Source organism: Aquimarina agarilytica ZC1 (genome assembly GCF_000255455.1).
Taxonomy (GTDB): Bacteria; Bacteroidota; Bacteroidia; order Flavobacteriales; family Flavobacteriaceae; genus Aquimarina; species Aquimarina agarilytica.
On record NZ_JH621255.1, the window covers coordinates 60527 to 101570 of the forward strand.

The window sequence follows — 41044 nt, forward strand, 5'->3', positions numbered from 1 at the left end:
ATTAGTTTTTTGCTTAGGGATAGCCCAATTTCATATTAATTTTTAATCATTTTTTATAAACAGACCTTGCTTTTGATACTAAAATAAACGCCAAATCTCCCTAAACTTCAACCTTCGACCCTTTACCTTCACCCCAATAACCAACAACTCACAACTGTCAACTAAAAACATGTGAATAAATCCTAATAAATCATTTACAGCATATGAAGGTCACGTGAAGAGAATCCGTATTTTAGCACATCAATTAAATTACCCCAATCCTGTGTGTGCAAAAAAAGCGACTTCAAAAGAAAAAAAAGTAACTCCTTTAATGAAGCAATACAATGCTATTAAGGCAAAATACCCTAAAGCATTATTATTATTTAGAGTAGGTGATTTTTATGAAACTTTTGGCGAAGATGCTGTAATTACAGCCAACATATTAAATATTATTTTAACCAAACGTGGCGCAGGATCGGAATCCGAAACTGCGCTCGCAGGCTTTCCACATCATTCGTTAAACACGTATTTACCAAAATTGGTAAAAGCAGGACAGCGTGTCGCTATTTGTGATCAACTGGAAGACCCCAAGCAAACAAAAACTATTGTAAAACGTGGAGTTACAGAATTGATTACTCCTGGGGTTTCTTTAAATGACGAAGTTTTACAAAGTAAAAACAATAACTTTTTAGCGGCGGTTCACTATGGCGGAAAACAATTAGGAATCGCTTTTTTGGATATTTCCACTGGTGAATATTTAACCGCGCAAGGAGACCAAGACACTATTGATAAGTTGCTGCAAAACTTCACGCCAAGTGAACTACTAGTTTCCAAACAAAAAAAGAATACGTTTACCGAAAACTTTGGTCCCGACTACCTCACCTTTTATTTGGAAGATTGGGTTTGGAAGGATGATTATGCACAAGAAACCCTGTACACTCATTTTAACACCAAATCCCTTAAAGGCTTTGGTATTGACCACCTAAATCATGGCATTATTGCTTCCGGAGCTATTTTACATTATGTAAAGGAGACCCAACATCACAAATTACAGCACATCAATAAAATCCAACGTATAGCCGAAGATGATTTTATTTGGATGGATCGTTTTACCATTCGCAATTTAGAGCTTTACACCCCAAATGCCATTGGAGCGGTTACCCTACTTGATGTTATTGACAAAACTAGTTCTGCCATGGGAGGGCGTATGTTAAAGCGTTGGTTATCGCTCCCGCTTAAAAACAAGGAACGTATTGAAACACGTCATGAAGTGGTTGACTTTTTTATTCAAAATACGGATATTCACCATAAAATAGGTGCTCAAATTGCTCTAATTGGCGATCTAGAACGTTTAGTTTCCAAGGTAGCCACGGCTAAAATAAGTCCGCGAGAAGTTAATCAGCTCATGCACTCCTTAGATGCCATTGCTCCTATCAAAAAAATAGCCGAAGCCAGTACCCAAGATGCCGTTAAAAAAATTGGGGATGCCTTACATGATTGTCAATTGTTAAGACAAAAAATTAAAGAAACCCTTTGCGAAGAAGCGCCTGTAAATATTTTAAAAGGAAAAACAATTGCCGATGGTGTCCATACCGAATTGGATGAATTACGCGGTTTAGCCTTTTCTGGAAAAGATTATTTGAACAACATGCTGGATCGGGAATCCGAAGCCACAGGAATTCCTTCATTAAAAATAGCCTCAAATAATGTATTCGGTTATTATATTGAAGTTAGAAATACACACAAAGACAAAGTCCCAGAGCATTGGATTCGAAAACAAACTTTAGTAAGTGCGGAGCGCTACATTACCGAAGAACTTAAAGAATATGAAACTAAAATTTTAGGTGCCGAAGAAAAAATTCTTATCCTTGAGCAACAACTTTTTGGTGATTTAGTGACTTGGATGCATGAATACATTCAAATTATTCAAAATAACGCCATGCTCATTGGACAACTTGATTGTTTAAGTGGTTTTGCAGACTTAGCGCTACAACAAAATTATACTCGCCCTACTTTTATAGATGGAGGCGCCTTAAAAATCACCAATGGTCGCCATCCTGTTATTGAAAAACAACTTCCTCCGGGAGAAGCCTATATTGCTAATGATGTCTACTTAGACAATCATGAGCAGCAAATTATAATGATTACAGGGCCTAACATGAGTGGTAAATCCGCTATTTTACGTCAGACAGCCTTAATTGTACTACTTGCTCAAATAGGTTGTTTTGTCCCTGCCGAGGCTGTTGAAATGGATATCGTTGATAAAATTTTTACGCGTGTAGGTGCCAGCGATAACATATCCATGGGCGAATCTACTTTTATGGTTGAAATGAACGAAACGGCAAGTATTCTAAATAACCTTTCGGATCGCAGTCTTATTCTACTCGATGAAATAGGTCGTGGAACCAGTACTTACGATGGTATATCCATTGCCTGGGCCATTAGTGAATACTTACACGAGCATCCTTGCAAACCAAAAACATTGTTTGCTACGCATTATCACGAATTAAATGATATGTGCGATACTTTTGATCGTATTAAAAATTACAATGTTGCTGTTAAGGAAACGAAAGATAATGTCCTATTTTTACGAAAATTAACTCCTGGTGGAAGTCAACACAGCTTTGGTATCCATGTAGCTAAAATGGCGGGAATGCCGCAACATGTAGTTAAAAAAGCACAAAAAATGCTTAAGCAACTGGAAAAATCACATAAAAGCGAAGACATATCCGACACCTTAAAGCAATCACAGGAAGAGGAAATGCAATTGAGCTTTTTTAATTTAGACGACCCTTTATTGGAAGAAATAAAAAATGAAATTATAGATATAGACATTAATACGCTTACTCCGGTAGAAGCCTTAATGAAGTTAAATGAAATAAAACGCATGTTAATACCCTCAAAACAAATTGCTTCGAAAAACAATTAAAAAAAATCATATTTTTTTTCAAAAAAAGGCTTTGAAAACCAAATAAAGGTTGTAGATTTGCACCCGCAAGTAACACACTTGTACGTTCATTTAAAACGCGAAAGTAGCTCAGGGGTAGAGCATCACCTTGCCAAGGTGGGGGTCGCGGGTTCAAATCCCGTCTTTCGCTCTGACACTTTTTATGATATAACCACGCTCGGGTGGTGGAATTGGTAGACACGTTGGACTTAAAATCCAATGAACATTAGTTCGTACGGGTTCAAGTCCCGTCCCGAGTACAAAGCCTTCTTAATCTTATGATTTTGAAGGCTTTTTGGTTTAAATAAGTTACTTAGATCAATTTTAATAATTTTACAACAGACACAATGTATAAGAAAATATAGGTTTTTGTGGTTTAATCGGATCAAGTAATATTATTGGGGAGCAGCAAAAATTAAGCATATAATTTAGTTAACCTGTAGAGGAAGAATTTTACATCTCTTACGCCTCTAAATTGATTTCTAAATTCCTTTATTTTAGCATTGAAAGATTCAGCTGAAGCATTTGTACTTCTGTTATTAAAATAGTTCAATATATTTTCATATTGGTTTTATTCATTTAGTGTATTCCCAAATAGTTTGTGATTTACTTAAAATAATATAGATTAGCTTTTTATATAAAAGTATATAGACAATGGTCTATATAGATTATTTGCTATAAGTTTGACAAACTGTATGGACAGAAAAAAAATCAATAAAATATATCAAGAAGATTTAGATTCATTTCCTAATTTCGAAACCTATATTCATGAATTGAAAACGTTGAATAAATCTGATTTTTCACAATTAACAGAAAGAGATGTTTACGATAAATATTTTGATTTTGCTAAAATACTTCCAACATCATTTGGTATGCTTGATACAGAAAAATTTAACTCACATAAGTTTTATCGAGTAAGACTCAAAAAAGATATTGGAGATAAAGAAGATATAACATTAAAACAAACTTTTTCTTTCCCTCCAACTTCTATATTGAAAAAAAATGGACGTGCAAATCTAAAATATAAAAGTGTATTTTACTGCTCTAACAATCCAAACGGGGCAATAATAGAAAGCAAACCTGAGATTGGAGATGAAGGCTATTTAAGTGTTTGGAAAGGAATGTCAAAAAGAAGTATTAAAGCTGGAATTTGTCTACCAAATGACTTGCCAGAAGAAAATGTTTGGAATTTAATGGCTAAAGATTCATTTGAGTATATACGTGAGACTTTACCAAAAGAGACAAAAGATAAATTCAAACATTTCGAAAGCTTATATAGTTTTATTGCAAATAGATTTATTACCGAAACAAAACCTTATCCGCTAACTGCAATGATTAGCAATGAGTTACTTTATGGAGAATTATGGAGAGATTTCATTATTTACCCAAGTGTATTAGCACGAACTAAAATATGTAATATGGCTTTTCATCCAAACTCGGTTAATGAAAATCTAATTTTGGAAAAAATTATAAAATTTAAAATTGTTGATAAGAAAGATAAACAATTTAAATTTCAATTAGGCAAAGTTGGTCATTATGAGAACACAAAGTTAATTTGGAAAAATAGAACTGAATCAGAAAACGAGCTTTTTGAACGCGAAAAAAACGTGTAGCCAATAAAGCAAACAGCTCACTCCACAGTCGAGTAGGTAAAGAGAAATTTCATCCCTAAACCTCTCACAGAACCCTACGTGATAGTCTCCCATCATACGGCTCTTATTATGCAGCCAATTCAACTAAGTTAAATGATACCCTAGTGACCAATGGTAAAATAGATTTGGAAAACCCTTTCTACATTGTCTCAACCATTTTACCGATCTCACACGGCTATTATTGTGGCGTTTAAACTTTTTCATAACCCATTTTAGTAGGCGATGATGTAAATAGTAAAAAATTAGTTTTAGTGAATTATAACACACTCAAGCACTCTGCATTTCATAACAAAACCAACTCCCCTAAATATAAATCTTCCTTAAATCAACTTATATTAACTTAAAAAATCTAAAAGCGGAGGTTTTTAGACAAACTGCCGTTACCAACAAGCATTACAAAATAACAAGTTACCAAATTGGTAATTATTTATTATATTTGCCATTGTAAAGACAACTAATATTTTGAGGGTAATAGCAAAAAGAACTTTACGAGATTTTTGGAGTAATAATCCTGATAGCGAACAACAACTATTAGCTTGGTATCGAGAAGCTACAAAAGCTAATTGGGAAAGCCCGAATGAAATCAAAACTAACTATGCTTCAGCAAGTATTCTTAAAAATAGTAGGGTTGTATTTAATATTTGTGGTAACAAATACAGACTAATAACAGATATTAATTTCCCTAGAAAATGGGTATTCATAAGATTTATTGGAACACATAAAGAATATGACAAAATTGATGCTAATACAATATAATTATGGAGATTAAAGCTATAAAAACAGAAATTGATTACGAGAACGCTCTTGGTAGACTTGAAAACATTTTTCACGCTGATATTGACTCTACAGAAGGAGATGAAGCAGAGATTTTATCAATCTTAATAGAAAAATATGAAGAAGAGCACTACCCTATCGGAATGCCAGACCCCATAGAAGCTATAAAATTTAGGATGGAGCAAATGGGGCTTAAACAAAAAGATTTGGCTGAAATAATAGGTTTTAAGAGTAGAGTTAGCGAAATACTAAATAAAAAAAGAAAATTGACACTTGATATGATACGTAAATTAAGCGCTAGCTTAAATATACCAACGGAAGTATTGATACAAGAATATTAAATTACCAATTGGCAGTCGAGTAGGTAAAGGGAAATTTCATCCCTAAACTTCTTACAGAACCCTACGTGATAGTCTCACATCATACGACTCTCATTATGCAGCTAATTCAACTAAGTTAAATGATACCATAGTGACCAATGGTAAAGCCTTACTTCCTCATATCTGGAAATCACAGCCTTTGGGACATTCTTTATTTTAATGAACTATATTACCATTCAAGAAAAAAAACTCGTTTGCAGAGAATAAAAACAATATTCGAAACAATATTTGCGGAGATAATTTTTAATGCGGAGAATAATCCTTACTTTCGCTGCATATTATGCGGAGAATAAACAAGGTTTACATACACGAAAAAGATAATTGGACAAATTTCACTTGGAATGAAAAGTTAGTTTCCAAAGAATTAGCTGAAACAAGAAACTTACAAGGTCGCTTGTTAGGAAAAATGGAATCCCTTGGTTTTGATCTACAAGATGAAGCTGTTTTAAATACAATAACATTAGAAATTGTTAAATCTTCTGAAATAGAAGGAGAAATTTTAGATTTAGAACAAGTTCGCTCATCAGTAGCAAGACGATTAGGTATAGAATTAGCTGGAGCTATAGAATCAGAAAGACATATCGACGGAATTGTAGAAATGATGCTTGATGCAACACAACGCTATGATTTACCATTAACAAAAAATAGATTATTTGGGTGGCATTCTTCATTATTCCCAACAGGATGGAGTAATATGTATAAAATTACAGTTGCAGATTGGAGAAAAGATACCACAGGACCTATGCAGGTTGTTTCTGGAGCAATGGGTAAGGAAAAAGTACATTTCGAAGCTCCTAAATCCGACAGAATAGATTCAGAAATAGAAAATTTAATTAACTGGATAGAATTAGAAAACGATTTAGATCCAGTATTAAAATCAGCAATTGTACACCTATGGTTTATTACAATTCACCCTTTTGAAGATGGAAATGGGAGAATTACAAGAGCTATCACAGAATTATTACTTGCCCGCTCTGATAATAGTGCTAAGCGTTTTTATAGTATGTCATCTCAAATACGAATTGAAAGAAAACAATATTATCAGATTTTAGAAAAAACTCAAAAAGGAAATTCTGAAATCACCGACTGGATTCTCTGGTTTTTAGAATGCTTAAAAAACTCATTTAAATCAACTTCTGAATTATTATCAAGAATATTATTGAAAGCAGAGTTTTGGAAAGTAAATTCTAAAACTATTATAAATAAACGTCAACAAAAAATGTTAAATAAACTACTTGATGGTTTTAACGGGAAACTAACTACATCTAAATGGGGTAAAATATGTAAATGTTCTCAAGATACTGCACTAAGAGATATTCAAGACCTTATTAACAAAGAAATATTATTAAAAGAAAAAAGTGGAGGAAGAAGCACTAACTATGAACTAAAAATGTCAGTAACCAGTTAAGAAGAATGCAACTCTCACACCACCAAGCCTGCCTGTCGCATACTTTACCTCAGTCATTGGGTCACTCCAATCAACCTTGCCACTTACTATACTTGGGAGCCTTACTTCATCGTATCTGGGCCTTTCTCCCTTTAGGACATTCTGTAAAAGAACTATATTATCATTCAAGGCAGAGACAATATTTAAGAAAATATAGGTTGTTGGCATAAGCAAAAAATAAAATTAACATATTTATATTTAACTAATTAATAAACAAAAATATTAGTACTTATCACCCAACTTATGCTTTTTACACGAATCGTTGTGCTTCATACATACTCAAGCGAACGGATAAAAACTCTTTTCGTATATTTGATAAGTTAACACAATAAGTATGGATATTCAATCAACAAAAATAGAATTAATAAAGACTATCTTAGCTATAGAAAATAGTGATTTTATTCAAAAAGTAGCTGACTTTGTCAATACTGAAAAAGTTGATTTTTGGAATGAATTAAGTACTTCTGAAAAAAATGAAATCAAAGAAGGGATTGATGAGCTTGAAAGTGGAAAAAGAGTTTCTTTTGATTCATTCTTGAAAAAGATTTCTTAATGAAAGTATTCTTATCCGAATTAGCAGAAAGAAAACTTCTAAAATTATCCGAATATTTATTAGAAAAATGGAATTTAAAAACACGTGATAAATTTATTGAAAAACTAACGGAAAAAATCGAACAGATTTCTCTTCAACCAGAGAGTTCTCCCCAATCGTCGGAATTTAAAGGACTATATAAATGTGTCGTAACAAAACAAACTACTTTTTATTATAGAGTTTCGACAGAATCAGATGAAATTGAAATAATTACAATTTTTGACACAAGACAAAATCCTGATAAACTAAATCAGGATATTTAACTCGAAAAATGCGCGAAAGCACAATCAAATAGATCGCTCTCACCATAATTGAGTAGAACACGTCCCTCACACAAGCAAACCTAGGGGTCCCATACTTGGTAAGCTAACTTTACTTAAGTCATCAGCTAATCCGAAACGGAATTTAAACAAAAGATCCATCAACTAATTTATCACTATTAAGCAAAATTTAAAAACCTATTTAAATCCTGAATTATGAATAATTTTTACGGATTAATATTTGATAAAATCTCAAAAGAATCTCTATCCATAAAATTTAAACAAATTGGTTGGCATGTTAGAAAAAGTGGATTCAACAGCTATGAAATCACATCTGAATGGGCCGAACTGAATATTGAAGGAGAAAGTGAAATACTATTAAATGGAGAAGTTGAATTAAAGCACTTTGATAAATTAGAAAAGTTAATCATATCCTTTAATTTAAAATATTCACTTGAGCTATATGATAACGAAAATCAACTTATAAAACGATTTCCGATCAAGTAACTACTCTCCCCATAATTTAAGACCGTGCTCCTCTCACACCACAAAAAGTGTGTGTGTGTGTGTGTGTGTTGCATACTTGACGGTTCGTCAATGATGTTTACTTTTCTGAAAGTATATTTCTAAACCAATAAAGTATTTTATTGAAGAGAAAATACTTATTCGATTCTTATTCTTTAGAACCTACTTATCTTTACATAAAAATATTTTATGGCCTCTCCTTTTGCAGACTTAGGAATTATAGCACCTATAGAAAAAGCATTAAAAAGCTTAGATATCAGCACACCCACTGATATTCAAAAAAAAGCAATTCCTACTTTGTTAACTACAAAAAAAGATGTGGTGGGCTTAGCCAAAACAGGATCGGGAAAAACAATCGCCTTTGGATTACCATTATTACAGTTAATAGATAAGACAAACCCAACAATTCAAGCTGTTATTTTAGTGCCTACAAGAGAATTAGGACAGCAAATTCATGTCAATTTAGAAAGCTTTGCAACACAAATTCCTGAAATAAAAATAACTACCATTTGCGGAGGAACACCTATAAAACCTCAAATAAAAGCACTTACCGAACCTACACAGATTGTTGTAGCAACTCCAGGTCGTTTGATTGATCTTATAAAACGAGAAGCTATCAATATTAAACATACTAATTTTTTAGTATTGGATGAAGCAGATGAAATGGTGAAATCACTAGGAGAAGGACTTGATAAAATCGTAAAAGAACTCCCTAATTACAGGCGAACAATTTTATTTTCGGCAACTATGCCTGGTCCTATAAAACAGTTGATTCAAAATTATATGTCTAAGGATCCTATACAGATTGAAGCCCATATGGAAACCATAGGACATCAAGGCATTACTCACGAATACGTTGTGGTAGAACCTATTGAAAAATTGAATGTATTAATGCATTTTCTTACTAATCGATTGGGAGAAAGAGGGATTATTTTCTGTAAAACAAAAGCTGCTGTTAATAAATTAGCTAAAAATTTAGCTATTAATAAATTTTCATCAGGCTCCTTACACGGAAGTTTGTCGCAACCAATTCGCGATCGCATTATGGGGCAATTTCGAGAAGGTCATATCGATATTTTAGTCGCAACAGATGTAGCTGCTCGTGGGTTAGATGTTAAAGAAATTAGCTATGTAGTCAATTACCATTTGCCAGATGCCTATGAGACTTATGTACACCGAAGTGGCCGTACAGCTCGCGCAGGGTTAAAAGGATATGCACTTACGGTATTGCAACAAGAAGAAGCTTTTGAGATTGCCGAATTTGAGGAAGAATTAGGAATTAAATTCCAATCTTATGAAAAAGCAACTAGTGAAACCTTAGAGGAAAACAACACATTATTGTGGGCTAAAAAAGTATTTAAAACAAAACCTAATCGAGAACTATCTAATGATTTAAAAGAAAAAGTACACACGGTTTTTCATCATTTAACAAAAGAAGAATTGATTGATAAATTGATGGCTTTTGAACAGTTGAGATAAGTTTTAGCATAAAAAAACCGAGGCTAATCCATTTTTAGACTCGGTTTTTATTGATACTATTTTGATTTTTTAAACAAAAGCTTACCGAAAGACACTAACAACAGCATTAAAATCCCTCCCAATAGTCCAAGGGCAATTTCTATTACAATTGATGGTATGTTTTCACTATGAAAAAGATCCGGAAAACTATGGCTAAAAATCCCTCCTGCCACAGTTATTAAAGCCGCAGTACCTACTATTGATAGTCCTTTAATTACATATGGCAAGCTACTTACTAAAAAACGCCCTACTTTATCGGAAAGTTTATTATCCCCTTCTTGCATATTAATTAGGCTTGCTCCAAATTCATCCATTCTAATTATTAAAGCAACAATACCATACACTCCAACTGTTGCAATCAATGAAACAGTACTAACCACTAATATTCGAGTTAGTAAAGGCTGATCTAATACCGTACCCAGAGCAATAATTATAATTTCTATTGAAAGAATGAAATCTGTAAAAATTGCCGACTTAATTTTTTGTTTTTCATTGGGTTGCTTTAAAGGATCAGAAGCTGTAGCTTTTAACTCTTGTAGCTCATTTTTTTTGGAATGAAATAAATACTCGTAAATTTTTTCCACACCTTCATAAGCTAAATACAATCCCCCAAGAACCAGAATAATTTTGATTGCGATTGGAAAAAAAGCACTTAAAAGAAAGGCAATGGGTAATATGATGATTTTATTTAATAAAGAGCCTTTGGATATAGCCCAAAGTACAGGTAACTCTCTACTTGAGGCAAAACCTGAAGCTTTTTCCGCATTAACGGCTAAGTCATCTCCTAAAATACCCGCAGTCTTTTTAGTCGCAATTTTACTCATTGCGGAGATATCATCTAATAAGACTACTACATCATCTAATATTGCAAAAAAACCTGAAGCCATATGTTATTTTTTTTCAAAAATACTTTTTTCAAATGAAAGGTTTAAGTTTCAAACACTTTTTCCATTATTTATTGATTATAATCTACCTTTTTAAAAAGAATAATTAATGATAAAGATTTAATGCCGCTAGGATTAAAACCTTCTAAAAATTTCAAAAACATCTTAAATAAATACTATGAAAAACAAATGGATGGTTTTTGTAAGAAAGATATTATTAAGAGTGTTCGAGATTGATAGTATCCAAAATGTTGTGGAATCAAAATATAGAAGATCTTAACTTTTAAAGTTTAACCCATTTTTTTAGTCAAAGTCCTATTCAAAAACTTCATTAGAACACCAACAAAAACTAAATAATTGACTTCTAAAATTAACAAACACTTAAACAAAATAGACAACTAATAATCAATTCTTTAAAGAAAAACTTATCATATATTTGAATCTCAACTACAATAGTTATGAAATATTATATATTATTTACTTTTGCTTTAACATCAATAAATTTTTTTTCACAAGAATCAAGTAATGATTTATTTCAAAAATGGTATTTACACTCGCTGTATTTTGAAAACCCAGAGCACTTTATTGTTTCCGAAATATCCCCTTCAGTAGCTCCTTCATTACTAATCATGGATAATTTGGATTTTTCTGGAGCAGGTTCTTGTAATACATTTGAAGGAAAATTTAACTTTACAAACTCTGGTAATTCATTAGAAACAAATCAATTTTTAAGCACTAACACTAATTGTGAATTTGAAATTCATAATCGTTTAGAAAGTGTATATTTTGATCTTCTACAATCATTAAACATTGATTACAAAATAACAAATGAAAATGATCACTTGGTTTTAGAAATGAGTAATGCCGTTTTTGTAACTGCCATTTTTAAGAATAAAATTGAAAGACTAAGTCTACCTAATTTTGAATCCGATTTAAATCAGATTAAGATTTACGCTACAAAAGATAAATCGAGTATCATCATAGAATCTGAAAAAGTTTCTATTTCAAGAGCTGAAATCTATAATATTAATGGGCAAAATTTTAAAATTATAGAAGATATGCTTGAAAATAATTATATTATCGATTTACCTAAAGGCTTTTATTTAATTAAACTTTTCTCTTCAAAAGGTAACATTACTAAAAAGATTCTGATACCTTAAAAACATACAGAATGAAACAGTTTATCAGTCTTTTTATTAAATTCCGAAGCTTATTTTTATTTGCCAAAACCCAAATAGTCAAGAATAACCAAAACAAAATTTTGAAAAAAGCAATAAAATCACCCATATTTGCATCACAATCACAAACCAAAAAACAAATTTTAGCCTATGATTTTATTTTACTCACATAAAAGAGACGCTCAAAAGGCTGTTTACAAATCAAAAAGTTAGGTGTAAAAACGAATAATTGATATAATAAAAAGAGCGTCTAATGAATTAGACGCTCTTTTTATGTTATTTTTCAATGTTTACATACATCAAATACAAAATTGTTTGAAACACAATTCTAAGCCCATCAACAGCTTACATAGTAAGTGACTATCCGTGGAAAACGGACTAGGCTTCTACTGCCTTATTTTAGCAATAACACACTGTAAATCAACAAAATATTTATTTAAATTACTTGTGTATTAAAAAAACACATTACATATTTGCATCGCAATACTGCACAAAACAATTTTAAAAACGAAGTACATGTTAAATTATCAATTAAACATAAATACACATACAGGATTAGGTTCTTTTGTGTTTTTGCTTCGAGACTTCTTTCATAAATAATTTCCTTTATTATACATGAAAAGTCCGAAGCCCCAAAGTTTCGGATTTTTTTATGCCTTTTCCAGAATTAAATCTTTCCGAAGCTATTTATAGAAAATTGACAGCCAAACATACTATGTGCTGTTAAAATAATAATGCATTCATTTTATGACAAATCACTGTACTAAAATGACAAGGAAGAACTATGTCTAGTGTTAAAAAACAACAAGACTATTTTTCTTGATGCACAACAATTCCAATATAATGGGAAAGAAATTAAGCGGAAAAGACCTAATAAAAATAGGCTTTCCAAAAAACAATAGTATCAACATAGCCTTAGGGCAAATTAATAGATACAGATAAAAATGGAAACAAAAATTATACAAATATCAGCGGGTAGCGGACCTAAAGAATGTGAATGGGTAGTTGCTAAAGTACTTAAAGCTTTTATTTATGAGCTTAAGCAAAATGGTTTTTTGCATACAATTATATTAAAAATAAATGGAACTGAAAATGGTACGATACAATCTGTAACATTAAAAATAGAGGGTAAATACTTATCCTCTTTTTTAAAAGAGTGGCTGGGTACTATTCAATGGGTAGGCACATCCACTTTTCGCAAACATCACAAACGCAAAAACTGGTTTATCGGATTGTTTGAAATTCAACAAAATCAGCAATTGATTAGTAATCAAAAAGAGACTAAATTTCAAGCAATTCGAAGTTCGGGTCCTGGAGGGCAACACGTAAACAAGGTAAGTTCTGCCATTAGAGCCTTGCATATTCCTACCGGATTACAAGTTGTGGCCATGGACAGCAGGTCACAACATCAAAATAAAAAAATAGCCATACAGCGTTTACATCAAAAAATAGCCGATTATAATTTAAAACAAGTAAAAGAAAACACTAAAAATCAATGGATAAATCATTTAAACATTGAACGTGGCAACCCAATTCGAATATTTAAAGGCTCGGATTTTAAAATTAAAAAAGAAACTAAAGCGTATACATCTAAACGACAAGTACTCAAAAACGATTTAAAAAAACAATTATGGGATTAACATTAGCAGACACATACTACTTAAAAGCTAAGGGAGCCACTAATGGTTTTAGTTCCGATTGGGAGGAAGTTTGTGAAGCCTTAAATTACGCCCTATCCTACGATAAAAATCATTGTGCTTCGCTTTGCCTTTTAGGAACAATTTATGCCGAACATTTTCGAGACTACGAAAAAGCTTTTGATTATTTTGATCAAGTGATTGCCATCGATATCAATTATTTAGAAGTCTATTACGCCTATGCTAAATATTTAATTTGGGCAGATAAAATTGGACGAACTCAAAAATTAATTGACTTTGCCTTTGGCTTAAAAGGAATTGGGAAAGCAGAAATGTACTGGCTATCGGCTTATGCATTGGAAACTAAAGGTCATTATAAAATCGCATTACAGTTACTCAAAAAAGCAAAAATTGAAAGTTATAATGAAAACTACACCTATTTTTTAAAAGATGAGGTAACCCGAGTAAGACAAAAAATAAAACTCACTACCCCAAAATCAAAAAAGCCTAAAAAGAAATAAGCTTTGTCAAACAAAATTACTATAATAAAAAGCATTAATTACTTATATTTGTAGCAATATGAATTTTATTGCTACAAATATAAAACATTTAAGGAGTTTAAAAAAGCTTTCGCAAGAAGCTTTAGCTTCGGCTTTAAACGTACCTAGATCACGTATTGGATCGTATGAAGAAAACCGCTCGGCACCTTCTATTGAAATGTTATTGGATTTTTCTGATTATTTTAAACTACCTGTAGATATCCTACTTCGCAATGATTTGAGAAAAGCTAACGATGCCTCATTCATTGAACTGGGAAATCAACGTGTACTTTTCCCCATTGTTGTTGATGACGCTAATGAAAATTTAATCGAAATAGTCCCTATCAAAGCTTCGGCAGGCTATCTTAACGGGTATGATGACCCAGAATATATTGAACAATTACAGAATATAAAATTACCCTTTCTGCCCACAGGCAAACACAGGGCATTCCCTATTAAAGGAGATTCCATGTTACCCATGAAAGATGGCGCTTTTGTTATAGGAAAATTTATCGAAGACCTAAATGAAGTCAGCAATGGAAAAACCTATGTGCTACTAACACTTAACGATGGTATGGTGTACAAAAGAGTCTATAATCAAATTGAAAAAAATGGCACATTAAAACTAGTTTCGGACAACACAGCTTACGAAGCTTATGAAGTTCCCATCAACGAAGTTATTGAATTATGGGAATTTACATGCAGCATTAATACGCAAGAATATAGTGAAGAAGAACTTAAAATAAGTAGTATTATCACCATGTTTAATCAGTTGGGTGTAGAATTAAAATTACTAGAAAAACATTTAAAATGATGTATACTATTATTGATGTTGAAACTACTGGTAAATCCAATCGCATCACAGAAATTTCTATTTTCAAATATAATGGCACAAAGGTAATTGATGAATTTACATCAGTGGTAAACCCAGAAATTGAAATTCCCGACTACATCACCTCCTTAACTGGTATTGATTATGCTATGGTTGCCAATGCTCCTACTTTTAAAGAGATATCCAAACAAGTTTTAGCCATTACTACCGACGCTATTTTTGTAGCGCACAATGTAAACTTTGATTTTAATGTCATTCGAGGAGAATTTAATCGATTAAAAATTCCTTTCAGAAGAAAAAAATTATGTACCGTACGTTTATCCCGAAAGTTACTTCCGGGACATAAATCCTATAGTTTAGGCAAACTTTGCACTGCACTTGATATCGCATTAGTGGACAGACACAGGGCACGCGGCGATGCCGAAGCTACTGTAAGCCTTTTTCAACTTTTGCAACAACAAAAAGATGCAGCTGCTACTTTTGAGAAATTTTTAAAAGCAACAAGTCGACAAGCGACCTTACCTGCTCATTTACCCGATGAGGTTTTTGATACCATTCCAGAGGCAGCTGGCATCTATTATTTTAGAAATAAAAAAGGAACAATCATTTATGTAGGAAAGGCTAAAAATTTAAAAAAACGTGTGCTCAGTCATTTTTATGATAAAAAACAAAAGGAATTAGATTTATGCCGTGAAACTACTCATATTGACACTGAACTTTCTGGAAGTGAATTAGTCGCTTTGCTTATGGAAGATGCGGCCATAAAAAAACATTTTCCTCAGTATAATGTCGCTTCCAAAAGGAATCCAAAATCCTATGGTATTTTTACCTACACCGATCGAAATGGAGTAATCCATTTTGCTACAAATGTACTTAAACTTTGCCCAGACTATTTACAGGTATTTTACAATCAGCGTGATGCTATTTTATATCTAGAAAAAATATGTGTAGCCTTTGAACTTTGTCCTAAATACTGCAACCTCCAGCAACTAAATTTACATTGTAACCATTACAAAATTGATACTTGTAAGGGAATTTGCAGGCAAACCGAAAGTGTGGCTCTTTATAACTCAAGAGTTCGCTTAGCCATTTCACAAATTAAAGCTACTGCCAAAAATAATGTAATAAAAAAACCTGGCAGATCAACAGATGAAGAAGCTTTTGTTTTAATTAAAAATGGGATATACCAAGGTTATGGTTTTATTACAAAAGAAGAACAACTAACTAATGAAGAGCAACTCGAATCCTACTTGATCAGAGAAAAGGATTCTATTGATGTGCAATGCATATTAAAAAAAGAACTGATCGCTACTTATTCATCCTAATTAAAATCTGCCTTTCCATAATTAATGAAATACAATAGAAAAGGTCTAATTTACCAAGACAATGTATTTTAAAATTATATTGCCAAATTAGACCTTTTTTAGGCAGTTTAATATTTATTTAGAAGTCACATCCACCTCTAAACATTCTAATATTTTGTAAAAAATATCCGTATTATCATATACTCCAGAAAAAATAGTTGACTTAGGTCCATAAGCAAATAAAGGAACCATAGCTGCTGTATGATCATGCGAAGTAAAATCTCCTTCGATTTTATGCTGATTGATATTACCGCCAGAAATACTTAAACCTGCGGTTTCATGATCTGCTGTTATAATAACTAACGTATCGTCATTTTCATCAGCAAACTTTATAGCTTCCGTAATAGCTCTATCAAAATCAATGGCTTCGGCTACTACTCCTTCAATGTTATTTTCATGACCACAAGAATCTATTTGCGCAGCTTCAACCATTAAAAAGAATGATTTTTTCTTTGACTTTAAAAAAGATAATCCTGCTTTTGTTGTTTCTGCTAATAAATTCCCTCTTCCTTTAACTACCGACAGGGGTTTTTCATCACCTATAAACCATCCCACTCTGCCATCTTTTATTTTTTCAATATCCTTTGCATTAGAGACCAATTTGAATTGTTCATTAACTGCTGTATTTTTAAATTCAGCTGCTCCTCCTCCAACAAAAAAATCCAAACTACTTTTAGATAAATCTTTTGCAATTCCACTAGTTTGAGATCGATCTATTTGTTTGGCATAAAATGATGCCGGTGTGGCACCCGTAATTTTATCTGTTGTTATAATCCCCGTTGAAAAATCGGCTTGAGATAAGGTTTCCACTATGGATTGTAGTGGTTTTCCTTTAACATCTGTACCAATAGCTCGATTGTTTGTTTTTTTACCTGTAGCAATAGCTGTTCCAGCTGCAGCAGAATCGGTAATTAAATCATCGGCAGAATTTGTTGTTACTAAACCTAAACTTTGTAATTGGGTTAATGTTAAGCTCCCATTATTTGCCACTGCAGCAGATGATATTTGAGATAAACCCGTACCATCACCAATCATTAATATAACATTCTTTACACGTTTGCGCTTTTTATCGCTTTTAAAAGTTGGTCTATATACTTCCGATTGTAATTGAGGAATAGTCACCCTACTATTGTACGTTTTTATATATGATACACACTCAAAAGGCATATCGGTATTAATAATATCTACACCTAAATCCATAAATGTTCGCCAGGCTGTTTTTGAATCTGGCGTAGCCCAAAACCGAAAAGGTTTATTGATTTTCTTCACTTTTTCTAGGACATCGGTCACCATTTTATAATCATTATGTGTCAACCTTCCTTTACCATTCCAATTCGAATAATTTTCAAAACTAGTACTTATCATAGCTACTTTTTTTAAATCATTCGTTGCCAAACTTTCCAACAACTCTTGATGATCAAAGTGAATAAACCCCGGGTAACTGTTATAAGTTTGATGTTTAGGTCTATTGCCCGAAATGACAATTTTAATTTGAGAATGTGTTATAATTTCGGGATACATTTGTAGCACATCAATTATTTCATCTAGTGTAGCTAATGCTTCTGATTTCACATCAATCATTAAAATTAAATTTTCAATAGGTGTAATTTCATTGGCTATTATTGATCGTAATGGATCTAAATACAATGATTCTAAAGTAGCTTTTTCATTAATTTCATTTATAGTATGGGCTACATAAAGTGTGTTTTTCTGAAAAAAAACATCAACTTCATACACGTTAACATCACTAGAAAAGGCTTTCCAAAACGGAACCTTTTGTAGGTAATCATTGTGAGATTGTATCATTGGTAGAGGGGTATTTTGAGCTATTCCTAAAAAAGAAATGAAATAAATTAGGGTAACTATTTTATATAGTTTATATGTGGACATATGCTGTTATTGTTAGTCAGTCTTCTGCAAATAAATGGTTGTTAGGATTGATTTGGTATAAAAAGAGGGACTTGCTAAGTAGCCCCTCTCATTAAAAAATAATTAAAAATCAGAATTGTTTAGTAACCTTTGTTTTGCGAAATGCCCGATGATTGAACCGCTGCATTTGGTATGGGCCATACATGATTCACTTTTGGATCAAAGTTTCTGGATGGCCAAATTTCTTCAATACTAAATGACGAATCTGGATTACCTCGGTCTACATGAATTCTTCCATGTAAAGCTGCTGCATATACCTTTTGAGCATCACCCCAACGTACCAAATCAAAATGACGATTCGCAAATTCTCCTGCCAATTCCACTCTACGCTCATGCTTTAAATGATCCATTGTCGCATTTATAATTGGAGTTAAACCTGCTCTATCCCTCACCATATTTAAGGGTGCGTCTCCATTTTGACCTTGCATGATTAATGCTTCTGCTTTTATCAATAGTACTTCTGCATATCGTAAAAGAGGCACGTTGTAAGCCGTAGAAGGGTTATTACCGTTGGCACTTACCAATGTCCCAATCGGGTTAGCATCTTTAAATTCATACATATACTTGTTAAATTGAAAACCAGATAATGAGTTTTCCGATTGATACTTTCTTTTTTCACCAAAATATTCAAATTCATCCCCAAATTTTAGTACCGTAACCTCTCGCCTTTTATCTTCCTCATCAAACGCATCATACAATTCCGCTGTTGGCTGAAAGTACCCCCAACCATTAAATGATCCCCAACCTTTGTTTTCCAACATTACACCTGTTAAAATACTTCCGTCTTCGGCACTTGAGTTCACCGACCATATATATTCACTTCCCCAATCGTTTAACGCACTGTGAAGTAATCTAAAATCCATAGCTGGATTATCCGTATCAATTAAAGCTCTGCCCGAACCAGAATTAGTCACTGCATCGGCATAAGTAACCGCATCGGCATATTTTGAAGCATCATATTGTGCCCAATATAAAGCCGTTTTTGCTAAATAAGCGAGTGCGGCATCCTTGTGCGCTCTCCCATAATCTCCTTCGGTATAATCCGTAAACAAAGGTAAAAGCGCCGCTGCATTTTTTAAATCTTCTGTAATCTGTGCATAATTTTCCACAACACTTTCTGGGCGCTTAAAACTGCCTGCTGGTGCATTCATATTTTGAACAGTAATAATTGGAATTCCACCATTTGTTCCATTATCCCCATACATATGTGCTAGCCAAAAATAGCTAAAGCCCCTCATAAAATAAGCTTCGCCTAATACTCGATCTTTTATACCTTGACTGATATCCATTTCTGGCACATTTGCTAAAATAAAATTAGCCCTGCGGATTACCTTATACGTATCCCCGTACATATTTTTAAACGAACCTTCATCACCAGTCATATTAAAGTTTTTAGCATTATCAACATCTGCTCTAATCCTTCCTGTTACCATATCGTCAGACGCGTTTAAATACCAAAAGAAACCACGCCCAAACATGTTTTGCTCTTTCATTTCTTTATACAAACTATTAGATGCTTGTATTACATCATCTTCGGACTGCCAAAAACTTTCCAAAGAAACATTTCCAACTGGGTCTAGATTTGTAAACTCGTCCGAACATGAGGTAAATATTAAAGTGGTCAAGGCTGCAAAAAAAGAGACCTTTCCTATTTTTATAATTGTATTTTTCATCTTATTTAATATTTAAGAGTGTCTATTTTAAAATGATAATGATAAACCTGTTGTTATAGTTCTCGATAATGGGAATCGGGCTACATCTAATCCAAAACCTCCTACCTCAGGATCAATTCCGGAGTAATCAGTAATTGTAAATACATTTTCTGCTGATACAAAAAGTCGCAGCGAAGCGCCTTTGAAAACACTACTCATTGCCTGCTCTGGTATACTATAACCTAGTGTTATATTTTTTAATCGCAAATAGGAAGCATCTTCTAAATACCAACTTGAATTGGTTCCAAAATTGCTATTGTTATCTTTTGTAGAAATTCGAGGAATATCCGTATTCGTATTTTCTGACGTCCAAGCATTCAATACTCTATTGTCTAAATTATATCCTTGTAAAGAAGCGTTATAGGTAGCATATTTATATCCATTAAATACTTTTGATCCACTTACTCCTTGAAAAAGCATATTTAAATCAAATCCTTTGTAGTCTAAATTTACTCCAAAACTATAGGTAAAATCTGGTTGGTAACTCCCCAAATATTGTCTATCATCGGGACTTATTTTACCATCACCATTAGTATCTGTGAATTTAAAATCACCTGGCACGGCATTTGGCTGAATTAAGTTTCCGTCTAAACTATGTGCATCTATTTCTGCTTGATTTTGAAAAATCCCTTCATAAGGAACTAAAAAATAAGAAAATAATTCCTCTCCTATTTTTGATCTAAAAGGCCTTAACACTTGACGCACCGATGTATCGTCTGTTTGAGGCACATCAAAAACCTCTGTATCACCTGCTAAGCTCACTAACTCATTTTGTAATAATGAAAAGATATTGGCATTTATTTTAAAACCAAGATCACCAATAGTATTCTTGTAGGTAGCACTTAATTCAACACCCCTGTTTAAAACTTCACCAGCATTTACTAAACTAGGACCAATCCCTTTAGTGGCATCTGGATCACCAGGAAAAAGCATATCAACTGTTCTTTTTTCAAAATAATCTGCGGTAAATGATAAGGAATTATTAAGTATTGCAGTATCCAAACCAACATTGATCGATTTAGATCGTTCCCATGTTAAATTAGGATTGGATTCCGATAATTCAAAAATTGAACGATTTCCAAAACCGCCATTTGCTCCTATTACTTCATCATCACTTCCCAAAGGAACATCAAAACTATAGGATGATACCGAGTTGATATTTCCTTTTTCACCATACGATGCTCTTATTTTTAAGTCATTAATAAAATTGGTATTAAAAAAACTTTCGTTAGAAATTTTCCAAGCTACTGTTCCCGAAAAGAAATCATCTTTTTGGTTTTTAACACTTAATCTTGATGATTCATCTTGTCTGTAACTACCACTCACATAATAGCGATTGTCATAATTATACATCAATCTAGTAATTATAGACCTCAACCTCCTTTGATATACTCTTGAACTAGGATTTCTAATCACAGTAGCATTTCCTAAAAATTGATTAAAAGGAGCCTCACTACTAAAACCTTCCCCTCGTTGAGATAAGGATTCAAATGATACATTTTGAGCAGAATGAATCGCTGTGGCATTTAAATTATGATTTCCAAACGACTTTACATAGGCGATTTGATTATCCCATACCCAAGTATCATCCACGGCATTAGTTTGTGTAAGTGAGTTCACTAAATTGGTTCTTCCTAATTCCCTTCTAATAAGCACAAAACGTTTTGTTCTGTTATTGGTAAATGCATATGAAAAATTTGTTCTGAAATTTAAACCTTCTAAAATTTCATAATTTAAAAATGCTCCTGCATTTAAGTAAGTTGAAGGTCTATTATCAGTTGGTGCCAACAATAACGCTAATGGGTTAAACACATCCCCATATGCCCCTGCAAATTGAGAAAGATTAAATGGCACTACTCCATGAAAATCTCCATTTTCGTCACGAGTTGGTGCTGCCGATGGCATATAAATTCCATTTATTATTGTTCCCGAATACCCACTTGATGTATCTGCACCAACAGCATTACTTTGAGAAAAATAAACATTTTCACCAATGGTTAGTTTATTTGTAATATCAAAATCAGATTTTACTCTAAATGTATAGCGTTCAAAGCCGGTCCCTTGCAACACCCCCTCGGTGTTATTATAGCTAAAAGAAGTAAAATAATTTGAATACTCTCCTGCTCCACTTACACTCGCATTTACATTGGTTGTAGGAGCGTTTCTAAAAATTTCTTTAATCCAATCGGTACGGGTAACTTGCCCCCAAGGATTTTGTTCGGGGTCATGAGCTGATTGTAGCGGATCACCTCCATTACCTGCTGCTAAATTATATACCGCTGCTTGTTGTTCTGCAGTCAAGGCCGTAGGTAAATTAATCGCATTTTTATATCCAGTATAGGTGTCGATAGCAACTCTAGGCTTCCCTTTTTTTCCTTTTTTAGTTTCGATCAAAATTACACCTCCACTACCTAGGGCTCCATAAATAGCTGTAGAAGCGGCATCTTTTAAAACAGAGGCGGAGGCAATATCATTGGGATTAATTGCGGGCCCATAATAGGGCACTCCATCAACTATAGTTAATACACTTTCCGAGCTTGAGTTTACCGAACTTAAACCACGTATAACAACCTTAGCTGGGCTTGTCGGATCACCTCCATTTTGTAGCACCGTTACACCTGGTGTATTCCCTTGTAAAAAATCCGTAAAATTAGTTACGGGTCTGCTCACTAAAGTTGCGATATTTTCAACCGGAGCAATCGCCGAAGTTAAATCTCCTTTTTTAGCTGTACCATATCCAATAAGCACCACTTCTTCCAAAGCACTTAAATCTGTATTCAGGTTAATTTCTAAAACCTGATTTCCTGTATATGAAACTTCTTTAGTTTTAAATCCTAATGATGAAACAACAAGTATTCCATTTTTCTCATTCAATTCAATTGAAAAGTTACCATCAAAATCTGAGGCCACACCAATATCTGGTTGACCCTTGGAGTAAATAGCGGCAGATGGAATTGGGGTATTATCATCTGCCGATTTTACCGTACCTCTTACTGTTATTTGAGCAAAGGCACTATATATGCTTCCTAAAGCAATTATTAAAAAAAAGCAATGTTTTTTCATGTAAACAAATAGTTTTGGTTTAGTCCAAATGTATTCTTAGACTTTTTTTAGAAGGGGTAGAATTGTTTCAATTAGGGGTGTTTTTATATCAAAATCACCTGCCTTTAATATCAAATAGGGGTACTTTTGTTACAGTAACATTTAACTAACTCGAGAGTAATCCTAAATTAACTCATGTACTGCATTTGATTGCTCTTTAAAAACCTTAGGACTCACTCCGTATGACTTTTTAAACATACGCCCAAAGTATTTTGAATCATTATAGCCACATTCAAAACTTATTTCTGATATGTTTAATTTTTTGTTTCTTAAAAGGAAGGCTGCTTTTTGTAAGCGTAAAGAGCTTAATACATCCGATGGTGATTTCCCGGTAAGCTCTTTAAACATTCGGTAACATTTTATTCGTGATATTCCTTGTATGGATATTAACTTTTCGATATTGAATGAGGGGTTCGAAAGTTCCTTTTTTATAATTTCAACACTCTGCTTTAATAGCTTTTCATTAGCCGTGAGTAAGTCATCATCTTCAGTTAAAATTTTTAAAATTTCTTCGTTAAATTTATTTTCAATCTTATTCTCTTCATTATTATCAATTAAGGCTAAAATCTTATTCCTAATATAAACATCACTGGTAGGCAACTGAATAACTTCATCAATATTAAAAACCATTGATTTTTCTAGTAGCTCATAATTAATTTCTTCCGATATGTATAGTACAGGTATTTTCTTATTTCCACTTTTTTTAATGTTTGTTTTTAGAAAGGAGACCAATTCTTTATCAAAAATTGACTGATAAAGAACTAAAGCATCAATAGTTACCTGTTTTATAACCGATAATAAATCCCCTATAGTATTTTCAAAAATCAAATTATCTGCTTCATTTTCCAACAACTGGTTAGCGACACTAAAATTTGTTTTTTCTGCAAAAACTAAAATAGTATTCTTGTTTAACGAAAGCTGTTCGCTTAAATCAAGATGTTTCCATGATATGATTTCTTTTGTTTTTTCTACAGAAGTGATTAAAGCTACAGGAATTTGTAAGGTTGCTTTAAATTGATCATTAATTTGTGTGGCAAAATCGCCTTCTAAATCAGCAACTAAAATTTTAAAAGCCTTAAAGTAAGGACTAAAACTACTTATACTACACCAATTATTAATTAAAACCTTACTATTGGAAAGTATCCTAAAGTGAATAGCGCCTTCTCGATAAGTTAATTGGACAACTAAATTTGTATGTATATCCGAATATTTAATTAAGTCATTAAATAAATATTGAAAAAGTAATTTGAAGCGTAATAAATCAATTTCTACCCACCCTATATCGGTACTAATTTGTGCTTCAAAATTGACCTTATTCCCTTTTAGTTTCTCCCCTAGCCTTTTTACAATTTCATTAATTACAGGTTGGATATTAACTAGGACATTTTTTTTAGCACCAATATCTTTGATGTAATCCAGATTGTTCCACTGAGAAATTAAATCAATTATTTTCCCCGATTGATTTAATAATTGTTCTCTAACATGTAATTCATCCTTTACCTTATATGAAGCTTTTATAATTTTGGATACCGGCTTTTGAAATTCTGACAATACAAATGTTTTAAAAGCCTCTATCTCAAAATCTTGATTTTTTAAATTATGATGAAGTTGAAGTAATTGCTCTTTTTGTGATAAAATTTCTTGATTTTTCTCATCTAGTATTGAATTCACTTTAAGCAAATCTTCTTTTTGATTATGAATTACTTGGGTACGTTCTACTATTTGACTTTCTAATTTTTGCTGTTGAATACGATTCCTTTTATTTTTTAACTGTAAAAAAACAAAGGTTCCTCCAACAAAAAAGAATAATGCAAACAGATAAAAATTAGTGGTTTCATAAAAAGACTTTTCTACCGTAATTCCAAAAACATGTTCCTTAGTTGGGGCATTAGTATCTCTAATAAAAAAATCATATTTCCCCGAAGGTAAATCTTCATATAATAGCTCCTTCTTTGCAGTAGCTGACTTCCAATGTTGATCAAATCCTTCTAACTTATAATAAAAAGTTGCTGTATGAGTGCTAGGGAATACCACTGGAGTAATCGTTATTTTAAAATCATTCTGTTCATGTTTGCGCACAATCCTTTTTAAAAACTCATTTTCTCCTGCAAGCCTTACCTTAATTTTTGATTTATTTTTACTAAAATTAACTGACTTTGGATTAAAATAAATAAGTCCATTTATTCCTCCAAAATATAGCCCCCCTTTCGGGTCTCGGTAATAAGCTCCTTCGGAAAACTCCTTTACTGCTATACCGCCATCGGCGGTAATGGGCTTTACACTAAAATTATTTTTATCAATATAAGCAATACCCTTTGTGGTGGTAACCCAAATTTTATCATCGCCTGCTAACACCCCATAAACCAAATGACTGGGTAAGCCTTCTTTTTCTGTTATTTTTTTAAGAATCCCTTTTTTTTTGTTATAAATAGTTATCCCCCCTAATGAGGCTATCCAGTAGTTTTCATTTAATTCATCAACCAAAATTGAAAAGACACTATTCCCCAACACGCCATCTTGCTCACTAATTTTAGTTGTTTTTTTATGTTTTACATCAAAAAAAATAACTCCTTGTTGTTCTGTAGCAATAAGCAATGTACCCTTGTGTTTTTTTATATTTCTTATATGGTAGGAGCTTAACAATTCTTGCCCTTCAAATGCTTCAAAAGTATTTTTTTGTAAATTATACTTACTAAGCCCTCCCCAACCGGCTACCCACAATTGTTTTTCATTATCCTCATAAAAAGAATAACACCTATTGTTTGCATAATTTGGAATTGTATTGGCATCATATAATGTATATTTTTTGTCTTTAATTTTTATTACTCCTCCATAAGTACCTACCCAGATCGATCCATCGGATGTAAAACTCAGCGTTCGTATACGCTCCCAATCTTGATTTTTTTTACTTTCATTAATTTCAAATTTGATATAACACTGGTGTGTAACATCATAATAAAATAGTCCTTTTGTATAGTAACCTAACCAAATAATCCCCTGCTTATCTGTAGTAATCGCACGAATAGTTTCGTTAGGTAGGTGTGGATATTTAGTTGGGTGATGCGCTACGGTTGATATTTGATCCGAGTCTTTATAAGCCATACTCAACCCTCCATCTTTTTGAGCTAACCAAATATTCCCAAAATAATCTTTATGTAATTTTTCAATCTCATTACTATTTAAACTATGAGAAGCATAGTTATCATGTAGGTAATGATCTATTTTATTATTATCGAAATTTTCTACATTATTAGGGAGTATAAATAATCCATTTCTTCGAGTAGCAAACCAAATATTGTTCTTGTCATCCTGTAATACATCATTAATAATAACATCAGGATATTTTGTATGAAGAATTCCTTTAAAAAAAGCACTATTATTATGATTGATTTCATTAAAATCTGCTAAAACAAATGCTGTCCCCGTAAATTTATAAGACTGGTTTTTACCAAAAACAAAAATGCTTCCTTCATGTGATTTTTGAATTTTTGAAGGTGTAAAATTGAATTGAAAATGTTGAAATGTGTGATCCCCTAGATACCTACTCACTTTTCCTTCGCCAGTAATTACCCAAATACTCCCCTCTTTATCTTTTTCAATGTTAGCAATGTAATTCCCTCCAATGGAATTTTCATTGGTCTCATCATGTTTAAAAACTACAAAATCATATCCATCGTAATAGTTTAAACCATCCCATGTCGCGATCCATAATCCACCATCATTATCATTTTCTATATCTACTACCGAATTATTTGATAGCCCATTATCTGTGGTGAAATTTTCAAATTTTATGTATTGACAATAAGCTTGATTAAATACCAACAAAGCATAGAAAATGTAGACTAATACATTTTTCATTTTAGATTTTTAATAATCTAAGCTACCTAGTCATTGTTAATTGAACATTAATCACATATTAAATTAACCACTACAATACCCCACAAAGGCTACAACTCATTTTATATAGCTGAACATCTAGTTATTACCCAAAACTGTATTCTAACTTTTAATTCGATTTTAAAAATTAAAATCAGTTAATTTTTGTGGCCCTTCCAAAAGCACTCTAATAATTTTTAGTACGCCATCCTTAGTAGTGGCAATTTGCCATTTAATTAATGAGATTTCTCCATTTACAATTTCTAAACCCGTTATGGCTCTTGGATGTACACAACTACCGGTATTAAATAAAGGAATTTGATTTTTTTCAGGAAAACGCGGTCGGTGGGTATGTCCAATTATAGTAACTACTTTTCCAATTTGACCAATCCATTTTCTGGTTCTTCGTTCCACTTTTATAGTTTCACTATAATTTTTTGCAGGGCTTGTTGGATCATAAATACCGATTACCTGTAATGGCCTCCAAAGTACTCGTACCATAAACCGATTAAAACGCCAAGCTACATAATTCATAAAATCTGCTTGGTGACCATGTGTTAAAAACAATTCTTGCCCCGTTTGGGTATGTTTAAAAACAATAGCTTCTTCAAATTGAACTCCGGGTAAAAGTGATTTTTTTGTATTTGTTTTTCGATCAAAATACGTGTCCCAATATTTTTTTACCACATTGGGTTTACGGTATATCATATCATGGTTTCCCCATATAAGCTGAAATCTTCCTGCTTCATAAAATTTTTTAAATAATAAATACACATTTTCATGTGCTCTAAAAATTTCATTAAACGATCTATTTTCCCATAATTCATCACCATCACCTAATTCACAGTAAGTAAAACCTTGATCAAAATAATGACTAAGTGCATGAAAATAAATATTCTTATTCCTAGCAAAGTCATCCGCAAAACTATTATCCCCTCGGTGACAATCACTGAACAAGATAAGCTTCGAAGTATCATCAAAAGATAGTTTTTTAGCATTTTTAAATGCTCTAGAAAGCCTAGACTGCGAAGACATATATGAGGTTAGAGGTTAGAGGTTAGAGGTTAGAGGTTAGAGGGCAACAAATCCTTGATCTTTTTATTGTTTGATAATTTACATTTTTTAACAACACAAAAACTGACAACCGACAACTCACAACTAAAATTACTGAAGCACCTTTACCACTTCGCCACACTTTAGCATTTGATCACCAAAATAAGGATTACGAACTTGATCACTATCTGATAGCCAATAGCCTCCTTTACCTTCAAAAGCCATTGGACAAAATTGTTGGTAAAGCTTACCGCTTTTAACATCATCCTTTAAAATTGAAGTTACCTCATCGGTTAATCCAACAAAAAATTCTCGTTGTTTTTTTATATCATTTTCTGCTGCGATAAGAATCGCTACTTGTCTAGCTCTGGCATATAATGAATCTGTAACAAACAACTTACTAAACTTATCTGCCTCTTTTTTTGTTTGTTTTGCATTCGTATTTACTAGCGCAGCTTTAAGCAACAAATAATGTTCATATAATGCTTTATTTTGAGGCGTATTAAACACCACTGCCGTTTTTGTTTTGGTCCTATTCAAATCTTTATCTGCGGCGGCTTCAATTGGTGGCACTCCACGTTGATCTTCTTTCTTTTTACAAGAAAAAATTAACAAACAACTTACTACAATTACACTAAAACAAATTCTCATTTTCTAACTATTTAGTCTCTAATTAACTATTTTGGTGGCATATACTTTATCATAATTATCCCAAAATACCATACAAATTAGACTCAGATTATCCTTTGATTCAAATATACATCTTTCTTTGAGCAAAATTCAAATGAGAATTAGCATAATTAAATGACAAATACGTAATTTTGCATTCTTAATTTTATCCTATTCACCATGAGCGATTCAAAGACTGTAAAGTCAGCACTTATCTCTGTATTTAGTAAAGAGGGATTGGCCCCAATTGTAAAAAAACTTGACGAACAAGGTGTTACCATTTATTCCACAGGTGGTACCGAAAAATTTATTACTGATCTAGGTATTAAAGTAGTTCCTGTTGAGGATGTGACCAGTTACCCTTCTATTCTAGGAGGTCGTGTAAAAACCCTTCACCCTAAAGTATTTGGAGGTATCCTTAACCGTCAAAACGTTGAAAGTGATGTTGAGCAAATTGCTGAATATGATATTCCTCAAATTGATGTAGTTATTGTTGACTTATATCCTTTTGAAAAAACTGTAGCCTCTGGTGCTCCTGAACAGGATATTATCGAAAAAATTGACATCGGTGGTATCTCTTTAATTAGAGCTGCTGCAAAAAACTTTGCCGATGTAACTTGTGTTGCTTCTGTTAACGACTATGCCGATTTCTTAGAAGTAATTTCGGCTAACAATGGAAGTATTTCATTAAAAGACCGTAAGCGTTTTGCTGCCAAAGCTTTTAATGTTTCCTCGCATTACGATACTGCAATTTTTAATTACTTTAATGCTGAAGCTAAAGAAGAAGTGGTTTTTAAAGCAAGTATTACCGAAGGTAAAACATTACGTTACGGCGAAAACCCACACCAAAAAGGAACATTTTTTGGTGATTTTGAAGCTATGTTCCAAAAATTACATGGAAAAGAGCTTTCATACAACAACCTTTTAGATGTTGATGGTGCTGTAAACCTAATGAATGAATTTAAAGGAGAAGCTCCTACTTTTGCTATTTTAAAACATAATAATGCCTGTGGGTTAGCACAACGCGATACTGTTAAGCAAGCTTACCTTGATGCACTAGCAGGTGATCCTGTTTCTGCTTTTGGAGGTGTTTTAATTAGTAACACTGCTATTGATTTGGCTACAGCCGAAGAAATCCACAAATTATTCTGTGAAGTAGTTATTGCTCCTTCCTATGATGCAGATGCTTTAGAAATTCTTAAAGGAAAGAAAAACAGAATCCTATTAGTTCAAAATGAAATTGAACTTCCTACAGACCAAGTCCGTACCTGCCTAAACGGATTATTAGTACAAGATAAAGACAGTATTACTGATGCTGAAAGCGACTTAAAAGTAGTCACTAAAAAAGCACCAACTGCGCAAGAAATTAAAGATTTACTTTTTGCTTCAAAAATTTGTAAGCACACTAAATCTAATACTATTGTATTTGCTAAAAACAACCAATTATTGGCAAGTGGTTGTGGTCAAACTTCGCGCGTAGACGCATTAACACATGCTGTTGAAAAAGCAAATTCATTTAAATTTGACTTAAAAGGTGCTGCTATGGCTAGTGATGCTTTTTTCCCATTCCCAGATTGTGTTGAATTGGCAGATAAAGCAGGTATTACTTCAGTTATTCAACCTGGTGGATCCATCAAAGATCAATTAAGTATTGATTATTGTGATGCAAATGGAGTGGCTATGGTAATGACAGGAACTAGACATTTTAAACATTAATTACTTCATATATCAATTAAGTTTGAAATAATGCATTTTAAATACATAATTGGTATTACAACTAAAATAAACTCCCTAAAAAAGCTCGAAATATTTTTTTATTTCGAGCTTTTCTTAATTTTGAACCAACTAGTTTAGCATAAATTAGACCAATTTTGTAAACTATATTAAAAATAGGCTTTAAATTTGTGCTAATTTTAGTATTTTTAATGTTTAATACGTTTCACCCCCTTTTTCCATAAAAACGCATGGGTTTTTTTGACTTTCTTACCGAAGAAATTGCTATTGATTTAGGTACAGCCAATACATTAATTATTCATAACGACAAAGTTGTTGTAGATAGTCCGTCTATAGTTGCACGTGATCGGAATAGTGGCAAAATCATTGCTGTAGGTAAAGAAGCCGCAATGATGCAAGGAAAGACACATGAAAATATTAAAACCATAAGACCTTTAAAGGACGGAGTTATTGCCGATTTTGATGCAAGTGAAAAAATGATCAGTATGTTCATTAAAGAAATTCCTGCATTAAAAAAGAAACTTTTTACTCCTTCATTACGTATGGTAATTTGTATTCCTAGTGGAATAACTGAAGTTGAAATGCGAGCGGTAAAAGAAAGTGCAGAACGTGTAAATGGTAAAGAAGTATTTTTAATTCACGAACCTATGGCTGCTGCTATTGGTATTGGTGTTGATATTATGCAACCTAAAGGAAATATGATTGTTGATATCGGAGGAGGTACTACAGAAATTGCAGTTATCGCCCTTGGAGGAATTGTGTGCGATAAATCGGTAAAAATTGCTGGTGATGTATTTACAAATGATATCATTTACTACATGCGTACACAACACAATTTATATGTAGGTGAGCGCACTGCTGAAAAAATAAAAATACAAATCGGTGCTGCTACCGAAGACCTTGAGGTTCCGCCCGAAGAAATGAGTGTTCAAGGACGTGATTTACTTACTGGTAAACCTAAACAGGTACAAATTTCATTTAGAGAAATAGCTAAAGCATTAGACAAATCTATTTTAAGAATCGAGGATGCTGTTATGGAAACATTATCACAAACGCCACCCGAATTAGCTGCCGACATATACAATACAGGTATTTATCTCGCTGGAGGAGGATCAATGCTTAGAGGTTTGGATAAACGACTTTCTCAAAAAACAGATTTACCCGTATACATTGCCGAGGATCCTTTGCGTGCCGTTGTAAGAGGAACAGGAATTACGCTTAAAAATTTGGAACGCTACAAAAGTGTAATCAACAAATAGCATACAATTAAAACATGCAGCAAATAATAAACTTTCTTATCCGATATAGGAATACGCTGCTATTTATTATATTATTTACCATAGCCTTTGGGCTTACCATACAATCCCACAGCTACCATAAAAGTAAATTTATAAGCTCTACCAGCTTTTTAACTGGCGGTTTATTTTCTGTAACAAGTAACATTGATAATTATTTCAGTTTAAAAGCCTATAACAATAGACTTTTAATTGAAAACGCAAAACTTAAAAATGCGCTTCAGCAAAAAGGGATCGATACGACAAGTATTAACACTCTAGCTACAGACAGCTCCGCCACTATCCAATACCATTACAAACCAGCACTAGTAATAAACAATAACTACCACAAGACCAACAATTTTATTACTTTAAACAAAGGTAAAAAAGACAGTATAGATACCGACATGGGAGTGATCACCGATTTAGGTATTGTAGGTATAGTTCAAAAAGCCAGCACCAATTATTCCAGAGTAATTTCTATACTTAACAAAAACTCTCGTATAAACGCTAAGCTAAAAAAAACAAATCATTTTGGTTCTTTAGTTTGGAATACTAAGTCACCTAACATTGTCCAATTAATAGACATCCCTAGACTTGCCCCCTTAAAAATTGGAGATACCATAGTTACCGGTGGCCGTTCAACTATTTTTCCAAAAGGAATCCTTATTGGTGCCATTAAAGATTTTCAACTTGATACGAATGAAAGTTACTACACCGTTAATATCAAATTATTTAATGACATGACCAATATTGGGTTTGTTAATGTTATTGAAAACAAAAATGCCACAGAAATAAAGGCCATTGAAAAACAGACTAATGAATAATACCATTACACTAAATATAGTCCGCTTTTTAAGCCTTGCATTAATGCAAGTTGTTATTTTTAATAAGATATTGCTATTTGGATACATTAACCCCTATCCATATATTATTTTCATTTTACTCTACCCTATTCAAAATCAACCTTGGATATTCCTTATTTCAAGTTTTATGTTAGGACTTACATTAGATATGTTTGGTAACTCTGGAGGCTCGCACGCTGCAGCATGTCTACTAATAAGTTATTTAAGACCTTTTATACTTGAAAATTGCTTTGGACTTAACTACATTCATCAAAATCTTAAATTAAACAACGCTCCATTTAAACAATTGGTCATATACGTTGTTTTAATGTGTTTCATACATCATATTACCTTATTTAGTTTTGAAGTTTTTGAGCTACGTTATATAAACTTCGTACTATCACAAACTTTAGGTGCTGGAATATTTTCTATTGCAACTATTTTGCTTAGCTTATCGTTATTTAGGAAAGGAAATTAATCCAAGAATATTGGCATGAGAAAACTCCTTTTACTTATTATTATTATAGTTACAGCAATAGGATTTACTGCTCGTTTATTCTATTTACAAATTTATGATACCTCCTACGAAAATTTATCCCGAAATAACGCGGTAAAAATTTTATACGACTACCCTCAACGCGGGTATTTATTTGACAGAAATAACAAATTGCTTGTAGCCAACCAACCCTCCTATGACGTTATGGCTATACCCCGAGAAATCAAAGCTTTTGATACGCTTGAATTTTGTAAAATTTTAAATACCAAAAAGGAAAAACTTGTCAAGCAACTTAACAAAGCGCGTAATTATTCTAGACAACTACCCTCTGTTATTGTTCCTCAACTAACTAAAAGTGAATATGCCTATTTACAAGAAAAAATGTGGAAGTATGAAGGCTTTTACATTCAAAAACGTTCCTTACGAGATTACAAAACCAAAGCTGCCGCCAACGTACTTGGTTTTATTGGCGAAGTAAACAATCGAATTATAAAAAAACAACCCTATTACAGGTCTGGAGATTTAATTGGTAAACAAGGAATTGAAAGTGCTTACGAAAAAGAATTACGAGGCATAAAAGGAGTTAAATACATACAAAAGGATCGATTAAATAGAGAAATTGCCCCTTACAAAGCAGGAAAGTTAGACACACTCCCTGTCCGTGGTAAAGATCTTCACTTAACCATTGACATTGAATTACAGGAATACGGAAAAAAACTAATGCAAAATAAACGTGGTGGTATTGTTGCTATTGAACCATCAAGTGGAGAAATACTAGCCCTTATCACCGCACCAAGTTACGATCCTGATCTATTGGTAGGAAGAAAAAGATCGACCAATTATACCCGAATGTATTACGACACTATAAGCAAACCACTTTATGACAGAGGGCTGCTTGCCGAATACCCTCCTGGCTCTCCTTTTAAAACTATAAATGCACTTATTGCTTTGGAAGAGGGTGTTATTGCCCCCGAAGATCGTTTTTCATGTTATCATGGATACAAATATGGCAGTCGAGGACGAAAAATGGGATGTCACGCCCACCCAAGCCCCGTAAATCTGACCAAAGGAATAGCCGTTTCATGTAACTCTTATTTTGCCCAAGTATACCGTAAAATCATAGAAAAGTATGAACCTCCTCAAAAAGGATTAGACAACTGGCGTAAACATCTAGAAAGCTTTGGCTTTGGTAATTTCCTAGGATACGACCTTCCACCAGGTAGACCAGGGCGTATACCAAGTGCCGCCTATTATGACAAAGTATATCCTGCTAAAAACTGGAGAGCCACCACCACACTTTCTAATGCTATTGGACAAGGCGAAGTGGTATCTACCCCTATACAATTGGCAAATATGACTGCCGCAATTGCCAACAGAGGTTTTTATTACACACCTCACATGCTTAAAAAAATCAACAATACAAAAATTACCGAACCAAAGTTTACGACTAAAAAACACACCACAATTAGTCCGATTCATTTTGAAAAAGTAATCGAAGGTATGGAACAAGTATTCACCAAAGGTACTGCCAGTTTTTTACAAGTTCCAGGAATTTCAATTTGCGGAAAAACAGGTACTGCAGAAAACTTTACTAAAATAGACGGCAAGCGTACTCAATTAACTGATCACTCTATTTTTATAGCTTTTGCTCCAAAAAATAATCCTCAAATCGCTTTAGCTGTTTTTGTAGAAAATGGATATTGGGGAGCTCGATATGCCGGAAGGATTTCTAGTTTAATGATTGAAAAATATATCAAAAAAGAAATCACTTTAAAACGCATGGAAGAATGGGTTTTAAATCATAGTCTAGAAGAAGAATACGCCAAACCTTATAGTGGAGAACCATTTAAAATTAATCAATAAATATGGCTAAATCAAACTTGGGAAATATCGATTGGATATCCATACTTGTTTATTTTTTATTAGTCATATTTGGCTGGATCAACATTTATTCAGCCTCATTAAGTGACGCCGCCACTTCATATTTTGACTTAAATCAACCCTATGGTAAACAAGCCCTTTGGATTGGTCTGAGTATGATATTCATCATTATCATTTTAGCCACAGAGAGTAAATTTTTCGAACGCTTTTCCAGTATAATTTATATGGTTTCTTTAGTCAGCTTATTGGGCCTATTTATTTTTGGAAAAACAATATCTGGAGCCACATCTTGGTATGTATTTGGAGGCATTAGCATTCAACCTTCAGAATTTGCTAAAGCAGCAACTGCTTTGGCATTAGCAAAATACATTAGTGACTTGCAAACCAATATGAAGCACTTTAAACACCAAGCCAAAGCCCTTTTAATTTTAGCTTTACCTGCACTTTTAATTATGGGACAGCCCGATGCTGGAAGTGCCTTGGTGTACGCTGCTTTTATTTTCACCATGTATAGAGAAGGTATTGCAGGTTTGTATTTATTTTTAGGTTTTTTAGCAATTAGTGTATTTGTACTCACACTTCTTTTTAATGCTACCACAGTTATAATATGCAGTAGTATTATCGCTATTTGCATTTACTTTCTTACCAAAAAGAAAAAGAATCTAATTTCTAAATTAGTAATCTACACTATTGGAATAAGTCTATTTAGTTTTTCAGTAAACTATGTATTTAACCATGTATTCAAACAACATCACCGTGATCGTTTTAATATTGTTTTAGGAAAAGAAGTTGATGCTAAAGGGATTGGCTACAATACCGATCAAAGTGAAATTGCTATTGGAAGTGGCGGTTGGTTTGGAAAAGGCTGGACCGAAGGCACTCAAACCAAAGGAGGCTTTGTACCTGAGCAACATACCGATTATATTTTTAGCACTGTTGGTGAAGAATGGGGCTTTGTTGGCAGTGTATTTGTTATCATTCTTTTCAGCATTTTAATTATCCGCGCCCTATTTATTGCCGAAAGGCAAAAAAGTCAATTCAATAGGGTGTATTGCTACTCTGTTGCCAGTATCTTATTCATCCATTTCTTTGTAAATATCGGAATGGTTATAGGAATAGTGCCCACAGTAGGTATACCCTTGCCTTTTTTTAGCTACGGAGGCTCCGGCTTATGGGGATTTACCATGCTTGTTTTTATTATGGTTAAATTGGATTCCGATCGAATGACTAGTAACTTTTAACCAACCACTAATTTCTTAGATCTCTATACTTAAGTATTTTGTACATTAGAGGGAATTAATTGTTCATTACATTAACCATCTTATGCACAAACTTAAAATTGAAAATTTAGCAAAAACCTATCCTAATAATGTAAAAGCACTAAACAATATTTCTATAGAGATTACCAATGGAATGTTTGGTCTTTTAGGTCCAAATGGAGCTGGGAAATCTTCATTAATGAGAACCTTAGCCACACTACAAAAAGCAGATAGTGGTAGCATCACACTTAATGATATAGATGTTATTAATCAGCCAGAAGCTTTAAGAAAAGTATTGGGTTACTTACCTCAGGAATTTGGAGTGTATCCTAGGATAACTGCGGCACAATTGCTTGATCATTTAGCTATTTTAAAAGGGATTACTAATTCCAAAAAAAGAAAGGAATTAGTTAACTATTTATTAGACAAAGTTAATTTATATGAAAAACGCAACAAAAGCGTAAAAGGGTTTTCTGGAGGAATGAAACAACGTGTTGGCATAGCCCAAGCTTTAATTGGCAACCCAAGTTTAATAATAGTTGACGAGCCTACAGCCGGTTTAGATCCAAGTGAAAGAAATAGATTTTATAATTTATTAGCAGAAGTTGGCGAAGAAGTTATTGTAATCTTATCCACGCACATTGTTGATGATGTTAGAGAGCTTTGTACCAAAATGGCCATTATGAATCTGGGCAACATAGTGTATCAAGGATCACCTCAACATGCCATCAATGATTTGGATGGCAAAATTTATCAAAAAATTGTATCTCGAGATAACTTGAAAGAATATGCCAACAATTATACTTTAATTTCAAACAAAATGGTTGGGGGACAACCTTTAATTCATATTTATAGCGAAACAAATCCTTATGAAGGCTTTGAACAAGTTAAACCTAATTTGGAAGATGTTTTCTTTTCCAAAATTAACACACAAAACGCTTTAGTTTAACCCTCAACCTTACGATTATGTTTTATATTTTTTTTGCAAAAGAGCTTAAAGCTGCTCTTAAGCAACCCATGATATATGTTTTTTTTGTCCTTATTAGTCTGCTAACATTTGGAGCTGTTGTAAGTGATCATGTTTCCATAGGAGGATCTGTTGGTAATGTTTATAAGAACGCCCCGCACGTTATTAGCATTTATACTATTATTTTATCATTTTTTGGATTATTAACAGCCACCGCTTTTTTTAATAATGCCGCATTACGCGATTATGCTAATAATTTTGACGAAATACTTTTTAGTGCTCCGCTGTCAAAATCTGGCTATTTCTTTGGACGGTTTTTTGGGGCTTTAATATTATCAACTATTCCACTATTGGGTGTTTTTCTTGGAATTATTATAGGAAGTTACCTAGGACCAATATTTAATTGGATATCACCAGATAGAATAGGTGGCTTTCAACTCATGACATTTGTAAAAAATTACTTTATTTTTATTTTACCCAATATGTTTATTGCTGGTGCGATCATATTTGGAATGGCTAACAAATGGAAAAGTACCGTTATTTCATTTGTAGGCTCTTTACTAATAGTGATTGGTTATATTATTTCGCTTAATATCATTTCAGATGTAGAAAATGAAAGCATAGGTGCGCTCACAGACATATTTGGCTTAAACACCTACAACACTCAAACCAAATACTATACTGTTATAGAAAAAAACAGCTTAAATCCATCTTTAACAGGTTTTCTACTAATTAATAGAATTGTCTGGTTGGGATTGTCTGTAATTATTTTGATAATTTCTTTTTTCAGTTTTTCATTTCATAAAAAAAATAAAAAAGAAAAAGCGCTTAAAAAGAAAATTGAAACTTCAAATACTGTTTTTACACTTCCTAAAATACAACAAGCTTACACAATACGTACGCATTGGGATCATTTTAAGAGTTTCTTTTTTATTAATTTTTTGAGCATTTTTAAAAATGTCACCTTTAAAATTTTACTATTATTTAGTCTTATAATTTTAATTTCAAACCTCATTTCTGGATACGAATACTATGGTTTACAGAGTTACCCGGTAACTTATAAAATTATAGATACCATCAAAGGAACTTCTTTTTTTATCTTAATTATAATCGTGTTTTTTTCGGGTGAATTAATTTGGAGGGATCGTGATTACAAAATTAATGAAGTGATAGATGCTACTCCGCATACTTCTCTAATTTCATTAGTTGCCAAAACGCTTTCATTGGTGGCTATAGCTTCTTTACTTCGTATATTTTTTATTATCTGTGGTATTTTATATCAACTTGGCAAAGGTTATTATCGTATAGACCTTAATACTTATATTTTTGATTTTTTGTATGTGGATTTAAGCAGCTACTTTATTTTTAGTGGCATAATGATCTTGATTCAAGTACTCTGCAAAAACAAGTATATTGGATATTTTATATCTATTTTAATACTATTTATACTTGACACATTACTTTTCGCTTTTGATATTGAATCTAACATGATGTACATTGGAGGAAGACCTAATCTTTTGTTTTCTGATATGAATTCATTTGGCCCTTCTCTAAAAAGAGCATTGTGGTTTAATACATATTGGTTACTATTAGCTACTATATGCTTATCCATTGCTGGTTTATTATGGAATCGCGGAAAAATGGAATCCTTAAAAAACAGAGTATCTGTAGGGCTAAAGCAAATAAGTACAGGTTACAAAATTTTCTTTTTAGGCATAATCACCACTTGGTTACTTGTTGCCGGATTTGTGTATTACAATACACAGCTATTAAACAAAATGCCTACTGCTGATGAAATAGAATTATCACAGGTAGATTATGAAAAAAAATACAAGAAGTTTGAGAAAATTAATTTACCTAAATTAAAAGACATCAATTATTTTGTTGATATTTTTGCCTACAAAAGAAATGTAATTGCTAAAGCAAAAGCTACACTTGCAAATGAATCCGATACTGCAATTGATTCTATTCATTTTAATATTCATCAAAATTGGGAAACCGAAATTCTTATTCCAGATTCGGAATTGATTTTAGATGACAAAGAATTAGGTTATCAGATTTATAAGTTAAATAACCCGTTGCAGCCTAATCAAGAAATTCCTTTAGAAATTAACGTAAAATACCTTACCAAAGGTTTTGAAAACAATAATGAATTGACCAGTATTGTTGCCAACGGTACTTTTTTAAATAACAGCACTGTATTTCCTACTATTGGTTATTCTTCTGGAGCAGAACTTAGTGATAAAAATTTGAGAAAAAAATACGGATTACCAAAAAAAGAAATCATGCCCAAATTGCAAGCTAATTGTTCTACTCATTGCATGCGTAATTATATTTCTAATGGAACCTCTGATTTTACTTGCATTGAAACAGTGATATCTACTGCAAATGATCAAATTGCTATTGCTCCTGGTACCTTAGTAAAAAAATGGATAGCTAATAACAGGACCTATTTTCATTATCAAATAGACCATCCTTCTTTAAATTTTGTATCATTTGTTTCGGGCAAATACAAAATAAAAAAACGGGATTGGAACGGTATTGCTTTAGAAGTGTATTACGATCAAAAACACCCACAAAATGTAGTCAAAATGCTGGATGCTGTTGAAAACTCACTAACTTATTACTCCGAAAATTTTGGTCCCTATATGCATAATCAATGTCGGATTATTGAATTTCCTCGTTACAGTACTTTTGCTCAAGCTTTCCCAGGCACTATGCCCTATTCGGAATCTTTGGGTTTTATTGTCAACTTAGAAGATGAAGACAAAAACAATGTAGTAGATGCTGTTATTGCCCATGAAATGGCACACCAATGGTGGGCACATCAAGTTATAGGTGCCCGTATGCAAGGAGCAACCCTGTTTAGCGAAGGTTTTTCTGAATATGCTTCGCTTATGGTGATGAAAAAAAAATCAGGTACTCCTATGAAAATGCGTGAATTCCTCAAATATAATCACGAACGTTATTTGAGAGGTCGAAGTGGAGAATTAAACAAGGAACTCCCTATTTACAAAGTAGAGAATCAACAATACATCCATTACGGAAAAGGTAGTGTAGTATTATATGCCTTACAAGACTATATTGGCGAAGACAAGGTGAACACAGCTATGCGTAATTTTTTAAATGAATTTAAATACAAAAATCCGCCTTATCCAACCTCACTTGATTTTTTAGAATATCTAGAACCTCAAGTTCCCGATTCTTTAAATTATTTAGTCACTGATTTATTGAAAACGATCACATTATATGACAACAGAATAAAAGAAGCTACTTATAAAAAAGTAAACAACGGAAAATACCAAATTTCGATGAAAATAACTGCAAAAAAAATACGAGCAGATTCCATTGGTGTTGAAAAAAACATTCCAATAAACGATTGGATCGATCTGGGTGCTTTTGGGGATGAGGATGAAAAGAGTCTTATTTTTCAAAAACGAGTTAAAATAACAAAACCCGAAATGGATTTTAGTTTTGAAATAGATACAATACCAGCCAAATTAGCTATAGACCCTAGAAGATTATTAATTGACCGTGTTTATAAAGACAACAGCAAAACTGTTGAAGAAATTACGCTATGATTCTATAGAGAAACTACAAAAACAAACGACCTGCAAGTGAAACACTAAACAGGTCGTTTATTTTTTTTCCCGGCATAAGCTTTCTACATAAAACGATAGCCTACCGAAAGTTGAAAATTAAAATTAAAAGTACGCTCATTACCATCTGCACCTACACG

Annotated in this window: 30 protein-coding genes, 2 tRNA genes and 1 pseudogene; 24 read left to right on the forward strand and 9 right to left on the reverse strand. The window is 32.8% G+C overall.

The window, feature by feature from the left end; genetic code table 11:
• Positions 1-310 precede the first annotated feature (310 nt).
• From mutS to KQA_RS0207470, 3 genes are all read left to right on the forward strand, one after another.
• On the forward strand, positions 311-2908 hold the full coding sequence (gene mutS, locus KQA_RS0207460; protein ID WP_040396195.1) for a DNA mismatch repair protein MutS: 2598 nt from the start codon (positions 311-313) through the stop codon (positions 2906-2908).
• 97 nt (positions 2909-3005) lie between these two features.
• Positions 3006-3077, forward strand: a tRNA-Gly gene (locus KQA_RS0207465).
• Positions 3078-3102: 25 nt separating this feature from the next.
• A tRNA-Leu gene (locus KQA_RS0207470) sits at positions 3103-3186 on the forward strand.
• 155 nt (positions 3187-3341) lie between these two features.
• On the opposite strand, the pseudogene KQA_RS19885 reads toward KQA_RS0207470, so the two are convergent.
• A pseudogene (locus tag KQA_RS19885) lies at positions 3342-3491 on the reverse strand (transposase); the annotation flags it as partial.
• A 130-nt stretch (positions 3492-3621) separates the two neighbouring features.
• On the opposite strand from KQA_RS19885, the gene KQA_RS0207475 reads away from it, so the two are divergent.
• The 8 genes from KQA_RS0207475 to KQA_RS18695 all read left to right on the forward strand — a co-directional run bounded on the left by KQA_RS0207475 (position 3622) and on the right by KQA_RS18695 (position 10035).
• Positions 3622-4539 carry a hypothetical protein gene (locus tag KQA_RS0207475; protein ID WP_010179668.1) on the forward strand — a complete coding sequence of 306 codons (918 nt, stop codon included), beginning with the start codon at positions 3622-3624 and terminating at the stop codon, positions 4537-4539.
• A 501-nt stretch (positions 4540-5040) separates the two neighbouring features.
• Positions 5041-5334, forward strand: coding sequence for a type II toxin-antitoxin system HigB family toxin (locus KQA_RS0207480; RefSeq protein ID WP_010179670.1), 294 nt, complete (start codon positions 5041-5043; stop codon positions 5332-5334).
• 2 nt (positions 5335-5336) lie between these two features.
• A complete protein-coding gene (locus KQA_RS0207485; RefSeq protein ID WP_010179673.1) occupies positions 5337-5693 on the forward strand; it encodes a helix-turn-helix domain-containing protein in 357 nt (118 codons plus the stop codon).
• A gap of 319 nt (positions 5694-6012) precedes the next feature.
• The gene (locus KQA_RS0207490; protein WP_010179675.1) at positions 6013-7140 is read left to right on the forward strand and encodes a Fic family protein; all 1128 of its coding nucleotides are present in this window, start codon (positions 6013-6015) and stop codon (positions 7138-7140) included.
• A 373-nt stretch (positions 7141-7513) separates the two neighbouring features.
• Complete coding sequence (locus tag KQA_RS0207500; protein ID WP_010179679.1) at positions 7514-7732, forward strand: hypothetical protein; 219 nt, start codon at positions 7514-7516, stop codon at positions 7730-7732.
• Positions 7732-8034, forward strand: a complete 303-nt coding sequence (locus KQA_RS0207505; protein WP_010179681.1) for a type II toxin-antitoxin system RelE/ParE family toxin — start codon at positions 7732-7734, stop codon at positions 8032-8034. Before KQA_RS0207500 ends, KQA_RS0207505 begins: the two co-directional genes overlap by 1 nt.
• A gap of 213 nt (positions 8035-8247) precedes the next feature.
• On the forward strand, positions 8248-8538 hold the full coding sequence (locus tag KQA_RS0207510; RefSeq protein WP_010179683.1) for a hypothetical protein: 291 nt from the start codon (positions 8248-8250) through the stop codon (positions 8536-8538).
• A gap of 207 nt (positions 8539-8745) precedes the next feature.
• Positions 8746-10035: a DEAD/DEAH box helicase gene (locus tag KQA_RS18695; RefSeq protein ID WP_010179685.1), complete on the forward strand. Its 1290-nt coding sequence runs from the start codon at positions 8746-8748 to the stop codon at positions 10033-10035.
• A 56-nt stretch (positions 10036-10091) separates the two neighbouring features.
• Here KQA_RS18695 and KQA_RS0207520 read toward each other — a convergent pair whose 3' ends face one another.
• The gene (locus tag KQA_RS0207520; RefSeq protein ID WP_010179687.1) at positions 10092-10961 is read right to left on the reverse strand and encodes a DUF808 family protein; all 870 of its coding nucleotides are present in this window, start codon (positions 10959-10961) and stop codon (positions 10092-10094) included.
• A 455-nt stretch (positions 10962-11416) separates the two neighbouring features.
• Here KQA_RS0207520 and KQA_RS0207530 point away from each other — a divergent pair, with 455 nt between their 5' ends.
• From KQA_RS0207530 to KQA_RS0207555, 5 genes are all read left to right on the forward strand, one after another.
• The gene (locus KQA_RS0207530; RefSeq protein ID WP_010179689.1) at positions 11417-12118 is read left to right on the forward strand and encodes a T9SS type A sorting domain-containing protein; all 702 of its coding nucleotides are present in this window, start codon (positions 11417-11419) and stop codon (positions 12116-12118) included.
• Positions 12119-13080: 962 nt separating this feature from the next.
• Positions 13081-13776 carry a peptide chain release factor H gene (gene prfH / locus KQA_RS0207540; protein ID WP_010179691.1) on the forward strand — a complete coding sequence of 232 codons (696 nt, stop codon included), beginning with the start codon at positions 13081-13083 and terminating at the stop codon, positions 13774-13776.
• A complete protein-coding gene (locus KQA_RS19525) occupies positions 13767-14294 on the forward strand; it encodes a tetratricopeptide repeat protein (RefSeq protein ID WP_010179693.1) in 528 nt (175 codons plus the stop codon). Before prfH ends, KQA_RS19525 begins: the two co-directional genes overlap by 10 nt.
• Positions 14295-14352: 58 nt before the next feature.
• Complete coding sequence (locus tag KQA_RS0207550) at positions 14353-15126, forward strand: XRE family transcriptional regulator (RefSeq protein ID WP_010179695.1); 774 nt, start codon at positions 14353-14355, stop codon at positions 15124-15126.
• Positions 15123-16469, forward strand: coding sequence for an exonuclease domain-containing protein (locus tag KQA_RS0207555; protein ID WP_010179697.1), 1347 nt, complete (start codon positions 15123-15125; stop codon positions 16467-16469). Before KQA_RS0207550 ends, KQA_RS0207555 begins: the two co-directional genes overlap by 4 nt.
• 114 nt (positions 16470-16583) lie before the next feature.
• Here the strand turns inward: KQA_RS0207555 and KQA_RS0207560 are convergent, their stop codons facing one another.
• The 6 genes from KQA_RS0207560 to KQA_RS0207585 form a co-directional block, all read right to left on the reverse strand.
• Positions 16584-18314 carry an alkaline phosphatase gene (locus KQA_RS0207560; protein WP_040396200.1) on the reverse strand — a complete coding sequence of 577 codons (1731 nt, stop codon included), beginning with the start codon at positions 18312-18314 and terminating at the stop codon, positions 16584-16586.
• Between the two features lie 203 nt (positions 18315-18517).
• Positions 18518-20110, reverse strand: a complete 1593-nt coding sequence (locus tag KQA_RS0207565; RefSeq protein WP_010179701.1) for a RagB/SusD family nutrient uptake outer membrane protein — start codon at positions 20108-20110, stop codon at positions 18518-18520.
• 27 nt (positions 20111-20137) lie between these two features.
• Positions 20138-23212, reverse strand: a complete 3075-nt coding sequence (locus KQA_RS0207570) for a SusC/RagA family TonB-linked outer membrane protein (protein ID WP_010179703.1) — start codon at positions 23210-23212, stop codon at positions 20138-20140.
• A gap of 162 nt (positions 23213-23374) precedes the next feature.
• Positions 23375-27109, reverse strand: a complete 3735-nt coding sequence (locus KQA_RS0207575; protein WP_010179706.1) for a two-component regulator propeller domain-containing protein — start codon at positions 27107-27109, stop codon at positions 23375-23377.
• A gap of 159 nt (positions 27110-27268) precedes the next feature.
• Positions 27269-28162 carry a metallophosphoesterase family protein gene (locus KQA_RS0207580; protein WP_010179708.1) on the reverse strand — a complete coding sequence of 298 codons (894 nt, stop codon included), beginning with the start codon at positions 28160-28162 and terminating at the stop codon, positions 27269-27271.
• Between the two features lie 129 nt (positions 28163-28291).
• Entirely contained in the window at positions 28292-28831 is a 540-nt protein-coding gene (locus KQA_RS0207585) for a DUF3347 domain-containing protein (RefSeq protein ID WP_010179709.1), read from the reverse strand.
• 198 nt (positions 28832-29029) lie between these two features.
• Between KQA_RS0207585 and purH the strand changes: the two genes are divergently transcribed.
• The 8 genes from purH (at position 29030) to KQA_RS0207625 (ending at position 40886) form a co-directional block, all read left to right on the forward strand.
• Positions 29030-30565, forward strand: coding sequence for a bifunctional phosphoribosylaminoimidazolecarboxamide formyltransferase/IMP cyclohydrolase (gene purH / locus KQA_RS0207590; protein ID WP_010179710.1), 1536 nt, complete (start codon positions 29030-29032; stop codon positions 30563-30565).
• Between the two features lie 248 nt (positions 30566-30813).
• Positions 30814-31842, forward strand: a complete 1029-nt coding sequence (locus tag KQA_RS0207595; RefSeq protein ID WP_010179711.1) for a rod shape-determining protein — start codon at positions 30814-30816, stop codon at positions 31840-31842.
• Between the two features lie 14 nt (positions 31843-31856).
• Positions 31857-32684, forward strand: coding sequence for a rod shape-determining protein MreC (mreC, locus tag KQA_RS0207600; RefSeq protein ID WP_010179712.1), 828 nt, complete (start codon positions 31857-31859; stop codon positions 32682-32684).
• A complete protein-coding gene (locus KQA_RS0207605) occupies positions 32677-33180 on the forward strand; it encodes a hypothetical protein (protein WP_010179713.1) in 504 nt (167 codons plus the stop codon). Before mreC ends, KQA_RS0207605 begins: the two co-directional genes overlap by 8 nt.
• A 15-nt stretch (positions 33181-33195) precedes the next feature.
• Positions 33196-35061 carry a penicillin-binding protein 2 gene (mrdA, locus tag KQA_RS0207610; protein WP_010179714.1) on the forward strand — a complete coding sequence of 622 codons (1866 nt, stop codon included), beginning with the start codon at positions 33196-33198 and terminating at the stop codon, positions 35059-35061.
• Positions 35062-35063: 2 nt separating this feature from the next.
• Positions 35064-36320: a rod shape-determining protein RodA gene (rodA, locus tag KQA_RS0207615; protein ID WP_010179715.1), complete on the forward strand. Its 1257-nt coding sequence runs from the start codon at positions 35064-35066 to the stop codon at positions 36318-36320.
• 82 nt (positions 36321-36402) lie between these two features.
• The gene (locus tag KQA_RS0207620) at positions 36403-37287 is read left to right on the forward strand and encodes an ABC transporter ATP-binding protein (RefSeq protein ID WP_010179716.1); all 885 of its coding nucleotides are present in this window, start codon (positions 36403-36405) and stop codon (positions 37285-37287) included.
• Between the two features lie 17 nt (positions 37288-37304).
• Entirely contained in the window at positions 37305-40886 is a 3582-nt protein-coding gene (locus tag KQA_RS0207625) for a M1 family aminopeptidase (RefSeq protein WP_010179717.1), read from the forward strand.
• A gap of 83 nt (positions 40887-40969) precedes the next feature.
• Here KQA_RS0207625 and KQA_RS20985 read toward each other — a convergent pair.
• On the reverse strand, positions 40970-41044 hold a 75-nt coding region (locus tag KQA_RS20985; protein ID WP_394330915.1), incomplete at its 5' end, for a hypothetical protein.

Bases quoted from the DNA above. Each gene is read 5' to 3' on its own strand.
- KQA_RS0207575 (WP_010179706.1), bottom strand. From the start codon at position 27,109: ATGAAAAATGTATTAGTCTACATTTTCTATGCTTTGTTGGTATTTAAT.
- KQA_RS0207485 (WP_010179673.1), top strand. From the start codon at position 5,337: ATGGAGATTAAAGCTATAAAAACAGAAATTGATTACGAGAACGCTCTT.
- KQA_RS0207625 (WP_010179717.1), top strand. From the start codon at position 37,305: ATGTTTTATATTTTTTTTGCAAAAGAGCTTAAAGCTGCTCTTAAGCAA.
- KQA_RS0207520 (WP_010179687.1), bottom strand. From the start codon at position 10,961: ATGGCTTCAGGTTTTTTTGCAATATTAGATGATGTAGTAGTCTTATTA.
- KQA_RS0207585 (WP_010179709.1), bottom strand. From the start codon at position 28,831: ATGAGAATTTGTTTTAGTGTAATTGTAGTAAGTTGTTTGTTAATTTTT.
- KQA_RS0207505 (WP_010179681.1), top strand. From the start codon at position 7,732: ATGAAAGTATTCTTATCCGAATTAGCAGAAAGAAAACTTCTAAAATTA.
- KQA_RS0207490 (WP_010179675.1), top strand. From the start codon at position 6,013: ATGCGGAGAATAAACAAGGTTTACATACACGAAAAAGATAATTGGACA.
- KQA_RS0207500 (WP_010179679.1), top strand. From the start codon at position 7,514: ATGGATATTCAATCAACAAAAATAGAATTAATAAAGACTATCTTAGCT.
- KQA_RS0207475 (WP_010179668.1), top strand. From the start codon at position 3,622: ATGGACAGAAAAAAAATCAATAAAATATATCAAGAAGATTTAGATTCA.
- rodA (WP_010179715.1), top strand. From the start codon at position 35,064: ATGGCTAAATCAAACTTGGGAAATATCGATTGGATATCCATACTTGTT.
- KQA_RS0207595 (WP_010179711.1), top strand. From the start codon at position 30,814: ATGGGTTTTTTTGACTTTCTTACCGAAGAAATTGCTATTGATTTAGGT.
- mreC (WP_010179712.1), top strand. From the start codon at position 31,857: ATGCAGCAAATAATAAACTTTCTTATCCGATATAGGAATACGCTGCTA.
- KQA_RS0207605 (WP_010179713.1), top strand. From the start codon at position 32,677: ATGAATAATACCATTACACTAAATATAGTCCGCTTTTTAAGCCTTGCA.
- mutS (WP_040396195.1), top strand. From the start codon at position 311: ATGAAGCAATACAATGCTATTAAGGCAAAATACCCTAAAGCATTATTA.
- purH (WP_010179710.1), top strand. From the start codon at position 29,030: ATGAGCGATTCAAAGACTGTAAAGTCAGCACTTATCTCTGTATTTAGT.
- KQA_RS0207530 (WP_010179689.1), top strand. From the start codon at position 11,417: ATGAAATATTATATATTATTTACTTTTGCTTTAACATCAATAAATTTT.
- KQA_RS0207555 (WP_010179697.1), top strand. From the start codon at position 15,123: ATGATGTATACTATTATTGATGTTGAAACTACTGGTAAATCCAATCGC.
- KQA_RS0207550 (WP_010179695.1), top strand. From the start codon at position 14,353: ATGAATTTTATTGCTACAAATATAAAACATTTAAGGAGTTTAAAAAAG.
- KQA_RS0207510 (WP_010179683.1), top strand. From the start codon at position 8,248: ATGAATAATTTTTACGGATTAATATTTGATAAAATCTCAAAAGAATCT.
- prfH (WP_010179691.1), top strand. From the start codon at position 13,081: ATGGAAACAAAAATTATACAAATATCAGCGGGTAGCGGACCTAAAGAA.
- KQA_RS0207580 (WP_010179708.1), bottom strand. From the start codon at position 28,162: ATGTCTTCGCAGTCTAGGCTTTCTAGAGCATTTAAAAATGCTAAAAAA.
- KQA_RS0207565 (WP_010179701.1), bottom strand. From the start codon at position 20,110: ATGAAAAATACAATTATAAAAATAGGAAAGGTCTCTTTTTTTGCAGCC.
- mrdA (WP_010179714.1), top strand. From the start codon at position 33,196: ATGAGAAAACTCCTTTTACTTATTATTATTATAGTTACAGCAATAGGA.
- KQA_RS0207570 (WP_010179703.1), bottom strand. From the start codon at position 23,212: ATGAAAAAACATTGCTTTTTTTTAATAATTGCTTTAGGAAGCATATAT.
- KQA_RS18695 (WP_010179685.1), top strand. From the start codon at position 8,746: ATGGCCTCTCCTTTTGCAGACTTAGGAATTATAGCACCTATAGAAAAA.
- KQA_RS0207560 (WP_040396200.1), bottom strand. From the start codon at position 18,314: ATGATACAATCTCACAATGATTACCTACAAAAGGTTCCGTTTTGGAAA.
- KQA_RS0207620 (WP_010179716.1), top strand. From the start codon at position 36,403: ATGCACAAACTTAAAATTGAAAATTTAGCAAAAACCTATCCTAATAAT.
- KQA_RS19525 (WP_010179693.1), top strand. From the start codon at position 13,767: ATGGGATTAACATTAGCAGACACATACTACTTAAAAGCTAAGGGAGCC.